At 42.1% G+C, this 57,671-nt stretch carries 53 protein-coding genes and 4 pseudogenes (2 of these 57 only partly in view); 24 read left to right on the top strand and 33 right to left on the bottom strand.

Translation table 11 applies throughout. The annotated features are described in order from the left end of the window. Together argF and F967_RS06535 are read left to right on the top strand one after the other, a co-directional pair. Positions 1-208 carry the end of an ornithine carbamoyltransferase gene (gene argF, locus F967_RS06540; RefSeq protein WP_004798944.1) on the top strand. It extends 713 nt beyond the left edge of the window, so 208 of the gene's 921 nt are visible here — the last part of the coding sequence; the start codon falls outside the window, past its left edge; the stop codon is at positions 206-208. A 145-nt stretch (positions 209-353) separates the two neighbouring features. Further along, complete coding sequence (locus F967_RS06535; protein ID WP_004758141.1) at positions 354-878, top strand: protein tyrosine phosphatase family protein; 525 nt, start codon at positions 354-356, stop codon at positions 876-878. Here the strand turns inward: F967_RS06535 and ispF are convergent. Continuing rightward, a complete protein-coding gene (gene ispF, locus F967_RS06530; protein ID WP_004798941.1) occupies positions 866-1,357 on the bottom strand; it encodes a 2-C-methyl-D-erythritol 2,4-cyclodiphosphate synthase in 492 nt (163 codons plus the stop codon). The two genes, F967_RS06535 and ispF, sit on opposite strands and share 13 nt — an antisense overlap. Before the next feature lie 98 nt (positions 1,358-1,455). On the opposite strand from ispF, the gene F967_RS06525 reads away from it, so the two are divergent. Beyond that, positions 1,456-2,103 carry an A1S_1983 family putative colistin resistance protein gene (locus tag F967_RS06525; protein WP_004677634.1) on the top strand — a complete coding sequence of 216 codons (648 nt, stop codon included), beginning with the start codon at positions 1,456-1,458 and terminating at the stop codon, positions 2,101-2,103. 422 nt (positions 2,104-2,525) lie between these two features. Then, positions 2,526-2,905, top strand: a pseudogene (locus tag F967_RS06520) (IS66 family transposase); the annotation flags it as partial. Positions 2,906-3,014: 109 nt separating this feature from the next. On the opposite strand, the gene F967_RS06515 reads toward F967_RS06520, so the two are convergent. Then, positions 3,015-3,593, bottom strand: coding sequence for a YceI family protein (locus tag F967_RS06515; RefSeq protein WP_004680843.1), 579 nt, complete (start codon positions 3,591-3,593; stop codon positions 3,015-3,017). Between the two features lie 227 nt (positions 3,594-3,820). Between F967_RS06515 and F967_RS06510 the strand changes: the two genes are divergently transcribed. Beyond that, a complete protein-coding gene (locus F967_RS06510) occupies positions 3,821-4,228 on the top strand; it encodes an OsmC family protein (RefSeq protein ID WP_004798939.1) in 408 nt (135 codons plus the stop codon). A gap of 53 nt (positions 4,229-4,281) precedes the next feature. Here the strand turns inward: F967_RS06510 and tkt are convergent, their stop codons facing one another. Beyond that, on the bottom strand, positions 4,282-6,270 hold the full coding sequence (gene tkt, locus F967_RS06505; RefSeq protein WP_004798937.1) for a transketolase: 1,989 nt from the start codon (positions 6,268-6,270) through the stop codon (positions 4,282-4,284). A 385-nt stretch (positions 6,271-6,655) separates the two neighbouring features. On the opposite strand from tkt, the gene metK reads away from it, so the two are divergent. Then, on the top strand, positions 6,656-7,822 hold the full coding sequence (metK, locus tag F967_RS06500) for a methionine adenosyltransferase (protein WP_004677643.1): 1,167 nt from the start codon (positions 6,656-6,658) through the stop codon (positions 7,820-7,822). Between the two features lie 148 nt (positions 7,823-7,970). Then, positions 7,971-8,153: a hypothetical protein gene (locus F967_RS06495; RefSeq protein ID WP_004677645.1), complete on the top strand. Its 183-nt coding sequence runs from the start codon at positions 7,971-7,973 to the stop codon at positions 8,151-8,153. A 46-nt stretch (positions 8,154-8,199) separates the two neighbouring features. Here the strand turns inward: F967_RS06495 and F967_RS06490 are convergent, their stop codons facing one another. The 3 genes from F967_RS06490 to F967_RS14330 form a co-directional block, all read right to left on the bottom strand. Next, complete coding sequence (locus F967_RS06490) at positions 8,200-8,763, bottom strand: FxsA family protein (RefSeq protein ID WP_004677647.1); 564 nt, start codon at positions 8,761-8,763, stop codon at positions 8,200-8,202. A gap of 187 nt (positions 8,764-8,950) precedes the next feature. Beyond that, complete coding sequence (locus tag F967_RS06485) at positions 8,951-9,385, bottom strand: I78 family peptidase inhibitor (RefSeq protein WP_004758146.1); 435 nt, start codon at positions 9,383-9,385, stop codon at positions 8,951-8,953. Between the two features lie 79 nt (positions 9,386-9,464). Further along, a complete protein-coding gene (locus F967_RS14330; protein WP_004758147.1) occupies positions 9,465-9,626 on the bottom strand; it encodes a hypothetical protein in 162 nt (53 codons plus the stop codon). 11 nt (positions 9,627-9,637) lie between these two features. Here F967_RS14330 and F967_RS06480 point away from each other — a divergent pair. Continuing rightward, a pseudogene (locus F967_RS06480) lies at positions 9,638-10,501 on the top strand (MFS transporter); the annotation flags it as partial. A gap of 25 nt (positions 10,502-10,526) precedes the next feature. Here the strand turns inward: F967_RS06480 and F967_RS06475 are convergent. Both F967_RS06475 and F967_RS06470 read right to left on the bottom strand, forming a co-directional pair. Next, positions 10,527-11,138 (bottom strand): DUF2238 domain-containing protein, encoded by a 612-nt coding sequence (locus F967_RS06475; protein ID WP_004677657.1) that lies wholly within the window; start codon positions 11,136-11,138, stop codon positions 10,527-10,529. 89 nt (positions 11,139-11,227) lie between these two features. Continuing rightward, on the bottom strand, positions 11,228-12,211 hold the full coding sequence (locus F967_RS06470) for an ion transporter (protein WP_004798930.1): 984 nt from the start codon (positions 12,209-12,211) through the stop codon (positions 11,228-11,230). Between the two features lie 80 nt (positions 12,212-12,291). Here F967_RS06470 and F967_RS14155 point away from each other — a divergent pair. After that, a pseudogene (locus tag F967_RS14155) lies at positions 12,292-12,399 on the top strand (2-oxoglutarate/malate translocator); the annotation flags it as partial. A 63-nt stretch (positions 12,400-12,462) separates the two neighbouring features. On the opposite strand, the gene F967_RS06465 reads toward F967_RS14155, so the two are convergent. From F967_RS06465 to F967_RS06440, 6 genes are all read right to left on the bottom strand, one after another. Continuing rightward, positions 12,463-13,188, bottom strand: coding sequence for a hypothetical protein (locus tag F967_RS06465; protein ID WP_004798928.1), 726 nt, complete (start codon positions 13,186-13,188; stop codon positions 12,463-12,465). 151 nt (positions 13,189-13,339) lie between these two features. Beyond that, the gene (locus F967_RS06460) at positions 13,340-15,979 is read right to left on the bottom strand and encodes a bifunctional aconitate hydratase 2/2-methylisocitrate dehydratase (RefSeq protein WP_004769277.1); all 2,640 of its coding nucleotides are present in this window, start codon (positions 15,977-15,979) and stop codon (positions 13,340-13,342) included. Between the two features lie 258 nt (positions 15,980-16,237). Then, positions 16,238-16,600, bottom strand: coding sequence for a hypothetical protein (locus F967_RS06455; protein ID WP_004798925.1), 363 nt, complete (start codon positions 16,598-16,600; stop codon positions 16,238-16,240). A gap of 99 nt (positions 16,601-16,699) precedes the next feature. Then, the gene (locus tag F967_RS06450; RefSeq protein ID WP_004759982.1) at positions 16,700-17,221 is read right to left on the bottom strand and encodes a DUF4124 domain-containing protein; all 522 of its coding nucleotides are present in this window, start codon (positions 17,219-17,221) and stop codon (positions 16,700-16,702) included. Between the two features lie 136 nt (positions 17,222-17,357). Beyond that, complete coding sequence (locus F967_RS06445; protein ID WP_004798924.1) at positions 17,358-21,860, bottom strand: translocation/assembly module TamB domain-containing protein; 4,503 nt, start codon at positions 21,858-21,860, stop codon at positions 17,358-17,360. 46 nt (positions 21,861-21,906) lie between these two features. After that, positions 21,907-24,630: an autotransporter assembly complex protein TamA gene (locus tag F967_RS06440; protein ID WP_004680853.1), complete on the bottom strand. Its 2,724-nt coding sequence runs from the start codon at positions 24,628-24,630 to the stop codon at positions 21,907-21,909. A gap of 163 nt (positions 24,631-24,793) precedes the next feature. Here F967_RS06440 and F967_RS06435 point away from each other — a divergent pair, with 163 nt between their 5' ends. Then, a complete protein-coding gene (locus F967_RS06435; protein ID WP_004758157.1) occupies positions 24,794-26,116 on the top strand; it encodes an MFS transporter in 1,323 nt (440 codons plus the stop codon). A 3-nt stretch (positions 26,117-26,119) separates the two neighbouring features. After that, the gene (coq7, locus tag F967_RS06430; RefSeq protein WP_004677677.1) at positions 26,120-26,755 is read left to right on the top strand and encodes a 2-polyprenyl-3-methyl-6-methoxy-1,4-benzoquinone monooxygenase; all 636 of its coding nucleotides are present in this window, start codon (positions 26,120-26,122) and stop codon (positions 26,753-26,755) included. A 45-nt stretch (positions 26,756-26,800) separates the two neighbouring features. On the opposite strand, the gene F967_RS06425 is transcribed toward coq7, so the two are convergent. Genes F967_RS06425 through F967_RS06405 form a run of 5 tightly spaced genes read right to left on the bottom strand, consistent with a single transcriptional unit; the run spans position 26,801 to position 30,278 of the window. Continuing rightward, entirely contained in the window at positions 26,801-27,352 is a 552-nt protein-coding gene (locus tag F967_RS06425) for a DUF2799 domain-containing protein (RefSeq protein ID WP_004680855.1), read from the bottom strand. Between the two features lie 41 nt (positions 27,353-27,393). Beyond that, positions 27,394-27,828 (bottom strand): 2-amino-4-hydroxy-6-hydroxymethyldihydropteridine diphosphokinase, encoded by a 435-nt coding sequence (locus tag F967_RS06420; protein WP_004680856.1) that lies wholly within the window; start codon positions 27,826-27,828, stop codon positions 27,394-27,396. Then, complete coding sequence (gene folB, locus F967_RS06415; protein ID WP_004677684.1) at positions 27,785-28,165, bottom strand: dihydroneopterin aldolase; 381 nt, start codon at positions 28,163-28,165, stop codon at positions 27,785-27,787. The genes F967_RS06420 and folB overlap by 44 nt, the downstream gene beginning before the upstream one ends. Before the next feature lie 28 nt (positions 28,166-28,193). Then, on the bottom strand, positions 28,194-29,492 hold the full coding sequence (locus F967_RS06410) for an ABC1 kinase family protein (RefSeq protein WP_004680857.1): 1,299 nt from the start codon (positions 29,490-29,492) through the stop codon (positions 28,194-28,196). Positions 29,493-29,549: 57 nt separating this feature from the next. After that, positions 29,550-30,278 (bottom strand): HesA/MoeB/ThiF family protein, encoded by a 729-nt coding sequence (locus F967_RS06405; protein WP_416201998.1) that lies wholly within the window; start codon positions 30,276-30,278, stop codon positions 29,550-29,552. 149 nt (positions 30,279-30,427) lie between these two features. Between F967_RS06405 and F967_RS13690 the strand changes: the two are divergent. Further along, positions 30,428-30,700 (top strand): annotated as a pseudogene (locus tag F967_RS13690) (flavin reductase family protein); the annotation flags it as partial. 37 nt (positions 30,701-30,737) lie between these two features. On the opposite strand, the gene F967_RS06395 reads toward F967_RS13690, so the two are convergent. The 3 genes from F967_RS06395 to prfA form a co-directional block, all read right to left on the bottom strand. Then, entirely contained in the window at positions 30,738-31,508 is a 771-nt protein-coding gene (locus F967_RS06395; RefSeq protein ID WP_004798917.1) for a 3-hydroxyacyl-CoA dehydrogenase, read from the bottom strand. Positions 31,509-31,624: 116 nt separating this feature from the next. Beyond that, positions 31,625-32,443 (bottom strand): peptide chain release factor N(5)-glutamine methyltransferase, encoded by an 819-nt coding sequence (prmC, locus tag F967_RS06390; protein ID WP_004798915.1) that lies wholly within the window; start codon positions 32,441-32,443, stop codon positions 31,625-31,627. Then, entirely contained in the window at positions 32,443-33,531 is a 1,089-nt protein-coding gene (gene prfA, locus F967_RS06385; RefSeq protein ID WP_004677700.1) for a peptide chain release factor 1, read from the bottom strand. Before prfA ends, prmC begins: the two co-directional genes overlap by 1 nt. 246 nt (positions 33,532-33,777) lie before the next feature. On the opposite strand from prfA, the gene yiaA reads away from it, so the two are divergent. Beyond that, the gene (yiaA, locus tag F967_RS06380) at positions 33,778-34,245 is read left to right on the top strand and encodes an inner membrane protein YiaA (RefSeq protein WP_004680862.1); all 468 of its coding nucleotides are present in this window, start codon (positions 33,778-33,780) and stop codon (positions 34,243-34,245) included. Positions 34,246-34,479: 234 nt separating this feature from the next. Then, the gene (locus tag F967_RS06375; RefSeq protein ID WP_004677704.1) at positions 34,480-34,908 is read left to right on the top strand and encodes a hypothetical protein; all 429 of its coding nucleotides are present in this window, start codon (positions 34,480-34,482) and stop codon (positions 34,906-34,908) included. Between the two features lie 336 nt (positions 34,909-35,244). Here the strand turns inward: F967_RS06375 and glyA are convergent, their stop codons facing one another. Both glyA and F967_RS06360 read right to left on the bottom strand, forming a co-directional pair. Next, on the bottom strand, positions 35,245-36,501 hold the full coding sequence (glyA, locus tag F967_RS06370) for a serine hydroxymethyltransferase (protein WP_004798913.1): 1,257 nt from the start codon (positions 36,499-36,501) through the stop codon (positions 35,245-35,247). A 672-nt stretch (positions 36,502-37,173) separates the two neighbouring features. After that, the gene (locus F967_RS06360; RefSeq protein WP_034431208.1) at positions 37,174-37,638 is read right to left on the bottom strand and encodes a hypothetical protein; all 465 of its coding nucleotides are present in this window, start codon (positions 37,636-37,638) and stop codon (positions 37,174-37,176) included. 95 nt (positions 37,639-37,733) lie between these two features. On the opposite strand from F967_RS06360, the gene F967_RS06355 reads away from it, so the two are divergent. From F967_RS06355 to F967_RS06330, 6 genes are all read left to right on the top strand, one after another. Further along, a complete protein-coding gene (locus F967_RS06355; protein WP_004798910.1) occupies positions 37,734-38,123 on the top strand; it encodes a tautomerase family protein in 390 nt (129 codons plus the stop codon). A gap of 118 nt (positions 38,124-38,241) precedes the next feature. After that, positions 38,242-39,459: a formate-dependent phosphoribosylglycinamide formyltransferase gene (purT, locus tag F967_RS06350; protein ID WP_171063090.1), complete on the top strand. Its 1,218-nt coding sequence runs from the start codon at positions 38,242-38,244 to the stop codon at positions 39,457-39,459. A 24-nt stretch (positions 39,460-39,483) separates the two neighbouring features. Then, positions 39,484-42,147: a [protein-PII] uridylyltransferase gene (glnD, locus tag F967_RS06345; protein WP_004758185.1), complete on the top strand. Its 2,664-nt coding sequence runs from the start codon at positions 39,484-39,486 to the stop codon at positions 42,145-42,147. A gap of 63 nt (positions 42,148-42,210) precedes the next feature. After that, positions 42,211-43,380: a succinyldiaminopimelate transaminase gene (gene dapC, locus F967_RS06340; protein WP_004798905.1), complete on the top strand. Its 1,170-nt coding sequence runs from the start codon at positions 42,211-42,213 to the stop codon at positions 43,378-43,380. A gap of 266 nt (positions 43,381-43,646) precedes the next feature. Continuing rightward, positions 43,647-44,837, top strand: a complete 1,191-nt coding sequence (locus tag F967_RS06335) for an efflux RND transporter periplasmic adaptor subunit (protein WP_004759945.1) — start codon at positions 43,647-43,649, stop codon at positions 44,835-44,837. A 1-nt stretch (position 44,838) separates the two neighbouring features. Beyond that, positions 44,839-47,970: an efflux RND transporter permease subunit gene (locus F967_RS06330; protein WP_004798904.1), complete on the top strand. Its 3,132-nt coding sequence runs from the start codon at positions 44,839-44,841 to the stop codon at positions 47,968-47,970. Between the two features lie 53 nt (positions 47,971-48,023). Here the strand turns inward: F967_RS06330 and F967_RS06325 are convergent, their stop codons facing one another. Together F967_RS06325 and msrB are read right to left on the bottom strand one after the other, a co-directional pair. Next, positions 48,024-48,512, bottom strand: coding sequence for a glutathione peroxidase (locus F967_RS06325; RefSeq protein WP_004798902.1), 489 nt, complete (start codon positions 48,510-48,512; stop codon positions 48,024-48,026). Further along, complete coding sequence (msrB, locus tag F967_RS06320) at positions 48,509-48,928, bottom strand: peptide-methionine (R)-S-oxide reductase MsrB (protein ID WP_004677726.1); 420 nt, start codon at positions 48,926-48,928, stop codon at positions 48,509-48,511. Before msrB ends, F967_RS06325 begins: the two co-directional genes overlap by 4 nt. A 247-nt stretch (positions 48,929-49,175) precedes the next feature. Here msrB and F967_RS06315 point away from each other — a divergent pair, with 247 nt between their 5' ends. Continuing rightward, entirely contained in the window at positions 49,176-50,606 is a 1,431-nt protein-coding gene (locus F967_RS06315) for a pyridoxal phosphate-dependent aminotransferase (protein ID WP_004759939.1), read from the top strand. A 162-nt stretch (positions 50,607-50,768) separates the two neighbouring features. On the opposite strand, the gene gspM is transcribed toward F967_RS06315, so the two are convergent. Genes gspM through F967_RS06290 form a run of 5 tightly spaced genes read right to left on the bottom strand, consistent with a single transcriptional unit; the run spans position 50,769 to position 54,635 of the window. Further along, positions 50,769-51,248 (bottom strand): type II secretion system protein GspM, encoded by a 480-nt coding sequence (gspM, locus tag F967_RS06310; protein ID WP_004677730.1) that lies wholly within the window; start codon positions 51,246-51,248, stop codon positions 50,769-50,771. Beyond that, positions 51,248-52,387, bottom strand: coding sequence for a type II secretion system protein GspL (gene gspL / locus F967_RS06305; protein ID WP_004798898.1), 1,140 nt, complete (start codon positions 52,385-52,387; stop codon positions 51,248-51,250). The genes gspM and gspL overlap by 1 nt, the downstream gene beginning before the upstream one ends. Before the next feature lie 40 nt (positions 52,388-52,427). Beyond that, positions 52,428-52,883, bottom strand: a complete 456-nt coding sequence (sixA, locus tag F967_RS06300) for a phosphohistidine phosphatase SixA (RefSeq protein ID WP_004798896.1) — start codon at positions 52,881-52,883, stop codon at positions 52,428-52,430. Positions 52,884-52,940: 57 nt separating this feature from the next. Then, complete coding sequence (locus F967_RS06295; protein ID WP_004677736.1) at positions 52,941-54,014, bottom strand: NAD(P)H-dependent glycerol-3-phosphate dehydrogenase; 1,074 nt, start codon at positions 54,012-54,014, stop codon at positions 52,941-52,943. Positions 54,015-54,056: 42 nt separating this feature from the next. Further along, the gene (locus tag F967_RS06290) at positions 54,057-54,635 is read right to left on the bottom strand and encodes a nitroreductase family protein (RefSeq protein WP_004680894.1); all 579 of its coding nucleotides are present in this window, start codon (positions 54,633-54,635) and stop codon (positions 54,057-54,059) included. A gap of 195 nt (positions 54,636-54,830) precedes the next feature. On the opposite strand from F967_RS06290, the gene F967_RS06285 reads away from it, so the two are divergent. Then, on the top strand, positions 54,831-55,214 hold the full coding sequence (locus tag F967_RS06285; RefSeq protein WP_004680895.1) for a hypothetical protein: 384 nt from the start codon (positions 54,831-54,833) through the stop codon (positions 55,212-55,214). A gap of 49 nt (positions 55,215-55,263) precedes the next feature. Here F967_RS06285 and F967_RS06280 read toward each other — a convergent pair whose 3' ends face one another. Both F967_RS06280 and F967_RS06275 read right to left on the bottom strand, forming a co-directional pair. Continuing rightward, on the bottom strand, positions 55,264-55,503 hold the full coding sequence (locus F967_RS06280) for a hypothetical protein (RefSeq protein WP_004798894.1): 240 nt from the start codon (positions 55,501-55,503) through the stop codon (positions 55,264-55,266). 153 nt (positions 55,504-55,656) lie between these two features. Then, positions 55,657-56,844: a phosphoglycerate kinase gene (locus F967_RS06275; protein WP_004798893.1), complete on the bottom strand. Its 1,188-nt coding sequence runs from the start codon at positions 56,842-56,844 to the stop codon at positions 55,657-55,659. Between the two features lie 139 nt (positions 56,845-56,983). On the opposite strand from F967_RS06275, the gene F967_RS06270 reads away from it, so the two are divergent. After that, positions 56,984-57,367 carry a DUF2237 family protein gene (locus F967_RS06270; protein ID WP_004680899.1) on the top strand — a complete coding sequence of 128 codons (384 nt, stop codon included), beginning with the start codon at positions 56,984-56,986 and terminating at the stop codon, positions 57,365-57,367. Further along, positions 57,367-57,671: the 5' portion of a Maf family protein gene (locus tag F967_RS06265; protein WP_004798891.1), read on the top strand. Its footprint extends 289 nt past the window's final position; the window shows 305 of its 594 coding nt (coding positions 1-305); it begins with the start codon at positions 57,367-57,369; its stop codon lies off the right edge, out of view. Before F967_RS06270 ends, F967_RS06265 begins: the two co-directional genes overlap by 1 nt.

The following is a 57,671-nucleotide window of genomic DNA, read 5'->3' as shown; positions in this document are numbered from 1 at the left end:
TGATTTCCAAGTGAATGAAAAATTAATGGATCTGGCTCATCCAGATTGTTTATTTATGCATTGCTTACCCGCACACCGCGGCGAAGAAATTTCTGAACACATGCTGGACCATAAAAATGCAGTGGTCTGGGATGAAGCGGAAAATCGTTTGCATGCTCAAAAGGCATTGATGGAATTCCTGCTCAATGAGAATTTAAACAAAGACTAAATACAAAAAACAGCATCCTCATGATGCTGTTTTTATTTATCCAATCTAAATTGAACACTGAAATAAAAACACTTATAGTAAAGCCAGCATTTTAAAAATAAGTTTCTCATATCATGAGAACTTCAATCATTGTATAGCGAACCTTATGACTTCACTCGAACAAGCTTTATCTCAGATACCGGGTTTTTCTTTGGTGCATGAGCACCTGTTTAGCTCTGCCCAACCCTCAGTTGAGCAGTTGCAGCAGATTAAAGAATATGGTTGTAGTACAGTCATTAACCTTGCGACGAGTAAGTCTGAAAATCACTTATCCCAACAGGATCAAATTTGTCTGGGTTTGGGGCTAAACTATATTCATATCCCCATTGACTGGGATATTCCCTGCTCAGAACAGTGTCTTTTTATTTTGGATTTAATTGACCATCTGGTTCAAAATAAAATTGTCTGGTTACATTGTGCCCAGAATATGCGTGTCAGTTGCTTGATGTATTTATATCGGCAGTTTTATATGAATATTGAATTACCTATTGCCCAAGAGTTGCTTCATCAAATCTGGGAACCGAATGAGACCTGGACAGGCCTGATTCACAGCATTAGCTTACAACTGCAAGGTCGTAAAGCAACACAGGAATTACAGCAGTCATTGATCAATGCAGATCATTTTGCCTGATGGGAAACAAGCACTGTCGCCGTTGCCAGAATGCCTTCCTGACGGCCAGTAAAACCTAGTTTTTCAGTTGTGGTCGCCTTAATACTAATTTGTGTAACATCCACATTCATGACATCTGCGATGCTTTGACGCATCTCCAGATTATGTTTGGCAAGTTTTGGCCGTTCGCAGGCCACAGTAATGTCAGCATTATTGAGATGATAACCACGATCTAAAATCAACTGATATACATGCTTAAGCAATACCCGACTATCTGCACCCTTATATTCTGGGTCAGTGTCAGGGAAATACTGCCCTATATCCCCTAAAGCCAATGCGCCCAATAATGCATCACACAATGCATGCAGCACCACATCTCCATCAGAATGGGCTTTTAAACCATGTGCGTGGGGAATCTGAATACCCGCCAAGGTAACAAAGCTGCCTTCTTCAAAAGCATGTACATCCATTCCCTGTCCAATACGAATGTGAGCAACCATATGATTTTCCTTTTACAATATACTGAACAAATCTTGTATTCTGGCTTTCTATTTCGCTATAGTACATTGAGCAAATTAGACTGAAAGTATGCGTCATTATGCTGTTTAATACGGTAAGAAATCAATTAAAGAACGTCGGTTATATCATCACATTGAGTTGTTTTTGCTCAACATTTACATTTGCGAAATCAATCGATTGCTCAGATCGTACACTTGACCTTAAAAAGATATGTTCCAAGCAATATGATGAACAGCGAATTAAACTCAACAATAAGTTTTTAACTGCTTATTTGGTGACCGATGCCCCCTTACAGCTATTACATGATACCCAGAGATTATGGTTAAAACAGTTACAGCAATGCAAATCTAAAACCTGCTATCAACAACAGTTTGAATTGCGTTTGGATGACCTGAATTTTTATACCTCAATGAACCAGACGCTAACCCAGCATTATCTAAAATATGAACAGGGAAAATTAGCCGCTCAACCCATTCATTTACAGATTCATCAACTGGATAAAGACAAGCTTAAAATTGAGGGTATTGCTTATCGCAACCCAAACAATCGACTGGAAACCCAAATAATGTCATTGCTTGCCTACAGTACACCTGAACAAAAAAATCAGATCACTGATAATGAAAAGAAATGCCAATATCAGTTTGATTTTCAAAAGGCCTTACTGATTGTCAAAACAGATCAAAAAGGCTGCGAACGTTTTACAGGCATCTACCGTTTATATGACTAAACTTGAATGATTGAATTTCAAAAGCCGATGTTTTTATACATCGGCTTTTATTCTTTAATAGGCAGAGGTAACGCCTGTAATTCCTGCACCGATGACAACAATATGAGGCATAGTAAACTCCTTGAAATGCAAGGAATTTCATAATAAGCAATATATAGCAATTAGCAAAATATAAGCTACACTTGGATTTATTTGAGACTTCACTCATGCCTAAAATATATTCTGTAGATTTACGTGAAAAAGTCATGAAACATTATCATGATACTCACCATAAATGTAAGCGTCCGCTGAACACACCTTATGAATTTGTCCTATAAGCCTTAATTTAGTCCCCAGTTAAAAATAAGTGGGGACTTAAATTTATGACTACAAATAACCAGACATCCATCGCATCTCTTGCGAAGCAATGCTTCTCAGATTGGATGCAACAACTATATGAATGGCTCAACCAACATTATCTGACGGTGCCGTCGAGTTCTCCAATTGCCAAGGCGATCAATTACACTTTGAAGCGTTAGCCAGCTTTAAGCCGCTATCTGGATGATGGCAATCTACCGATTTGTAACAATTGGGTCGAGAATCAGATGCGTCCCTGGGCGTTGGGTGCAAGAACTGGCTATTTGCAGGTTCGCTGCGTAGTGGTCAGCGAGCGGCAAATATCATGACTTTAATCCAGTCAGCAAAGCTGAATGGGCTGGATCCGTATGCCTATCTCAGTGATGTGCTGAAAAGGCTGCCGACGCATAAAGTGACCCAGATTGAAGAATTACTACCACACCGCTGGAAATCCGACCAAAATTAAAAAACAGCCATGGGGTTCAGCGGGCGCTTACAATTTACAAGCAAAATTAAAAAAAGCTCAGGGACTAGTTCCATGAGCTTTTTTTATCAATCTAATAATTTGTTTGATTTTACTTTGCAGCAGTTGCTTCAGTGGTAATATTTACAGTGATCTTATCTCCTACATTCGGCACGTAATTTCCGATGCCAAATGCAGAACGGTTAAATGATGTTGTGGCATTAAAGCCAATCGCTGGCACTTTCGCCATTGGGTGCTCGCCTTGTTTATTCAGCACAGCATCTAAAACCACAGGCTTTGTTACACCTTTAACAGTTAAATCACCCGTAATTTTAAAGTGCTTTTTATCCTTGGTTTCGACTTTGGTACTTTTAAAAGTAATGTTTGGATATTTCGCAGCGTTAAACCATGCTTCTTCCTGGAATTCTTTATCCAAGGCAGGCACATTGGTATTTACACTACTGATCGGAATAGTGACCTCAACAGAAGAATTTGCTGGTTTTGCATTATCAACTTTAATTACACCCTGAATATCAGTAAAGTTCGCGCTTGGTGTAGAGAAACCAAAATGGTTCCAGCTAAATACAGTCGCTGTATGAGTTGGGTCAATCTTATAGTCTACTGGTGCCGCCAAAGCGACTGAACTTGCGATGGCAACTGCTAAACCGAGGCTTAATGTTTTAAACTGCATTTTTCGTATCCTTGTTTGATATGTTGTTTAGTTTATAGATCACATAATTTTATTCACCATTCTTTATAAAACGATATGTTTCACCAGTGCAACAATAAAAGCGTTACAGTTGTTACGTAAAACGAATATCATAAGACTATTCGGTACTATACATATTGTCGCTAGAACGACATCATCAATTGACATATTTTTATTCAAATTTTTAAAGATAAACAAAAAGGTAAAACATGGCACATACAGCACAAGCACTCAGTACATCTACACCTTATCGCGTTTCGTTGACGGATTCTTCGGGTCATACTTGGTATGCAGATGAACCAACAGATAAAGGTGGTCAAGACTCAGCTCCTAACCCAATTCAACTGCTACTTTCAGCTTTAGGTGCGTGCACAACCATTACACTGGAAATGTATGCAAACCATAAAGGAATTAAACTTGATCATGTTCAGGTTGATTTGGCTTTAAACCCAAATGGTGAACCTGAAGCAGGTCAAAACAATATTGAGCGTAAAATTACACTAAAAGGTGAATTTACCGAAGAACAGCATAAACGCTTATTAAAAGTTGCGGAAAGTTGTCCTGTTCATAAATTATTAACGTCTAATATTTCGATTCACAATGAACTAAATATTTAGTTTAAAAGCATAAAAAAGCGTTCCATTTGGAACGCTTTATTACTTTCAACTGACTAAGACGTAACTTCTTTAACCGCAGCAACAACCGCTTCAGTGGTAATACAGAAGAATTGGAACAAGTCTTTTGCTGGAGCAGATTCGCCATAAGTTGTCATACCGATCACTTTGCCGTCTAAACCAACAAACTTCCACCAGTAATCCACATGAGCCGCTTCAACCGCTACACGCGCACGGATATGTGCAGGTAATACAGCTTCACGATATGCAGCATCTTGTTTCACAAACTCTTCAGCACATGGCATGGAAACAACACGCACACCTTCAAGTTGTGCATACGCTTCCATTGCCAATGAAACTTCTGAACCTGTTGCGATGATGATTGCTTTTAATTCGCCTTTTTCTTCAGCAAGTACATAACCACCTTTTGCAACGTTTTGAATTTGAGCTTCATTACGTGCTTGGAATGGCAAGTTTTGGCGAGAGAAAATTAATGCGGTTGGACCTTCTTTACGCTGAAGAGCAGATTTCCAAGAAACAGCCGCTTCAACCGTATCACATGGACGCCAAGTATTTAAGTTTGGTGTACCACGTAACGATGCAATTTGTTCGATTGGTTGATGCGTAGGGCCATCTTCACCTAAACCAATTGAGTCATGTGTATAAACATGAATCACACGTTGCTTCATCAATGCTGACATACGTACTGCATTACGTGCATATTCCATAAACATCAAGAATGTTGCAACGTAAGGAACAAAACCACCGTGTAAAGCTACACCATTTGCGATTGCGGTCATACCGAATTCACGAACGCCGTAATACACATAGTTGCCCGCAGGATTTTCTTGCACGCCTTGGCAACCTTTCCAAAGTGTTAAGTTAGAGCCAGCCAAGTCAGCAGAACCACCTAATAATTCAGGGAGTAATGGACCGAATGCCTGTAAAGTATTTTGGCTTGCTTTACGAGTTGCAATGGTTTCAGCTTTTGCATTGGTTTCAGCAATGAATGCATCGGCTTGTGCTGCAAATTCAGCAGGTAAATCACCGTTGATACGACGTAATAATTCAGCCGCTTCAGTTGGATATTTTTCTTGGTATTGAGCAAATAATTCATTCCAAGCTGTTTCAGATGCTTGACCTTTTGCTTTTGCATCCCAAGCAGCATAAACATCTTCAGGAATAACAAATGCGTCTTCTTTCCAGCCTAATGCTTCACGTGTTAAAGCAATTTCGTCTTTGCCCAGTGGCGCACCGTGGCAATCTTCTTTACCTTGTTTGTTTGGTGAGCCTAAACCAATAATCGTTTTACAGATAATAATTGTTGGCTTATTGCTTTCAGCTTTCGCTTCAACAGTTGCTTGACGAATCGCATCAGCATCATGACCGTCTACACGAAGCACTTGCCAGCCATAAGCTTTGAAACGTTGCTCAGTATCATCACTAAACCAACCTTCTACTTCACCATCAATTGAAATCCCGTTGTCATCGTAGTAAGCAATCAACTTACCAAGACCTAAAGTACCTGCAAGTGAACATACTTCGTGCGAAATACCTTCCATCAAGCAGCCATCACCAAGGAAACAGTACGTGAAGTGATCAACAACATCTAAACCGTCTTTGTTGAACTGAGCAGCTAACGTTTTTTCAGCTAAAGCAAAACCTACTGCATTGGCAATCCCCTGACCCAATGGACCTGTTGTGGTTTCGATACCAGGTGCATAACCCAATTCTGGATGACCTGGAGTTTTAGAGTGTAATTGACGGAACTGTTTTAAATCTTCAATAGATAATTCATAACCCGTCAAATGCAATAACGCATATTGCAACATTGAGCCGTGACCATTAGACAATACAAAGCGGTCACGGTTCACCCATTGAGGGTTACTTGGGTTATGATTTAAAAATTCGCGCCAAACTACGTCAGCGATATCTGCCATCCCCATTGGAGCACCAGGATGCCCTGAGTTTGCTTGTTGCACAGCATCCATAGCCAAGACACGAATTGCATTTGCAATACGGCGTTCATTTAAAGGGGTTGTCATAAGTCAGAATCCGATTAAATCAATAAGATGTAGAGAAGATGAGAAATCATCTTTCAAAAACTGCGACTATTGTCTTAAAAAAACAAGATGGGGTAAAGTGCAATACACGATATTTCTTATATTTTGATCATTCAAATACAATTCTTTATATAAATGCTCACCATCTAAACAACCACTAAAATACATTCATTCCAATATGAAAATTTACAATTCAGGAAAACTTTATTAATTAAAGCATTAATATTAGTTTTACTGATACGCATATCAATAAAAACACAATGAAAATGAAATAAATTCATGCATTTTAGTCAGCTTATGCTAGTCCTATCCGCCAAGTCGATGTAACATACTCTGTCTTTTTGAAAATAACCATGATAGGACGTTCATGCGCGAGTATGCTGTTTTTACTTCAGAATCTGTAAGCGAAGGTCATCCAGACAAAATGGCTGACCAAATTAGTGATGCTATTTTAGATGCAATCCTAAAAGAAGACCCGTATGCGCGTGTCGCTTGTGAAACATTAGTAAAAACAGGTGCGGTTGTTCTTGCTGGTGAAATTACAACGACAGCAAATGTCGACTTTGAAGCAATTGTGCGTCAAACCGTAAATGGTATTGGCTATCATCACTCTGATTTAGGTTTCGACGGATCAACTTGTGCCGTGATCAATATGATTGGTAAACAATCTCCAGAGATTGCTCAAGGTGTTGACCGTCAAAAACCTGAAGATCAAGGTGCTGGCGACCAAGGCTTAATGTTCGGTTATGCAAGTCGTGAAACTGATGTACTCATGCCTGCCCCAATTTCTTATGCGCACCGTTTAATGGAGCGTCAAGCAGAATTACGCCGTTCAGGTGCTTTACCTTGGTTACGTCCAGATGCAAAAAGCCAAGTTACCTTTGCTTATGAAAATGGTATGCCAGTTCGTTTAGATGCAGTTGTATTATCAACTCAGCACGATCCTGAAATTAGTCAAGCTAACTTAAAAGAAGCTGTGATTGAAGAAATCGTAAAACCGATTATTCCTGCTGAAATGTTCCATGCAGGTACAAAATTCCATATCAATCCAACAGGTATGTTTGTGATTGGTGGTCCTGTAGGTGACTGTGGTCTAACTGGTCGTAAGATTATTGTCGATACTTATGGCGGTATGGCACGTCATGGTGGCGGTGCTTTCTCTGGTAAAGATCCATCAAAAGTTGACCGTTCTGCAGCCTATGCAGGTCGTTATGTTGCGAAAAATATTGTTGCTGCAGGTCTTGCTGACAAATGTGAAATTCAGGTGAGTTATGCAATCGGTGTTGCAGAGCCAACCTCCATTTCAATCAATACATTCAATACAGGCAAAGTGTCAGATGAGTTGATTATCCAGCTTGTTCGTGAACACTTCGACCTACGTCCATACGGTATTACCCGTATGTTAAACCTGATTCAGCCAATGTATAAGCAAACTGCTGCTTATGGTCACTTTGGTCGTGAGGGTTCAGACACCGCATTTACATGGGAAAAAACCGATAAGGTTGATGTGTTAAAAGATGCAAGTGGACTGTAACGTCTTACCTCATTTTAAAAGCTCGCTCATCGCGAGCTTTTTTATGCTCTCCTCACCTATGTCCTAAAATTTACATTGGGAACTATATTATTTTGATCTTGCACAGCATTTGCTAAAATATAATTTCAATCATTTCGGATACATGGTTATGACTCAATTGATCAACAAGGGTGGATTTCGCGAACGTGCAAACCGCACTCGTAAATACAAACAATCTGAAAATGAATTAACGACACTGGTTCCAAACCAATATCGTGCTGGTTTAAAAGAAACAGACCAACATACCCAGCCAGAGCAAAAAAAGGACAGCCCATCTAAAAATGAGGCATAAAAAAGCACACTGTTTGAAAGTGTGCCTTTATTAAAATCAACGCTAATTAATTCACATCTTTAAATTCAATTTTCTTTTGCTCAGGTTTCACTTCACGCGCTTCCCCGTCAATCACAGTTGAATCACGATATTGCCCGCCACCTTGCTGATTTTGCATCTCCTGCATTTGACGCATAAGATCAGCAAATGGATTCTGTCCACCAGCCGCACCGCTACCCATTCCACCCATCATTTGGTCCATCAGGGCTTGTTGACGCTTGGCCATCGTTTTCATGAGCGCGTTGCGGAAAGCAGTTTGAACGGCTGGGATAAGTACCAATACAGCCAGTACATCGGAAATCAAACCTGGTAACATTAGCAGAAAACCAGACATCGCAATTGCCAGCTTCTTGGTTACTGCTGGATCACTCCCAAGCTGTCCAGTCATCTGCATTTGCTGTAATTGCGGCATAATGTTGGAGGTGCTTGAGCGAACAAGGTTCAGACCAATGAAAAATGCAATGATGAACCAGAAAAAGACATACCACATACTTCCAACGAGGTCGCCCACGCCAATCCATACTAAAACTTCAGCAATTGTGCCAAATACCACGATAAGAAGTAGAGTCATGTCAAATCTCAAAATTAAAAACTTGTGCAAAAAACTGGTCAATTAGGCTGACACAATACATAAAATGAATTCAATAAATAAGTTGATGGGTACTTTTTTCAATTTATCAAGTGCTGTTAGTGTGAGCTGCATAAAAAAGCTCCCAATTAAATCATCACTAATTGAGAGCTTAGGCTTTCTCTAAAGATCAACCACAGTTTGCATTGCTGATTTTTTTATTTTGTGGATCAATGGTCACCGTCACACGATTTTCCCGATAATCCATTGTGACTGGTTGGTTTGGCCCAACACTACGAACAATCTCAGATTTGGTTTTTTGCTTGATTTGTTCTTCACTTAAACCTGACTGGCCAATCAATTTTCGTGCTTCATCCGCCAAGCATTTCGGTTGATTAGCACGGAAGAATTCCCATTCTTCAACAATCTGACCATTGGCCAACTTACAATAGCCAACCTGACCATTGACTTCATTTCTGATCTCTAACTGGCCACCCTGCTCTACACAAAACTTGCTTGCTGGATTTACCATACCAATTTTTGGTGGAGTGAGTTCTTTATTTGGAGTAGATGAACACGCTGTAAGTGAAGTCAGGATTAAACCTAAAAATAAAAATTTTTTCATAAGTTTATATTCTTGCAAAAATGTAAAGATAACAAATAAATCAAAATTATTATGTCTATTATTTGAAGCAAAACAGCGTCTATTGAATGATAATGTACTCGACACGAATTGCCTCATCCACTAAATAATGATCTTTAATCAGATAAAAATAAGGTTTATCTCTGATCCATTCATCCATCTCTAAAATGGCGTGGGTGTATCCTGTGATCGCTAAAAAATCTTTTGTGCCGATTGCATCCATAAGCTTATCCTTTTCCTCACGGTGCTTATTTTGGTGTAGCAGCATTAGTTGCAGCCGAATTGGCAGGAAAACAACGTAGAGCAACTGCGATTGCACAAGTAATGATGGGACTCACCCTTGCCAATGTGATTGGTGTTCCTATTGCAACTTGGCTTGGTCAGCAATTTGGTTGGAAATCTGGTTTTGAGTTTTCTGCCGTCCTTGCCTTTATTACTTTAATCGGTGTCAGCCTTTTCGCGCCCAATATTCCACTTCAAAAGACAGCCAGTATTAAAGCAGCATTGGCAGGCCTAAAAAACATCAATATATGGTTAACGCTGGCTGTTGGTGCAATCGGTTTTGGCGGCATGTTCTCTGTTTACAGTTATGTATCTCCAATTTTAACTGAGTATACCCATGCAGATATTCGTATAGTCCCGATTGCGCTAGCCATTTGGGGCGTTGGTATGGTGATTGGAGGTCTCGTTTCTGGTTGGCTGGCAGATAAAAGCCTATTTAAAACGATGATTGGAATTTTGGTGAGTTCTGCACTCGCCTTTGTACTTGCAAGTTTTATGATGTCTAATCTCTATACTGCGATTACAGCCTTATTTATGATTGGTTTCACTGTGATTGGGTTAGGTGGTGCATTACAAACACATTTAATGGACATCGCAGACGATGCACAAACATTAGCGGCATCATTAAATCATTCTGCATTTAATTTAGCCAATGCCTTAGGTACATTTCTTGGAGGATGGGTACTTAGCCATAATATGGGTTGGTTAGCACCGATCTGGGTTGGGTTTGTACTAAGTTTAGGGGGACTAGCAATTTTATTAATTGCACTGGCTTATGCTAAATACACTCAAAAAAATCAATCTGCCGTGTCTTAACGGCAGATTTATTCATTGATTAAGATCAATTCATCAGCTTTGCAATTTGTCGGTCATGCCATTTGGACAGCAATAGCAAGGCAGTTATTACTCCAATTAAGGCAAAGAACATATCAGACTGGGTATCCCATTCATATCCCTGAGTTCCTAAAAACTCCTCCGCCCCTTGCCCCATTACTAAAGCAGCAGCCCATTCAATCAGCTCATAGCTCGCACTAATCGCCAATACAATACAGATCACAATAAAAGTGAGCATTTTTCCTTTGATCAAAATCTGTTTTCTAAGCAGGATTTCCCGTGCAGCAATCGCAGGGACAAAGCCCTGCATAAAATGTCCAATCTTGTCATAAGGATTTCGATCTAAACCCAACCATTGAGCAATCTCAAAACCTAAAGGTACACGTGCATAGGTATATGCTCCACCAAGGATTAATACAATTGCATGCAAAAAAATTAGGCTATACAAGAGATTAGTTAATGGAAATCTTGAATAAGTTGCAAATAAGATGGGTAAAACGATGACAACAGGAACAACTTCCATCACCCATGTACCACGGTCAAATGGATGAATACCTGAAATGATTAAAATCAACATAAGAATAAATGCTGCACAACACAACATCAGTTTTTGACTCATATCAACTCCTCTAGATTTTATCATTTTTTCTTAACACGACTCGATTCTTAAAATTGATCTCTAACGCTGTTTTTCATTAAACTTGCGGTTTATTCGGATAATTTTTCACCACAATGCGGACAGTAATGATATTTCTTTTTCTCCTGTTCCTGACTCTCAAGTAACTTCTCCCTGACCAGTTGGATGATAATTTCATGGGTCTGCTCTTTTGGTAAACCCACTTTTTTCCGAATTCGTTCAATTTCAACTTGGTCATGCAACAAGTCCAGCCCTTTGGCTTGCAAGGCTTCACGAAACTCCTGTTCCAGGCTTTGATTACGCTGGTTTAATTCATTGGCAAGGCCTGAAGCTAAAATACCTGCGGGCAAAGCTGCAATACCGACACCCAGAATTGTAATGAATGCACCCAGGATACGCCCTAAATTGGTTACAGGCGTTACATCACCATAGCCCACTGTTGTCAATGTAACAACCGCCCACCACATTGCTTTTGGAATTGAGCTAAATGCTTCAGGCTGGGCTTTATTTTCCACCACGTAAATTGCGGATGCCGTCATCACAATCATAATGACCAAAATGAAAATAACCGCCTGAAATGAACCTTTTTCTCGCTGGATGACACGTAAAAGTATCTGTAATGACAAAAAATAACGGGTAAGTTTGAGTAATCGGAATAGTCGTAAAACCCGCAGGAAACGCAAATCAAGATGGACAAAGAAATTTAAGTACGCAGGTAAAATCGCCATGAGGTCAATAATCGCCCCGCCACTTTTCATCCAGCGAAACCGCTGCTTCCATGCTGATTCCTGTGGATTTTTTTCAACGATGCTCCATAGCCTTAATAAATATTCACCGCTAAAAATAAGGATTGAGAGATTTTCAAAAATATTGAAATAAGGCTGATATAGCTTATACAAGTCATCCACTGACTCCAGTAACACGGCTGCAACATTGGCAATGATTAGGGAAATCAGTAAGTAGTTGACACAGGTACTCACCTTACTTTTATAGTCATCATCATGCAGATTGTTATAAACAAACCGTCTTAGGCGTTGCCATGAAAATTGAGCCATACCATATTTATCGTTATATAAATCAGGTTAAAATGTATCATGTTGCTCAGGCATTTGATAAGTGATTTGTATCATACTAAACCATTCTTAGTGCATGGTGGAAAGAGAACTTTGTCATGAGTGTCGTCAATATCGTTATCTTTGTTGTGATTGGCGGACTTTGGTGGAAATTATTGGGTTATTGGTGATTTTGAATAATATTAACTTCTATAACTAGAAGTTAATATTGAAATTTTTTAAACAATAAAAATTCAGCGATCCCAACTCTTAGTATCTAACTCAGCCGAACCAAAAACCTCTGATGAACATACATCCTGAAAATTCATTTTCTGAATAATATCTGTTAGAAAATATTCCAAATATTTCACAATTGAATTGGTATATGAATATACACTTACTAAATCTACTACATTTTCTTCCGCTTTAAATTCAATAAGCCCTATTTTATGCTCATTAAAATGTATGTTTCCCACAGGTAAGGCAAATTGAAAATTTAATTTTTTAAGAAACACCCCAGATCGTATAAAATAAGTTTTTACAGTTAATGGACTCTCATTATGAATTACAACCCAACTTAACTCGCCACTTACCGACGAATTAAGAGATGCTAGTCTGTCAACTTTCTGAGCCACATGTGCCAGTACGTTTCTAATTTCACGTACTAATTGTAATTTCTCTTTTACTTTAGATTCAGAAAACTCTTCATTTATATTCATTGTTCTAGTTAATATTATCCACAAACATCTAAATCTATCTATAGCATCAATAAATACCCAAGCGTCTAAGAGTAATGGTGTAAATGTGTCATTTTTTATAGATTCGTTTTTATAGAATGTTAGTTCGTACAATCCCTTACATAAACGCTTATAACTAAAGTCAATAATTTGTATGGCAGCTCGCATACCATCTAAAGTAAATAGTAACTTTTTATCCAAATTAGCAGGAAGAGAAAACAAGGCAGAATTACTTGTTAGCATAGTTTTTCCTTATGATCTAAAATTATAAATTTAATTTTCTATATTAATAAGGGCTGATTACTCAGCCCTTATTTTTAGCTTTTGGCTTAAACAAATCATAGATTTGCTTGCGCTAGGGAAAAGCCTTTCGGCTTTTCTTAACCCTAGCTCATTAAGTCAATTGAGCAGCTTGAATTTTCTTGGTATCAACTTGATCAGCTTCTTTTGTATATTCGCTCATCTTGTCGAAGTTCAAGTATTTGTAGATGTCAGCAGCAGCGCTGTCAATTTGTGACGCGTACTGTTGATATTCTTCAGGGCTTGGTAATTTACCAAGTACCGCAGCTACAGACGCAAGCTCAGCAGAAGCCAAGTAAACGTTTGCACCTTGACCTAAACGGTTCGGGAAGTTACGCGTAGAAGTCGATACACAAGTCGTGTTCGGTGCTACGCGTGCTTGGTTACCCATACAGAGTGAACAGCCTGGCATTTCAGTACGTGCGCCTGATTTACCATAGATGTTATAGAAGCCTTCTTCCATCAACTGATGCTCATCCATACGCGTTGGTGGCGCAATCCAAAGACGAGTTGATAAAGAACCACCTGGTACTTGCTCAAGCAATTTACCTGCAGCACGGAAGTGACCGATGTTTGTCATACAAGAACCGATGAATACTTCATCAATTTTGTCGCCTTGAACGTCAGAAAGAAGTTTAGCGTCATCTGGATCGTTCGGGCAGCAAAGAATTGGTTCTTTGATGTCAGCAAGATCGATTTCGTAAACTTTTAAGTATTCTGCATCAGCATCAGCTTTTAACAGGCTTGGGTTATCTAACCACTTCTGCATGTTTTCAGCACGGCGCGCTATTGTACGAGCATCGCCATAACCTTCTGCGATCATCCACTTCAACATAGTGATGTTAGAACGTAGGTATTCAGCAACTTTCTCTTCAGAAAGCGTGATTGAACAGCCAGCAGCAGAACGTTCAGCAGATGCGTCAGAAAGTTCAAATGCTTGCTCAACAGTCAAGTCATTTTCCATTTCTGATAAGTCGATTTCCAAGATACGACCAGAGAAGATGTTTTTCTTACCTTTCTTCTCTACAGTTAAGTCACCAGCTTTGATCGCATAGTAAGGAATCGCATGTACAAGGTCACGTAAAGTAATACCAGGCTGCATTTTACCTTTGAACTTAACAAGTACAGACTCAGGCATGTCAAGTGGCATAACACCAGTTGCAGCTGCGAACGCAACCAGACCAGAACCCGCTGGGAATGAAATACCGATTGGGAAACGAGTATGTGAGTCACCACCAGTACCAACTGTATCTGGAAGTAACATACGGTTTAACCAAGAGTGGATAATACCATCACCTGGACGTAAAGATACACCGCCACGGTTCATGATGAAGTCTGGTAATGTATGGTGAGTTGTTACGTCAACTGGTTTTGGATACGCAGCAGTGTGACAGAAAGACTGCATTACCAAGTCAGCTGAGAAGCCCAAGCACGCCAAGTCTTTTAACTCGTCACGCGTCATAGGACCAGTTGTATCTTGAGAACCAACAGTCGTCATCTTAGGTTCGCAGTAAGTACCTGGACGAACACCTTGACCTTCAGGAAGACCACATGCGCGACCTACCATCTTCTGAGCTTGTGTAAAGCCTTTACCAGTGTCAGCAGGTTGTACTGGAGTACGGAATAAAGTAGAAGGCTCAAGACCTAATTCTTCACGCGCTTTAGCTGTTAAACCACGGCCAATGATCAAGTTAATACGACCACCAGCACGTACTTCGTCTAATAGTACAGGCGTTTTAAGCTCAGCTTCTGCAATTTGTGCACCGTCTTTGAATGCAGTAACTTTTGCAGCAGCATGATCAATTTTCAATACAACTTCGTCGCCCATGTTCATGTTAGCAACGTCGATTTCAACAGGTAATGCACCTGCATCTTCCATTGTATTGAAGAAAATTGGAGCGATCTTAGAACCTAAGCACACACCACCATCTTTTTTATTTGGAATGTGTGGAAGTTCGTTACCGAAGAACCAAAGTACAGAGTTAGTTGCAGATTTACGGCTTGAACCCGTACCAACAACGTCACCCACGTAAGCAACTTGATTGCCTTTCGCGATCAATTCTTTGATTTGGCTTAATGGACCAACTTCACCTGGTTTTTCAGGGTTGATACCGTCACGCTCGTTTTTCAACATTGCATTTGCGTGTAATGGGATATCTGGACGGCTCCAAGCGTCTTGAGCTGGAGACAAGTCATCAGTATTGGTCTCACCTGTTACTTTAAACACAGTGATTTTGATTTCTTCTGGAACATCCTTACGGCTAGTGAACCATTCAGCTTCAGCCCATGATTGTAAAACAGCTTTAGCGGCAGCATTACCTGCTTTTGCTTTATCTGCTACGTCATGGAATGCATCAAATACAAGAAGTGTCTTTTTCAATGCTTCTGCAGCTAATTCAGCAAGCTCAGCATTGTCTAGAAGTTCAACTAAAGGAGCAACGTTATAACCACCAAGCATCGTACCTAATAAGTAAACAGCACGCTCTTTAGAAACGAGTGGAGAGGTTGTTTCACCTTTTGCTACAGCAGCTAAGAAAGCAGCTTTAACGTATGCCGCTTGGTCAACACCTGCAGGTACACGGTTTTCAAGCAAATCAACCAAGTAAGCTTCTTCGCCTGCTGGTGGATTTTTTAATAATTCAACTAATGCAGCAGTTTGAGCATCATCAAGTGGCTTCGGTGGGACTCCGAGTGCGGCACGTTCTTCAACGTGTTGGCGGTAAGCTTCTAGCACGGTGTTATTCCTCTTTTTTAAAAAATTACCTGTAAGTTCCAGCTTTCTGTAAGCTTTACAAGCAATATGGACAGCAAAATTTTACTAGACTTCGAGTTAAAAGTTAATGCAACAACTGTATTTCTACGTGATGACCATTATTTTATAGCGAAATGCCCATCAGTTTGAAATACCGCTTTGGTATAAAGCCAAAGTCCAGTAAAACACTCATTTAGTTTCACAAAAAAAGACAAGGGTGTTGTCTTTTCGGTTAATACATTAAAATAGTTTATAGTTCGGCAGCTTTTCATGTGGAGTTGCCAAACATTGTTCAGTAAATTGTTGCTTCAGTTTTTCACGTAATGCATCTGGTTCAGCCTTGAGTTCTTCGGCTGGGATTGCGTAGACTTTTTCAATGATACCGAAAATAAACTTACGCGTGGTTTTATCCTCAATTTTACCCGCATGCTCTGTTGCCTGTTTTTGCTCAATCCCATTTTGACGATCCAGCGTAATCGAACGCGCAGCATTCCCGACACTTACACAATAGCCATGCCATTGTTGTTCAGGTGTAAGTGGCTCTTTTTTGCTACAACCGACCAAAACCAAACCTATTGCAATCAACAAAACTTTATTCATCATCATACTGCGACTAATTTGATCCACACATCATACTGAAACTGATTTATTTTGCAAAAGGAAGTATTTAAAACCATCCTGTCCGCAATAGAAACATACAAATCATTTGCTGCACTGCATATTATTGCCATTCTTTTGACATTTACTGCCTGTTGCAGAAAGATAGGTATTACCTGCAACCAGATTATAATACCTACCTTTTGAATCCCAGCATCTGACACCATTACAGTTTTTTACAGCGATCAGGGCTGCTACAGCAGCCGCTGTAGATGGACTGGCAGTGGTCGCACCAGCAGCTGGCTTAGCTGAATTTGTTGCAGAAGCGGTGGTGGTCTTAACCGCATTTGCACTGGTCGCCGCTACAGTTGTTTTTGCTTCTTTGTTTGCTACTGGCGGAGGTGTTGTTGGATGAGTTACGGTCTGGGTTGTAGCGGTGTTGGGATTTCTCTTTGCAGGGTCGAGTTGAGGTTCCTGTTTCTGAGTTGGAGGTGGTGTTGCTGAATATGTTGTTACACCACGTGCGTCCACCCACTTATAGTATTCTTTAGCATTTGTTTGAAATGTACAGCCAATCACCCCAAGGCTGATGATTGCCAAAATCTGACTAAAAGTGACAGATTTCATCCCTTTCCTCCCAAAAATATCATAAATATTTTATTTTCAATAACTTATTTTAATTTTAGCATATTTCCTTATTTAAAATAAATGTCATTAAAAAAACCTGTTTTATCATTGTAAAACAGGTTTTTATTTTTACATACTAAAAACGCCAGTTATAGAAAATATCTATCGCGCGTTCCAAAGACTGACTCGCTTCCAGATATAAACGGCGGTTCATTTGATAACGTAAGGTGAGTTTATTCACAGGAGTAAACACACCTATGCCATAGCGGATAAATAAATCTGGTGTGATATACCCTGTCAGGCTGACTTGAGTATCATCTCCTGTACCCTGTGCGTCCAATGCCAGACCACTCAGACCAAAGGTTCGACCAATCTGGTTGGTTAAAGCCCGTGTACCCCCCAGACCCATACTGATACCAGCGGCTGCAATGGTATTGTTCACGTCTGACTTAAAGCCTTCAGTATTGCTTAAACCACTGCCACCCTCATTGATACGTCCCGTAAGCAAGGCATTGAGGGCCTCTTGTTCTGACAAGCCAGCATCATTATAGACCTGAACATTCGGTACAGTTGCCGTACCTGTTACCCGTACCCCAACCATACTGCCTTGCACAGGTTTATTGGCATCAATATCCAGTGTTGGGTTGGCCAATGGTCCATTAAAACGGGCAATGGCTCGGTTCAAGTCCAGACTTTGACCATAGGCTTCAATTTTCACTTTCTGGCTCACCCCAATCGCACCATTGGCACGCATTGCGGTTTCGAGACCACGCTGGGATAGATGCAAACGTCCAACGAGTGGAATATTACTTCCAAAGCCCTGGAAAACAACCTGATTGCCTAACGTCAGGGTCATATCAGCACGAATGTCCCACGGTTTTGCTGACTTTAATGTTGCTAACAAGTCCTGTCCTTGCTGAACAACACGGACATCAGGCGAAACGTTAATCACAGTTGCGGTGGTTTCTGGCATTGAAATACGAGCACGTGGTACATCAATCGTTCCTCTTAAACTCAATTGTTGTTTAAATGGGTAAACATCCAAATTTAAATCAGGTTGCACGATTGCGGTAATCATCGGCGCTTGGCGAATTAAAAGATTATCACCTTTCAAACTAAGCGCGAGATGAGGATCTTCTTTCCAATTGAAGCTACCTTTTAATCGCCCAACCCCTTGCCCACTGTTGAACGCACCATTAATACTGGCTGAATCCTGACGGATTGAGGAATACAACTGGATATTGGTGAGATTGACAGGCAATGAAATCATGCTGATGGCACCATTTTTCAGACGCATTTCACCTGTGAATTGAGGTTGAGTTAAAGTCCCATTCACTTTACCAGCAAGTGCAAGCGTGCCCGCCATTGAACGGACATCCTTGATAAATGGTTTAAAAACTTTTAACTGAACATCATCAAAAGCTACTTCGCCACGCATTGGCATATTATCCTGAAAAGGATTGACAATCACATGCGCATAACCCGTTCCAATATCTGGGGTTTTCATGTCTACACGGAACAACAATCCATCGCTGACACTTTTGGCAATCAAGCTTAATTCATCATAATTCATGGTGGTGGCTGGGTATTGTGGATCATCCGCAGCCAAGCCAATCTCACCCTTGCGTGTCACTAGGCTGGCATCAATTTTTGGACGGTTACCCTGAACCCATGAGGCCTTGGCATAACCATTCAACTGACCCGTAACCACCAATCCTTCTGGCATAAAAGCAGTAAAGTCATTTAAGTCGATATTTTTGGTAATGACAGAGACATTACCCTTGGCCTGACTAATACGTGCAGGCTGATCCAGACATAACTGGCTGTGTGCACTCTGCCAGCAATGCTGCCCAACGTACAGTTCGGATAATCGGGTTGAATACACAATCGCCGCATTTTGATTTTGCACAAGATTAATACGTGGCGAAGCAAAGTTTCCTTTTTGCAGTTGCCCCAGCCATTCATTGTTTGAGTTAAAGCCGCCTACAAGCTGTAGATAGAAATTTGATTGTCGATTTTTGCTTTCAACTTTTAATACATGCGCCTTACGTGTTCCAGCCAGATTGACCATAGCATTCTCGATTTCACGATTGCCACTGCGTAAATGGTCAATTTTTGCAGCCAATAACGTTGGGGTGGTTTCTGATGTTGGCAATTCACCCTGAATACGCAACGATCTAACACTTGCCACATCCTTGAATGCAAAATTATCCACGGCAATATTTGCGATTGCCTTTAAGCGTGGCTGGGACTGCACATTCAGGCTGCCATAGGCACGGCCTTTCAGACCTGGATATAGTTCATAGAGTGCAGGTGCATTGAGCTTGATTTTCAGGCTTTGGGCATTACCCGTTGCCTGTAACTGATTTTGTGCATAGGAAAAATATAAATCATTGGCTTCAAACTGTTGTGGCAAAAAGCCTTTCTGGTTGGAATCCAGCAAGAGCGTCAGGTTGCCGCGTCCCCTGATTGGCTTATTATTAATAAAACCAGCGGCATTCAGTTGACGGATATCAATACGTTTTAGCTGTTCAGACCAGACACCCTGTGTTTTTACGTGACCAGACACTTCACCCTTAACACTGGAAACGAAATATTGGGGTTTAAAACGTACCAGTGAGGCATCCAGATCCCAACCCAATTTATCTTTAAGATTGACTGCGCCAGTGGCATAGACTTTACCCGCTACACCATCATGTTTTAGCTGATTGATCTTAATGTATTCAGGTGTACCCGCAATATTGATTTTTAATAAGCCATTGCCCTGATTTAAGGCATTGAGTGAGCCATCATAATTCACGGCAAAACTTTTAAAGCCGCCACCCGCTTTTTGATCATGGAAGATAAGAGCCGCTGTACTTTTTCCTTTTAAGGCAACCGTTTCAGTTTTACCTGCCTGGGCCAGTTGTCCCTTGAGATCAATCTGGTCAAATTGAATGATCTGCTGGTTGGGTTTGGCAAAACCAGTCGCTTTAATCTGACCGTTAAGTAGATTAACAGGTGCTGTTGCAACCACTGTCTGCGGATTAAAATTTTGTGCCTGTAGCTGTGCCTGCCATGCAAGCTGCTGCTTTTCATTTGGCAGTTTCACCTTGGCCTGACCTGTTAGGCTGCCTTTTTCAGCCTGATAATGGAAACGTTCCACATCTAAAAGATCACCTTTTACATCAAAGCGTGCATTATACTGTCCTGTTGGTAACAGTGTTTTCTCATGCGGACGCACCTTGGTTGACACATAGATATCCTGTTGTCCCTCTTTCAGCGTAACATCAGTATACCCTTCGGCACTACTCAACCAGCCAATATAAGGCACAGCCCGATCAATTCCTTGCCATGCAATATTTAACATCATTGGTTGAGCTTTGTGATCTTTTGCCTCAGCCTGATTGAGCTTGATGGCCCAGCTTTCGTATTTATCGAAATCAAGATTGGCTTTTAAGGACAGCCCTTTTTCCATTGAACCTGATGAACTTAGGTTTGCGTCCAGATTGGGCGGCAAGAAATCCTGAGCCACTTGCGGCAAAGTTTTATCTTTCGGGTTTAATTTTTCCAAACGCCCCTTAACATCCCATGACACATGATTATGCCAATTCACCACACCCTTAAGACCAACCCTACCACCCATCAACTGACCATTAAAATCATTGATATTGAGCTGGTTTTTCAAGTCAGTATCCATCAGGGCATTATATTTCCCCTCAGGAATCTGTTCACCTTTCAGGTCGGTATCCAGTGTCAGAAGTAACTTTTGAATGTCACCGTTAAACCGCGCCACGCCATCTTTTGCAAATAATTTCTGTTCTTTTAGCAAGGGTAAATGATAATTTTTAAAGAACAATTCGCCGTTCATTGGTACACGGTCACGTACAGGATGAACCACAACCCAACCTGTGAGTAGATCAGGGGTACGGGTTGCAACTCCTGCCTTTAAGGTATCAAGTGTTCCTCTGGCGACAACCTTGATAATCTGGATATCCAGACTTTTTAATGAGGGAATTATCAGGTCAGTTTTGAGATTCAATGGGTATTTACCGATAAAATCCATTTCACCTGTTGCATGCTGGAGCGCCAGATAACCCATATCCATGCGGGAGTCTTCGAACTTAAGCTTTGTTCCCGACCATAAGGCATTCTTTAAATAAATATCACTAAAGTCGATCTTCGAGGTGCTGGTCTTGATTTGAAGATGGTCTATAGTTGCCTCATCTACCCTTAATACAAAAGGCAATTTAATCGCATCAAAGGAAAATGGTTTACCTGATGGCGGTTTTTTATTCACAATCCTTAAGTTACGTACATCGGCATGGCTTAAGTGCAGTTCCTTGTCTAACAGGGCACGCCAGCCTAAAGACACATCGACCCGATCCAGCGACACATCCACAGCCTTGACTTGCAGCAATACATTTTTCAGGATGATCCCTGAAAGCAGGTTGCCACCCTCATATTCATATTTAATGACTTTCTGGCTTTGCAGCACACGATCCAGTAGGAAAAGGCTTCCCTTGTCCGTAGACATCATCACCATTAACGAGCTGACCAGCAATAAAAGAATGATCAGCACAATCAGCGCAATGCTTCGAAGAATGCGCCGTTGCCGTCTTGGTCTTGTTGGAGGTAACTGCTGTTGTGCTTCCGTCATAATCAACCTGAATTGTTTGACCTTTTAAAGGTTTTTTAAAAAGTTATTAAAGCTGTGGACCAATAAAGAAATGCAGTCGGATTGGGTTGTTGTCATTCGAGATACCTGAAGCAACATCTAGGCGAATCGGCCCAATCGGTGATCTCCAGCGTATGCCCAAACCAATACTGTACTCGGTTGGATTGCTAAACTGCTTATCATAGGCATTACCAAAATCAGAAAATATCGCTGCACGCCAGCCATCTTTAAATTGATAGTTATACTCAAGTGATCCCACGGCCAAGGCCTGTCCACCAATTTTATAGCCACCTTCTTCTGGTGATAGGCTCTTGTAGTCAAAACCGCGTAACGACTGATCCCCACCTGTGAAGAAACGTAAATTATAAGGAACCTTGTTGAAGTTGTCGGTAAAGATATAGCTGGTGTCGCCACGCCCCACAAACTGGTGGTTGTCATTTTCACCCATTGAATAGATAAAACGCCAGCCTCCCGTCAGGATGGCCATGTTGGCATCTGTCAATAATGATTCTGTACCCAACTCAACCTTGTAAATCTGTTTAAAGCCTTTGGTTGGGTTTAAAGGTGAATTGGCATTGGTTTTTGACGCTTCATAACTGAGCAGCAAGGATTCCTGTTCGGAGTCGATTCCTGAAACCTTAAACGCGTCAGGAAGTTCATTGACATCAATATCGCCTTTTTTGGTTAGGCGATCTAAACGGTAACGTAAACCAATGATGTGTTGCCAATCACCCAAAGGATTTTTAATAACACGTTCACCACCTAAAACAGCAGACTCAACCAATAAATTAATATCTGGGCCAATGTCATTGCGCTCTTCACGTTCATAACCACCGACAAGGTTGAAATAGTCATTAAGAGGATGCTTGTAGGGAATACTATAGCGTCCATCAATGGACTGACGAATCTGCGACAATTCAATGTTGGCATCAAAAGAATGTCCATATTTATTGACAATGGCACGACGATACTGGCTACGAATACGCGCACCTGTATCAGTTCCATAACCGACACCCGTTTCCAGACTATTTAATTTATCGGCATTCAATGTCACCACGATTGGAATTTTTTTCTCGATTCGGGTTTGCTCTTCAAGCTTGTGGCGTTCCTCATCTTCATCATCATGGTCATGTGAACGTGGTGCTGTGCGGGCAACTGAATAGGCCTGTGCAGACTCGCCACCAGAGAATACGGTCTCATCGACCACATTTTGTGTGACTTCCTGTGCAGAGGTAACTTTCTGACGTGCCAGATCAGCCTTTTGCTGACTATTCATCAACTGTGACTGCTGAAGTTTCTGCTGGTCTACCAATGCCTGTAAGTCAGGCGCCAATTCCAAAGGAGGTTGAATCGGGTCTGGCTTGATGGTGTCAACAAGGGTGTAATTGAAATAACGGGTATTGGTCAGGTTATTTGCTAAGACATTGACACGCCAAAATGCGTAGTCATTACCCTCTTTCCACGGTGCCAAACTATCAAGCACTTTTTGGGTAAGCGGCAGTGGCTTGCTTGGGTCACTCATACGGTATTCGACTTTTTTCAGCTTATAACGCTCACCCGTCTCATATTTCAGGTTGATCTCTGCTGTTTTATCAGGCTGCGTAATCTTGACATCATGCAAACGCCAGTAGGCATCAAAGAAACCGTTATCATTGGCTGCACTGACAATTTTTGTTTTGGTTTCTTCGTATTTGCCATGATTAAAGATATCACCCTCATCCTGTTCTGGAATTAAACGAATCACTTGTAGTTGAGGTAATCTTTCACCAGCCCCCGAAAATTCAATATTTTGCTCTTTAATCAGGATAGGCTCATTGGGTGTGACAATCACTCTGACCCTGCTGTCACTCAACCGTTCAAATTTATATACCGCATTATAATAACCAACCGCCTGTGCAGCTTGATTGGTTAAGGCCCTTAACTGGGGTAAAGCCAGATTGAAGTCTTCAAAAGCCTCTTGAGTAAAGCTGGATAGTTTGGCCTTGATATTGGTGGCAAGTACGGGAGGTGCACCCGTCACATCAGCAGTGATACGTGGAGTTTTTTCGGCATTAAGCAGGTTTTCAGGATGGAACCGATTCCATATCTTTCTAAAAAATCCGACTTTTTCCTGTGATGATTCAGGCTGGGGCTGGAACTCAGGCAGGGTTCGTCCTGCTTCATTGGCCTCAACCACAATTTTACTGTCGGTCTGGATGTCCTGCATCAGTTTGTCAATGTTGACAGGGGCCTTGGTGACTTCCGTGAGCTCAGTTTGTGAAACATCATTGACCAGCACAGCAGGCGTTTTTGCCGCATTGTCACGGGAATTCTGGGCTTCTTTTTTCGCCTCTTCAGCTACACGGAAAATTTCATCTGCCATGCCCTGATCAATCGTCATGCTGGGCAAATCTTCCAGATTGTCTTCCATTTGGATCGGTTTTAATTCTTCAATCTGGTTTGCGGCCTGTTCCTGCTGTTTTAACGCAGCCAAACTGTCTTGTTGTGGTACCGAAACGGTTTGGGGTTCACTGTCCAGTTGCGGTTGAGGTGATATGGTTTCAGCAACTGTTTTTGCCTCAAGCTGTGTAGTTGAGGATTCCAGCGCTTCATTTTTAGCCAGCTCCGTGATTTTTTCCTGTGCACAAGCAACTGATATACAAGAACTAATCAGAAACCCACCACAAATAAGTTTAGGAAAGCCCTGCATTTTAAAAATTAAATGCATAGAATGACTCAGTGCAGACGGTTTAAACTTTGCTTGAGATGGCATGTAGAACTCTAAACTTATTTTTTAATGTGTCGTTTTTTGTGGATAAAAATTTATTCAAATCTTTGATTTTCATCCAATCAAACATTAAAAAATATCATACATGCATTTTAGTGCATTTTTACAGTTCGTCACATTTTTTTATAAAACACAATGAAGTGAACAAATGATGAAACAAGATGACCGCTTAATGACATCTCGTCGGTTTGCACCGATGTTTTTCACTCAATTTTTTGGTGCGCTCAACGACAATGTTTATAAGCAGGCGCTCCTTCTGGTGATTACCTATGGCTGGATTCAACAACAGTCTGCACCCATCAGCACACTCAACAATTTAGCCGCTTTACTGTTTATATTGCCCTACTTTCTCTTCTCCGCCACCGCAGGACAGATTGCCGATAAATACGAGCGTTCTCAACTAATCCGCTTTATCAAGATTCTTGAGATCGTGATTATGCTGATTGGGAGCGCAGGTTTCTTACTGGGTAATTTATGGCTACTGTTATTTGCCTTATTCCTGATGGGAACACATTCCACCTGTTTTGGGCCAATCAAGTACGCCATTCTGCCTGAAATCCTTAAACCACAGGAATTGATGTCGGGAAATGCATTGTTCCAGTCGGGTACATCTATCGCCATTTTGGTGGGTATGATTCTGGGCGGTGCGGTGATTGCCTCATCTGAGGGTAATTTGCTGTGGATTAGCATCACAGTGGTAACTATTGCCTGCTTAGGCTATTTATCCAGCCGTTTTATTCTGCCGCAAAAAGTGGCCGAGCCTGACCTTAAAATTGACTGGAACTTTTTTCGTACCAGCTTCCAAACCTTGAAATATGTCAAAGGCATCCCTTTGATTTTTACGATTCTGCTTGGCAATTCATGGTACTGGTTTTATGGGGCAACTTATCTCACCCAGATTCCCCAGCTTAGCCAACAAAATCTCCACGCTTCAGAAAATGTGGTTAGCTTATTACTTACCTTTTTCTCCATCGGCATTGGTGTAGGTTCACTACTATGCCGAAAGATTGGTGGGCGTGAAATTAATATTAAGATGGTGCCTTATGGCGCGATTGGCTTAACCTTATTTGCGGTTTATCTGGCTGCAAGCCTTGCTTTTGTGCCTGAACGCACAGGCGAACTGCTTTCATTAAAAGATATGTTTACAGGTGGCATGGTGTATTACCATGTCATGCTTGCCGTAACCTTACTGGGAATTAGCGGCGGGTTTTATATCGTCCCACTCTATGCCATGATGCAAGCCTATTCACCACGTTCCCATCGTGCCCGTGTGGTGGCGGCGAATAATATTTTAAATGCGGTGTTCATGGTGTCCTCTGCAATTTTCTCAATTTTAATCTTAAGCATTTTAAAAATTGATATTAAAATCTTGTTTATCATCACCGCCATTTTAAGTGCGATTTTTTCATTCTGGTTATTAAAACGACTTAAACCCTTGCTGGCAGATACGTCGAATACTTTAGAGGATTAATCTATGCGTCATTACACAGGTCTCGATAAACTGATCAACTCATTTGACCAGGCACTGCGTAGTTTGGTTCCAGGTGCGACAAGCTCCCAACGTACAAACCCTGCTACCGATGAACCATCACAGTTATGTGTCAGTGATGCCCGTCATGTCGCAGGTTTAATGCGTGTCAATCATAGTGGTGAAGTTTGTGCTCAGGCGCTTTATCATGGTCAGGCACTGACAGCAAAACTCCCCCATGTACGTCAGGAAATGCAGCAAGCGGCGATTGAGGAACAGGATCATTTGGCATGGTGTGAAGATCGTTTGAAAGAACTAGACAGCCACACCAGTGTACTCAATCCAATCTGGTACGGTCTCTCCTATGGTATGGGTGCCATTGCAGGCATTGCTGGGGACAAATACAGTCTCGGCTTTGTCGCTGAAACGGAACGTCAAGTCAGCCAGCATTTACAGCAACATTTGCAACAACTGCCCGAACATGATGAACGTTCACGCAAAATATTAGAGCAAATGAATGAAGATGAGCTGCATCATCGTGATACCGCCTTACAGGCTGGCGGCGTGGACTTACCCGTGCCAGTCAAAATCACCATGACTGCAATTTCAAAATTGATGACAAAAACCAGTTATTATCTTTAAGAAATTAAGGGAGTCATATCGAATGACTCCCGCTTATATCAACGCTTAACGTAATCCATGCTCTGCCTTAAATCGTTCCAGATTCCTAACCGCATTCTGATAACGAGATTGCACAGCACTACTGTTTAAGCGTAAATCATAAAGCCGTTTTTTGTAATCATCCCGATCTTTTACCGATAAATCTTTACGTTCCAATTCTTTGAGATAGTAGTTTAAATCACTTTGTGAACGGTTAAATTCTGAATTCGCCTGATAATAATTATTGGCAACCTGATAATACCTTCGTAGAGACTCACGCTTTTCCAAAGGACAAACCCGAAAATCACCACGCCCCTCTAATGCCTCATTGAAAATGGTTTCAGGTCGGCAATAATAGCTCAAACCTTTCTGATAACCTTTTTCATATAGGCTTTGATTTGGAATAATATTGGCTTTTTGACAAGAGGAATAATACTGGTCCAAACGTGATTCGCGCCCAGCCGCACCATCTTTTTCGCCGACATTTAACCAGTTTGCAGTTTTACATTGTTCAACGCTCATGGCGGCACAACCAGAAAGCAAAAACGTCAAAATAGAAAATGGTAAAATAATTTTCATACAACTATTCCTATTATTATCAATTTATTTACAGCAAAACATTACATTGTAATGACAGGGTAATGAATCTGTTGATCATAAATTAAATCAGCTTGCTGCCATAAATCATAGAGTGGAATTTTGACATCCAGGGCCAATGGTAACTTTTTTGGATTGAATTGCATATTTGTTAAGTTTGCGCCCCATGCAATCACATCAATATCCAGACTAATATGATGCGATGGGCGAACACGTCCCGACTGTGTCTCTAATCGTTTTAAAGTCTCGATAATGTCATCAACCGATAAAGTGCTTCGTAATAGGCAGGCTGAATTCCAGTAATCTGCCCCAATTCCATCCCGACATGGAATCTGGTAAATCGGTGAAAATTCCACATGCCCCAGTTCTGCAAGTTGAGCATAGGCAAAAGTGAAATTTTGCTGCTGCTGAACATTACTGGCCAGTGCGAGCGCAAAAATCGTTTCTGTTGCGTTCAAGGCGAATTCCTACTGCATTGGCTTGGGCAATAATGGCGGGTTTACGAATGGTAATGCTGATCGATTCAATTGATGGAAATGTAGAAAATAGACAGTTCAATACAAGTTGAGCAGCGTGCTCAATGAGTTTGGGTTTGGCTTGCTGAATCACTTGTGCCGCAAGCTCACAGATTTGGGCGTAGTTGAGTGTATCGTCCAACTCATCTGAACATGCAGCCTGAGTCAGGTCATTATGAATGGTTAAATCCAGCATTAAAGGTTGGATGATCTGACGCTCCCAGTTGAAACAACCGATTACGGTATCGACCTTTAGTCCCTCAATAATAATGGCATCCATAATGACCTTAATAAACCGATAAATAAGATTAATGCTTTAACAATGAAGCAGATTCAATATTGTGAACCATTTTCAAACGCTGGTCAGCATAAATATCGGTATATGGTGCGAGAACACGCATGAAACGATCAAAATATAACATTTGCTTGAATAACAAGGCGAAGTCACGCGGAAACTTGATACCGTGACGCTCACCTACGCCAATCATATCCATCATGATGTCATTAAGGTCTGCTGGATTAGAGCTTAGAATTTCCTGAGGATCGGCCAAGAGCACACCACTAAACAGACGCTCCAAGTCATCTGCAAGTACCTGAGTGTCAATTTTTTGATGAGTCATGCCCATTTTCAGCATGTTTTCAGCCATTGCCGTATAGTTGGTATGTTGTAGCGCGTCCATAAATGCCATACATGCACTCCAGACCTCTGGGTTTAACTGACCTACAATACCGAAGTCAATAAAGCCAATGCGGCCATCTTCAAGCAACATCAGGTTTCCAGCATGTAAATCGGCATGAAAGCTCTTGCACAGCATTAAACTTCCAAACCATGTATTCATCGCGGTAATCAGCACTTGGGTTGGGTCTTTTGCGTATTTTTTTACCACATCAAAGTCAGTTAATGACACACCATAAAGACGTTGCATGGTTAACACACGGCGAGTCGAAAACTGATGGTAAACCTTTGGTGCTGTGGCAGCCTGATTACCCGAAACATTCAGATATTGAATGAAATCATCCAGATTTTGCGCCTCTTCAATAAAGTCCACTTCCCGTACCATACGGACCTTGATTTCATCAACAATCTCGGAAAGTGATGCGAACTTGATTTTAGGTACAGCACGTTCCAGCAGCTTGGTTGCCCAATGCACCACATTTAAATCGGTATATAGAATGGTTTCCACACCAGGCTTTTGGACTTTAATTACCACATCTTCGCCTGTAACCAATTTTGCGGCATGCACCTGCGCGATTGATGCAGAAGCCAATGGTTTTTCATCAATAAAACTAAAAATTTCATTGAGGTTCCTGCCCTCAAACTCCTCATTCAATACGCCCTGAATATAGCTGAAAGGTAAGGTTGGCGTCTGGTCTAGGCAGCCTTGAAATTCCTCAACATATTCACGAGGAAATAAAGATGGGGTACTGGCAATAAATTGTCCTAGCTTAATGTAAGTTGAACCCAATGATTCAAAAGTTTCACGCATCAATTTAGCATTGCTTGGTTTTTCTGTTGCATATTTGACACCTGCCTGTGCCGCAACAATCACAGTTTCACCTATACGCCCAATGGAACGCAGTCCATCAAATAAAATATTTCTTTTCATAATCTTTCAGTGCCTCATAGATGGCGTTAGTTTAGCAAATTTTGCTTAATTTACTGATCAAGTTGCCTGACAAATCGGACAATTTTCATCTTTTTCAAACTGTAAAATGCGTTGGGAAAGGTTTAAACCATTCCAAAGTAATAATTTTTGCCTGAGTGGCGTTAAACCAAGCCCTAAAAACAGTAATGCGTGATGAGCCTGTAATGCTGCAATTGTGACAGGTGTTGTTGCCAAAACACCAGAGTCTGCACAGCGTAGATTTTCATTGGCATGTTGCTCTTTTGGGAACAGGCACTCATAACATGCTGAATCTGATTCAACCATAAATAATTGTCCCTCAAAGCCAATGGCCGAAGCACTAATCAAGGGAACTTGATGTTTTTTGCACAGCGCATTAACTAAATATCGGGTGCTAAAGTTATCACAACCATCTAGAACGACATCTTGGTGCCGTACCAATTCATCAGCATTGCTTTGATCAAAACGACTATTTTGATAGTTCACCTGTATATGAGGATTAATTTTTTGAAGATGTTTGGCTAAGACTTCTGCCTTATAATGACCTAAATCATTTGAAGTAAATGCGATCTGTCTTTGCAAATTGCTGATTTCGATGGTATCCGCATCAATAATGGTAATTTTACCCACACCTGCCCGCGCCAGCAGTTCCGCACTGGTACAGCCGATTCCACCAGCGCCAATCATCAGCACATTGGCAAGCTTGAGTTTTTCTTGCGCCTCGATATCCCAACCCTCCAATAAAATTTGTCGACTGTAGAGATGCATTTCATCATTACTGAGTTCAAATTCATTTTCTGGATGTTGTGACACGTGGCTTGCTTCTGTATAGCTCAATCATGTTGCTGATTTTAAGTGGATGTATGTTTTGAGGAAAGTAATAAATTTTATTTTGACAAATAGAATAGCTTAACCATTTGAGTGTCCCAGAAATCATACCCGTTGAACTTCCGAAAGCCTATCGATTGCTAAATCATGGCCCCACTGTACTCGTTTCTGCCCAGCACGGCGAAGATCAGGATGTAATGGCAGCGGCATGGGCCTGTGCACTGGAAATAACACCTGCCAAAGTTACGGTTGTACTGGATAAAAGTACCAAGACAAGGCAACTGGTTGAGCAAAGTGGTTATTTTGCCTTACAAGTTGCCTGTTTCGATCAAATTGATATGGTGCATCAACTAGCGATGGTTTATTCCATCGCTTTTCTACTTTTCACAATCTTAAATCTTATTTAGCAGCCATACGAATTGCACCATCCAGACGAATCACTTCACCATTCAGATATGAATTTTCAGCAATGTGTGCAACTAAACGCGCAAATTCTTCAGGACGACCCAAACGTGATGGATAAGGCACCATTTGCCCCAAAGCATCCTGTACATTTTGTGGCAAGCCTTTCAGCATTGGCGTTTCCATAATGCCAGGTGCAATGACCATGACACGAATCGCATGGCGCGCCAATTCACGGGAAATCGGCAAGGTCATGGCAACCACCGCACCTTTTGAAGCTGAATAGGCAGCCTGACCAATCTGACCATCAAAAGCTGCAACTGAAGCCGTATTGACAATCACGCCACGATCTTCATCGTCTGCTTCAACTGTATTCTTACTCATGGCCTCAGCAGCAAAGCGTAGCATATTAAATGTACCAGTCACGTTGATCTGCAAGGTTTTGGAGAACATTACCAAATCATGTACACCTTCTTTGCCCAGCACTTTTGCAGATGGGCCAATGCCTGCACAGTTGACCAAGCCATGTAAACTGCCATGCTTGGCAATGACATCTTGAAAGAATTGTTCCGCCGCCTGTTCATCAGTCACATCCAGCTTTACAAACTCAGCCTTTTCACCCAATGCCTGTGCCTGTTGTTCGCCTGCCTCAACATTCATATCAACCAGCGTAACTGATGCGCCTTTTTCCACCAGATATTCTGCGGTTGCAGCTCCCAAACCAGAACCACCACCTGTAATAACAAAGTGTTTTCCCTGAATTTTCATTGGAATATTCCTGTTTACATAAAAATTATAAATGTTCGGCACTTAGCATAATTATTATGATCACAAATGCAATATCTTAATATCGCACAATACATGTCGTTTTTGGCGATTCTTATTTAATCTAGCTTCTGTCCCAAGCTCACCCGATCATTGCCACCATAATCCTTGATGGTCTGGATTTGGTTAAAACCGTACTGCTCAAAGATGTCACACACCGCCTGACCTTGATCATAACCATGTTCAAGCACAATCCAGCCGTGTGGTTTTAACCAGTCTTTGCCTTGACGCATAATCGTTTCAATATCCGCCAAACCATGATTGGCTGCAATCAACGCCCGTTCAGGCTCAGATTTCAGCTTTTGCATGTGGAGATCATCAGGATCAATATACGGTGGATTAGAGACAATCAGATCAAAGCTTTGTTGATCTAAAGCCTCAAACCAAGCACCGCAGGCAAACTTAACCTGAGTTAAGCCATGCTTTAAGGCATTTTCTTTGGCAACATCCAGCGTTGGCTGATAAATATCAGTTGCAATCACTTGCCACTTTGGACGCTCACTGGCAAGCGCCAATGCAATCGCGCCTGTGCCCGTGCCTAGATCAACAATATTGGCATCTTGAGCAAGCGGAAGATTTAAAACCGTTTCCACCAAAATTTCGGTATCAGGACGTGGCACCAAAGTGTCATGGGTCACCTTTAAATCCAGCGTCCAGAATGGTTGCGAGCCTGTGACATAGGCCAAAGGCTCACCCTGTTCAATTCGGACCAGCCCATCCAAATAAGTTTGCTGCTGAATTTCTGTCAATTCCTGCTCAAGCCTAAATTTAAGCTCTAAAATACTGACACCTATAATATGCTCAAGTAGCCAGGCAGCTTCCTGACGTTCATAGCTATCAATTTCGCCTTTCATCTCTAAAGCCTGAGCAATATTCATTAGCCACCATTTTCCTGTGCCAGCATTGCCAACTGATCTGCCTGATATTCACGATGCAGGCTATCCAGCAATTCAGTTAAATCGCCTTCCATAATTGCATCCAGCTTATATAAAGTCAGGTTAATACGGTGATCGGTCATCCGTCCTTGTGGATAGTTGTAGGTACGGATACGCTCAGAACGGTCACCTGAACCCACCAGATCACGACGCATTTCAGAAGTTGCCGCATCAGCCGCTGCACGTTTTGCATTTTCCAGACGTGATACTAACAACGCCATCGCTTTGGCTTTGTTCTTATGCTGGGAACGTTCTTCTTGACATTCCACCACCACACCTGATGGAATGTGAGTAATACGCACCGCAGAATCGGTTTTGTTAATGTGCTGACCACCCGCACCTGATGCACGGTAGGTATCAATACGTAAATCGGCTGGATTGATTTCCACTGTGGTATCGACATCAACTTCTGGCAGAATGGCAACCGTGCATGCGGAGGTATGCACACGACCTTGTGATTCGGTTGCAGGTACACGCTGTACACGGTGTGCGCCACTTTCAAATTTCAGGCGACCATAGACACCCTCGCCATCGACACGGCAGATCACTTCCTTATAACCGCCATGCTCACCTTCATTTTCAGAAAGCACTTCGATACGCCAGCCTTGATTCTCGGCATATTTGCTATACATACGGAACAGGTCACCTGAAAAAATTGCAGCCTCATCACCGCCTGTTCCCGCACGAATTTCCAGATAGGCCGCATTGGCATCATTCGGATCTTTTGGAATCATCAACACATTCAGTTGATCTTCCAGTTCCACCAAAAGCTCTTTATTGGCCTTGATTTCTTCTTCTGCCATGTCCTTGAAATCTGGATCAGATTTCATCATCTCAGCTGTTTCAATATCTTCCTCAGCTTGACGATATTTACCCCAAACCTCGGTGATTTCAGTTAAGTCATTATGTTCACGGGACAGTTTACGAAAACGTTTATTGTCCGAAATCACTTCTACATCAGCGAGTAATGCAGTCAGCTCTTCATGACGATCACAAAGTTGATCCAGTCTTAAACGGAGTGATGCTTTCATGGGCGAAATATCTCAAAATTCAAATTTGTGCAGACAGAACATATACCGCACAATTAACATTAAAAAATTGTGCATAGTGTACAGATTCTGGGGCTTAAAAGACATAGAGAAACGGGTCAACTTACCCATTCGCCCTCATTTCATCATAAATTGTTCAGTTTTGGTTGTGGACACTTGTTCTTGGATTTGTGCTCCGATATAAATAATCAGGGACAAATAGAAAGATAAAACAACAGGATAATATGTATGAATAATTTTATTAATCGTCCAACCTCCGCATTTATTGCGGCAAGCTGGGTTGCTTTACTTGCTGGGGCGGTCGGATTCATGATTGGGCTATGGAATGCCAATATGCCCTTGCATGAAAAAGGCTACTATCTGGTCATTTTACTCTACGGTTTATTTTCTGCCGCCTCATTGCAGAAAACCATTCGTGATCAATTGGAGGAAATTGCTGTTACCACAATTTACTATGGTCTGTGCTGGGTATCCATGGCAGTCTGTATCGTGCTGTTATTGATCAGCCTATGGAATGCTGACATCACCATGAGTGAAAAAGGTTTTTATATTATGTCATTCCTGCTAAGCCTGTTTGGGGTTGTTGCAACACAAAAGAATATTCGTGACCTAAATTACCTACGCCTGCAAAATGAGTTGAATCCCCGCCAGTTGAAACTGGAGGATTCCCCACAGCAAGATCATCAACAAGATTAAATTTAGCTTAAGGAAGTTCAGCCCGAGAGCTTCCCTATTTCGCGATGATGCTTACTATCCATATGCTTTATCATCATTATTTCTCTTTTAAATTTATTCACCAAAACAAAACGCTACAATCCAGACACCAAAACGTAATAATTCAGGCAGCCATCTCCACAATTTTCCCCTCAAACTTTGTTACATTTCCCTCCATTACAAAAGATGTCCTATTAATAGGAACATGGAGTCAAAATGAAAGCGAATATTTGGTTATTGGGTGCGATTTTAGCCAGCTCAACTTTGGTGACTACAGCACACGCTGATAATGCAACTCGTGTTGCTGCCACATCTGCCCTGGGAAGTGTGGTGGGCACTGCAATTGGTAAGGAGATCGGTGGCAACAATGGTGCCATGATTGGTTCCGCACTTGGCGGTGCTGGTGGTGCAGCGGCTGCAAGTGGTAAAAATACCCGTACTGAAGCTGCAATTGGTGGTGGTTTAGGTGGCGTGGGCGGTTATACCGTTGGTAAGAATGTAGGTGGTACAACAGGCGGTTATATTGGTGCCGCTGCGGGTGCCGCAGGTGGTGCAGCTTTGGGTCGTAAAGTCGGTCAGGACCGCGACTATGACAATTACCAGTCTAAAAAATACAAGAAAAAAAGAAAGCATCGTCATCACTGATATTTTAGAAAAGCGCCTTTGGGCGCTTTTTTACGATTAAAATTTCTAAAAGCATTTGGTCTTGATGTATTCAACCAACTTCAATAACGCTCCTTTACAGCCCTTTATACTGGTTTTAAGTTCTAAAAAATCTTTACTCGGCTCACATATAACTATTCACAAACTTGAACTCATCAACAAGGAGTAAGTAGCCAGTTGTTTTACTTATAAAATTTTCGTCTAATGGAAAGTGGTTTGTATACCCTACCAAATTATAATCTTTATCAAAGATTGCAGATTTTTAGTTTATTTCAAATTTTAAAAAAGCGCCTGACGGCGCTTTTTTATCAAAATGAATTAGTTTGCATAAACTGGGAATTTAGCACAAACCGCTTCAACTTTAGCTTTTACATCAGCAATGACTTGTTCATTACCTTTACTGTCGATAATGTCAGCGATCCAAGCCGCAAGATCACGCACTTCTGCTTCACCAAAACCACGAGTCGTCACCGCTGGCGTACCAATACGGATACCAGAAGTCACAAATGGAGAACGTGGATCGTTTGGCACGGCATTTTTATTAACTGTAATATGTGCAGCACCTAACCATGCATCGGCATCTTTACCTGTCACATCTTCTTGCTTGATCAAAGACAATAAGAATAGATGGTTGTCTGTACCGCCTGAAACCACATCATAACCACGAGAGATAAACACGTCTGCCATTGCCTGAGCATTCTTCACAACTTGTTGCTGGTAAGACTTGAAATCATCAGACATGGCTTCTTTAAAGCAAATTGCTTTCGCTGCAATCGCATGCATCAAAGGACCACCCTGATTACCAGGAAAAACAGCAGATTGAAGTTTTTTCTCGATTTCTTCGTTTGCTTTGGCAAGGATTAAACCAGAACGTGGGCCACGCAGTGTTTTGTGTGTCGTAGTGGTCGTAACGTCTGCAATTTGAACTGGGTTAGGATAAACACCCGCAGCAACCAAACCAGCAACATGGGCCATATCAACAAACAGGTAAGCACCTACTTGGTCTGCGATATCACGGAAACGTTGCCAATCCACCACACGGCTATAAGCAGAGAAACCTGCAACGATCATGCGTGGTTTATGTTCTAAAGCTAAACGCTCAACTTCTTCATAATCAATTTCGCCAGTTTCTGGGTTTAAACCATACTGGATTGCATTATAGGTTTTACCAGAGAAGCTGACTTTCGCACCGTGAGTCAAGTGACCACCGTGCGCCAGGCTCATACCCAAAACGGTATCGCCTGGGTTAAGTAGCGCCAGGTAAACAGCAGAGTTGGCTTGAGAACCCGCATGTGGCTGAACGTTTGCATAATCTGCACCAAACAATGCTTTGGCACGGTCAATGGCAAGCTGTTCTACGACATCAACATATTCACAACCGCCATAGTAGCGTTTGCCAGGATAGCCTTCTGCATATTTGTTGGTCAGTTTTGATCCTTGTGCTTCCATCACTGCTGGAGAGCAATAGTTTTCAGATGCAATTAACTCAATGTGCGCTTCTTGGCGTTCGCCTTCAGAAGCAATTGCCTGAGCGATTTCCGGATCAAATTCAGCAATAGAGATATTGGCAAACATTAGCGGGGGTCCTATAAATTAGGGCTTTTAAGCCGTGCTAAAGATTGGTGCGTATTGTAGCACGAAGTTTGCGATTGCACAGATTGATATTTATCTAATTCTTCGTGAATTTTATTCACGTTGAGTATGCGACAAACAAGCCAACCCTCTATAAATGTTCAAAATCTGGATAAAATGGAAAAAGTGATTTTAGATCATTCAGGAGTAAGCAATTTCAACAATTGTTTAGTCACATATGCCCTTGCATTTTTCTGTTTAAAAATAGTGGGAATATGTAGCAGAAAAAAGGAGTAACGATATTTTTTATGATCACGTAGGTTTTCATTTAAATAATGATAGAGATCAGACGCAGCTTCCCGATGAAATGCAGCTTTGTTGCACAAATACCCAAAACTATGATTTTATTATATTTATTTTTATTAAAATTTTCACAAACCTCTTAAAAATCAGTATCTTGCAAAATATTTATGCAACAAAGCCTGTAAAAGTTAAAAAAGAAACCGCCCAGACTAAGCAAACACTAAAACATGCAGGCCTCATTAAATACAAATAAAGCGGTCAATGCCGTGACACATTCAATCAAGTCGGAAGCCAATAAAGCAACAAAACCCTCCTAGATCTAATTGATTGATGACTTTAACCATCAAAGCGGGATTTTTCTTCCCGCTTATTTTATTTTGGAGAGGTATTTCCCAGTGCAGGATTATCAATTGCATCCTTACATTGGGCTTTGTCACGCTCATAGTTTGCCTGCTTCTGAGCAGAATTAGATGAACTATCCTTTACGTCTCGCGCCCATGTGTCCAGACTGGTCAACGCCTTGCGGCACAGCGCATATTTACCCTCTGTCACAGAGTCGGTCATTTTGACATTGATCCGCCAATCCGTGCTGAGCTGGCGTAAAGGCTTTCTGACTTTTTCCTCAATTTCAGAGACTTGTTTATTATAGACAATTGGGTCAATTTCATTAATCAATGTCCACGCCGCATTTGCATAAGTGGTTGCATCATTGTTTAATTTTGGCGCAGGTTTGATTTCAACTTTTTTTTCAGGTTGATTGTCTCCCTGCCCACATGCAGTCAATAAAAAGGTGCTACACAGTACAATTACTGCCACACGAGTTTTTGGATTAGACATATCAAGTCGCCAATCAAACATTTCGGCATTATGCTAGTCAATCTGGGAATAATTCTCAATCGTTGTTACTTATTTATCATGGATAAAAACCACTCATGTCACAAATAAAAGTCTATGCGCATCGCAAAACAATAGATGAATTTAGAGATCAGCTTTCTCAGGCCATCCATCAGGCTTTGGTTGAAAGCCTGAGCTATCCTGCGGAAAAGAAGTTTCAGCGTTTTATTGCCCTGGAGCAAGATGATTTTATCTATCCAGATAACCATAGTGACAGCTACATTATTATCGAAATTTCCATGTTTGAGGGACGAAGCATAGAAACTAAAAATCGTTTTGTGCAGGCAATCTTTGCCAATATTCAACAACAATGTGGCATTTCAGCTCAGGATATTGAAATCACGATTTTTGAAACACCGAAATGCAACTGGGGAATACGAGGTAAAAATGCGGATGAATTGGGACTGAACTATCAGGTCAATATCTGAATAAGCGAAAACGATACAAGGCAGGATTTTTGTCTAACAAAAACCATTTTTTGTGTCAATTTAAGCTTAATTCAGCAGCAAGTTCTGCTATGCTTAAACACAAATTTATCAGGATAGGATTATTCGCATGAGCGTTACTCTTGGAACTCCACTTCAATCTTCTGCATTTAAGGTTTTACTGTTAGGTTCTGGAGAGTTAGGTAAAGAAGTGGTGATTTCTTTACAACGCCTGGGTGTGGAAGTTCATGCGGCTGACCGTTATGACCATGCACCTGCCATGCAGGTTGCCCATTATTCCTATACTCTAAATATGGCAGATCCAACTGAATTAAAACAACTGATTGAAAAAATTAAACCGAATTTAATTGTTCCTGAAATTGAGGCAATTGCGACCGAGGTTTTGCTTGAAATCGAGCAACGCAAAACTGCAACGGTGATTCCATCGGCAAAAGCCGTCAACCTCACCATGAACCGTGAGGGCATTCGCCGTTTAGCTGCGCAAGAACTGGGCTTGCCCACTTCCGCCTATCGCTTTGCCAGCACATTGGAAAGCTTCCGTGCAGCATGTGACGATATTGGTTATCCAAACTTTGTTAAACCTGTCATGTCCTCTTCTGGCAAGGGTCAGTCCCGTGTTAAGAACTTTGATGAGGTTGATGCAGCTTGGGAATATGCCATGCAAGGTGGTCGTGTCAATCAGGGTACAGTGATCATTGAATCACAAATTGATTTTGATTTTGAAATTACCCTATTAACCGTACGTGCTAAAAATCCAGCAACAGGTGAAATCGAAACCCATTACTGCGATCCAATTGGACACCGTCAGGATGCGGGTGACTATGTTGAAAGCTGGCAGCCACAACCAATGACAGTAGCAGCCTTGCAGGAAGCAAAACGTATTGCAAATAAAGTCACAACCGCTTTGGGTGGCTGTGGTGTTTTTGGTGTAGAGTTATTTATTAAAGGCGATAAGGTCTGGTTCAGTGAGGTCTCACCTCGCCCGCATGACACCGGTCTTGTGACCCTGGCATCACAGTTCCAGAGTGAATTTGAGCTGCATGCCCGTGCGATTTTAGGTTTGCCTGTGAATACCGCTCGTCATAGTACTGCGGCAAGTGCCGTGATCTATGCAGGTGTGGATGCGAACAACCTGAGCTTCTCTGGCTTAAATCTTGCTTTGGCAAACCCGAACACTGACTTGCGCTTGTTTGGTAAACCAGAGGGCTTTAAACGCCGCCGTATGGGTGTTGCAACCGCACGTGCTGAAACCACAGACCTTGCGCGTGAGCTGGCACAACAGGCAGCAGACCAAGTGAGTGTACAAACCAACGCTTAACCTATATTGAGTAGACCCATTTTCATGATCAATACATCTCCATTGTTAAACTACGTCACCAGCCTTCATGATATTCAGGCCATTAACCAATGGCGTACAGATGTAGAAAAACAATTACAGGAGAGTTATGAAAATGGGCAACCGATTCGTGATGTGATTAGTGCCCGATCAGACTCCATTGATGAAGCACTCATTTTTCTTTGGAATCATGCGGGTTTAGACCAGACCGAGTTGGGTTTGTTTGCTGTAGGCGGTTATGGTCGCCATGAGATGCTTCCCTATTCTGATACTGACATCATGATTTTGTCAGAGGATGAAATCAGCGAAGAACAAGGGAAACTGATTTCTGCCTTTATCTCCTCACTTTGGGATGTGGGTAACTTCAAGCCTGGTACCAGTGTCCGTACCATTCAAAACTGCGTTGAACAAGCCAGCAATGACCTGACGGTTGCCACCACCCTGATTGAAGCGCGTCTAATCACAGGTAATGAACAGCTTGCCAAGTGGCCTCGCCGTATTGTGGCGCAAACCTGGACTGATAAAACGTTCTATGATGCGAAAATGGCTGAGCAAGCCAAGCGCTATGCCCAACATAACAACACTGAAAGCAATCTGGAACCCGACATTAAAAATGCGCCAGGCGGTATTCGTGACATCAACCAGATTGGCTGGATTGCAAAACGCCACTTCCGTGTCAACCGTATCTATGACCTTGTACATTTAGGTTTTATCACTGAATTTGAGCTTGCTGTACTTGAAGAAGCGGAAAGTTTTCTATGGGAAATCCGCACCCATTTACATCGCTTGGCAAAACGTGATGAAAACCGTTTATTGTTTGAATATCAACGTGATATTGCAGCAAAGTTTGGCTATGTCCGTGAAGAGGGTCAACACGTCAATTTTGCCGTTGAACAGTTCATGAAACGGTATTACCGCACTGCCCAACAGGTTTCTACCCTGAGTGAAATGCTGCTTGCCTATTTCAATGAGTCGGTGATTACCCCACGTTTGCCTGACTATGAACGCCAGATTGTAGAAATTAATGACCGCTTTAAAATTGTGGATGGCAAACTTGCCGTACAACACCATAAGGTTTTCTCTGAAGAACCGAGCGCGATTTTAGAATTATTCTATCTATTGGCAAACCGTCCTGAGATTACAGGTATTCGCGCCCGCACCTTGCGTCTGCTGGTCCTTGCAGCCAAGCGGATTGACCAGCGTTTCCGCGACAACCCAGAACATCAGGCGTTGTTTATGTCAATCATTCGCTCACCGCATCTCTACAATACGATGGTGGCGATGAAACGTTACGGCGTTTTGGGCAACTATATTCCTGCTTTCGGGCAGATTATGGGATTGATGCAATACGACCTGTTCCATATTTATACGGTTGATGCACATACCCTGTTATTGCTGCGTAATCTCAGCCGTTTTAAAGCGCCTGAATTTGCCAAGGATTTCCCTGTGGTCAGCTCAGTGTTCCAGCGTATTGCACGACATGACATTGTGTATATGGCGGCAATTTTCCATGACATCGCCAAAGGTCGTGGCGGTGACCATAGCGAACTTGGGGCAATTGATGCAATTAAGTTCTGCCGCACACATGGTTTTACCGAGCGCGAATGCAAACTGGTGGCCTGGCTGATTAACAACCATCTCCTGATGTCACTCACAGCCCAGAAAAAAGATATTTCCGATCCTGACGAAGTAAAGGAATTTGCTGAAAAAGTTGGTGACATGGAGCATCTGGATTATCTGTATACACTGACCGTTGCAGATATTAACGCAACCAATCCAAAACTCTGGAACACATGGCGCGCTTCTCTGATGCGCCAGCTCTATACCTATGCCCGTGACGTGATTCGCTCAGGTTTAGGTCGCCCTGTGGATTACCAGATGCTGATTGAGGACACCAAGTTTGCAGCCAGTGAATTACTGGTCAATGACTTCTCGCTCGCCGAAGTAGAAAAAGTCTGGCAAGAGCTGGGGGATGAATATTTTGTCAAGGAGTCTGCCAACGAGATTGCATGGCACACTCAGGCGATTCTACAGCACGGCGATAATCCAGAGCCCTTGGTTTTATTACGCGCACATCGTAATGCCGCAGATGATGCGGTTCAAATCTTTATTTATACCCGTGACCAGCCTAACCTGTTCGCAACCACTGTGGCGGTGCTGGACCGTATGAACCTTGATGTTCAGGATGCCAGAATTATCACCGCAAGCACTGCATTTAGTCTGGATACTTACTTGGTGCTGGACCGTTTTGGCACATTGCTCACCGATCCTGATCGGGAACGTAAGGTTAAAGCGGCTCTGGTTGATGCTCTCAGTCATTCAGACCAATATCCAGGTATTATGCAACGCCGTATTCCGCGCCACCTCCGTCACTTTGATGTGCAGAATACGGTTGATATTGTGCTAAATCCAGCCTTACAGCAACACATGGTTGAAATCTCGACACTGGATCAACCTGGCTTACTGGCACGAATTGGTGCCCTGTTTATGCTGCAAGGTCTGGACATTCACTCTGCTAAAATTGCAACATTGGGTGAACGTGCCGAGGATATTTTCTTTGTCACCAAGAAAAATGGCGTATTGCTTACAGATGAAGAAGTCAAGGCCTTTGCGGAAACACTAAAATCCGCTTTGGATGAAGTGTCAAATCAGGTTCTTAACCCATCGTAATTCCAATTTTCATCAATACATTGGGCGTATGCAATACGCCCCTACAGTTTGGTAATTGTTTCAATGAACTCAAGTTTATCTTTATTGCATCCTTATCCTTTTGAAAAGTTAAACCAGCTTTTTAAAGGACTACAACCTGCCGATTTACCGTTGATTCCACTGTCAATTGGTGAACCCAAACACCCCGCACCTGAGTTCGTTAAACAAGCGATTATTGATAATTTTGGGCATTTATCAACCTACCCCAACAGTAAAGGCTTGCCTGAGCTGCGCCAAAGTATTGCACAATGGCTGAGCAATCGTTTCAAACTAAACCAAATCAGTGCAGAAGATCATATTTTGCCTGTTTCTGGAACACGGGAAGGAATCTTCTCCTTTGTTCAGGCATTGATTAAACGTGAAGATGCGCCTTATATCGTGATGCCGAACCCGTTTTACCAGATTTATGAAGGTGCTGCGCTGTTGGCAGGTGCAAAACCTTATTTTATCAACTGCACTGAAGAAAATGGCTATCTCGGCGATTTTGATGCCGTGCCTGCCGAAGTTTGGGAAAAAACGGCGTTATTATTCGTGTGTACCCCAGGTAATCCAACAGGTACAGTACTGTCAAAAGAACAGTTTAAAAAGCTGATTGCGCTTTCTGACCAATATGGTTTTGTGATTGCATCTGATGAATGTTATTCAGAACTGTGGTTTGATCAGGCACCGATTGGGCTATTGGAAGTTTGTGCTGAATTGGGACGTGATGACTATAAAAACTGTATCGTGTTCCACTCATTGTCTAAACGTTCAAACTTGCCAGGAATGCGCTCAGGTTTTGTTGCTGGTGATGCGGCATTGTTAAAGCCTTACTTGCAATATCGCACCTACCACGGCGCGGCAATGCCTGTACAGCATCAACTGGCTTCGATTGCAGCGTGGAATGATGAAACGCATGTCGAAGAAAATCGCCAGCAATACCGTACCAAATTTGATTTATTCCAGTCTGAATTGGGTCATTTACTGCCATTACAAAAACCAGATGCAGGTTTTTATTACTGGCTTAAAGTCGATAATGATGAAGCTTTTGCCAAAATGTTGATGGAAAAAGCCCATATCAAGGTATTGCCAGGTCGTTATCTATCCCGTGATACTGAACAGGGTAATCCAGGTGAAAACCATGTGCGGATGGCGCTTGTCGCTGATTTAGCACAGTGCGAAGAAGTCGTGAAGCGGTTGAAAGCGATTTTATAAATAAAATCCCCAAAGTTCATTTGATATTTTGGGGAATTTTATCATCCGACCCAGTTTTTCTAAGAATAGTCTTGATATTACCATACTGAATCGCAGTATATACTCCATAGTTTATAAATCAAACGCCTTGAGCCAGCATTAGAATTTTGCATTTCCCATATCAAAGATAAGATACGGATTCAAAACCAATATTCATCTTTGTGTTATAACTATCGCTTGAAATCTTCGTCTATACTTAGCCATCAATTTAAATTGACTATGGAAAGATGACTTCTCAAACTCCCCAGAAAACAAAGAAAAAAGTTTGGTTCATTTTGGCAATCGTGATTGTATTGTTGCTTGTCGCATTCCTGCTGTGGAAGTCAGGCAGCTCAAACAAAGCCGCTGCGACAGAAAAACCAAACAATGCAGAAACAACTGAACAAAAAGCTGCCTTAACGGTGACGGTCGTTCAACCTGAACAGCAAAACTGGAAACAGACATTCACCGCAAATGGCAACATCGCAGCATGGCAAGAAGTGGTGATTGGCAGTGAATTGTCTGGTCAGCGTCTTACTCGCGTCAATGTCAATGTCGGTGATGAGGTTAAACGCGGACAGGTTTTGGCAGAGATTAACAGCGATACCATCCGTGCCGATTTGGCAGCGGCCAAAGCCAGCTATGCCGAAGCACAGGCTGTATTGGCTGATGCCGTGACCAACAATAAACGGATTCAGCAGCTCAGAAATACAGGTGCAATCTCGGCCCAGGAATTAACCCAATACCAAACTTCCCAAGCCACTGCCCAAGCAAGACTGGATGCCTCCAGAGCACAGATTGAAAGCAATCAACTACGTCTGGCACAAACTCAGGTGATTTCACCTGACAATGGGGTGATTTCAGCCCGTACCGCAACTGTCGGTTCCTTGGCTCAGACTGGACAGGAACTGTTCCGCCTGATTCGGGATCACCGTCTGGAATGGCGTGCGGAAGTTACCACTTCGGATTTGTATAAACTCAAGCAAGGGATGAATGCGCGTATTTTTTCGCCTGACCCTGCCCAGCCTGCCATTACAGGCAAGGTTCGGATAATTGCCCCTGTGATTGATCCACAAACCCGTTATGGCTTGGTTTATGTTGACTTGCCAGCCACTCAGGCGTTTCGGATGGGCATGTTTGTAAAAGGTGAATTTGATTTAGGTGAAAAACCAGCACTCACTATTCCACAAACTGCCTTGTTGCTACGCGATGGCTTTGCCTATGTATTTATTGTGGGGAAAAACAATCGTGTGGCACAGCAAAAAGTGACTGTTGGGCGACGTTTGGCTGATCGTGTTGAGATTCTGGACTTGCCTGCAAATGTAAAACTGGTTGCGTCTGGTACAGGTTTCCTCACCGATGGTGATTTAGTGACTGTCGCAAAAGACATCCCTGATACGCCATTGACTAAACAACTTGTGACCACACAGGGGAATTAAAATGAATTTCTCTGCCTGGTCAATCCGTAATCCTATTCCAGCCATTTTATTATTTATTATGCTGGGATTGACGGGTTTAATGTGTTTTAAATGGATGAAAATCCAGCAATTTCCAGATATTGAATTGCCAATGGTGACTGTGACCGCAGCCCTGCCAGGTGCTGCGCCACCACAACTGGAAACTGAAGTTGCCCGTAAAATTGAAAATTCGATTGCCACCCTGCAAGGTTTAAGAAATCAATATACCAATATTCAGGATGGCGTTGTCACGGTTACAGCCGAGTTCCAACTGGAAAAACCACTGCAAGAGGCGGTAGATGACGTTCGTAACGCGGTTTCCCAGGTGCGTTCAGACTTGCCTGCCGATTTACGTGACCCAATTGTCAGTAAAATCAACCTTTCAGGCTCACCCATTCTAACTTATACCATCCAGTCGCCGAAAATGGATGAGGAGGCTCTGTCATGGTTTGTGGACTATGATATTGCCCGCGCCATGCTACAAGTTAAGGGTGTGGGTGCAGTCGCCCGTGTGGGCGGTGTTACCCGTCAGGTTGAGGTTGAACTTGACCCTGAAAAATTACTGGCACTGAATGCAACAGCAACGGATATTACCCGACAATTGCGTTTGATCCAGCAAGATGCATCTGGCGGTCAAACCAAGATTGGCGGCAGTGAACAGTCCATTCGCACCATTGCAACGGTAAAAACAGCCGAAGAAATTGGGGCAATAGATATTGCACTCAGTGATGGCCGCCATATACGTCTTGATCAGGTTGCGACCATTCATGATGGTATTGCCGAACGCCGTTCTGCTGCATTGCTGAATGGACAGCCTGTGATTGGCTTTGAAATTACCCGTAGTAAGGGTGCCAGTGAGGTTGATGTTGAAAAGGGCGTGATTGAGGCATTGGATAAACTCAAGGCTGCACATCCAGACATTAAAATCACCGAAGCATTTAACTTTGTTAAGCCCGTTGCTGACAACTATAAAGGTTCGATGTCACTGCTTTACGAGGGTGCCATTTTAGCTATTTTAGTGGTGTGGCTATTCCTACGTGACTGGCGTGCAACCATCATTGCCGCAACTGCCCTGCCCCTGTCAATTTTACCAGCCCTGATTGGGATGTACTTTTTTGGTTTCACCCTCAATACTGTTACTCTTTTAGCAATGTCGCTGGTGGTCGGGATTCTGGTCGATGATGCGATTGTTGAAATTGAGAATATCATTCGGCATCTCAGGATGGGTAAAACACCGTATGAAGCGGCAATGGAAGCTGCCGATGAAATTGGGCTTGCCGTGATTGCCACCACATTTACCCTGATTGCAGTATTTTTACCGACCGCCTTTATGAGTGGTATTGCAGGTAAATTCTTTGTGCAGTTTGGCTGGACAGCAGCATTGGCCATTTTTGCCTCCTTGCTCGTAGCACGTTTGCTTACCCCAATGATGTCTGCCTATATCCTTAAACCCTGGGTCGGCAAAGTTGAACCTCATGAAGATACTGACCAACCTGCCAATGATCAAGGTACAGCGGCTTTAGCGAAAGACCGTGCCAAAGATGGCAAAGTCATGCGTAGCTATATGCGTCTGGTGACGTGGTGTTTAAACCATCGCTGGATCACGCTGTTTGGGGCAATCGCCTTTTTTATTGGTTCAGTTATGCTGATTCCACTATTACCAACAGGATTTGTGCCACCACCCGACACTGGACAAACGCAGGTACGTCTGGAATTGACCCCAGGTTCACAATTTGCTGATACCTTAAAAACAGCAGAATATGCACGAAGCCTAATTAAGGATCATCCTGAAATTAAAAGCATCTATACCACCATTGGTGGAGGCGCTGCAGGAAGTGACCCCTTTGCTGGTGGTGCATCCAGTGAACCTCGTAAAGCGACTCTGACTATTCAAACCACTGAACGTACTGAACGCAGTGCCAGCCTGCAAGACATTGAAGACCAGATTCGTCAACGTTTAGCACCCTTGCCAGGTGCCAGAATTCAGGTCGGTCTGGCGGGCAATAACAGCCAATATCAACTGGCACTTTCAGGCGATGACCCTGAAGCCTTGATGTCAACAGCCCGCGCACTGGAACGTGAATTACGCACCATTCCGAATATTGGCAGTATTACTTCAAGTGCGGCACTGATTCGTCCTGAACTAGTGATTCGCCCTGATTTTGCCAAAGCCGCAGATTTGGGTGTGACCACTTACGATATTGCGGAGACCTTACGTATCGCAACTGCAGGTGACTTTGACCAAAACCTGGCAAAACTCAACCTTTCACAGCGTCAGGTGCCTGTGGTGATTAAATTGCCTCTTACCGCCCGTCAGGATCAGGAACTGATTAAACGCCTCATGATCAAGGGTAGTCATGGTCCTGTCATGCTGGGGACGATTGCCGATGTGAATATTGAAAGTGGACCATCACAGATTGACCGCTTCAACCGTCTGCGTAATATCAACTTTAATATTGAACTCAACAACCAGCCTTTGGGTGATATTGCAGCGAAAGTTGATCAATTACCAACCATGAAGAATCTACCACCGACAGTAAAACGTACCAATATCGGTGATGCTGAAGTGATGCAGGAATTATTCTCAAGCTTTGGCTTGGCCATGCTGACGGGTGTACTGTGTATTTATGTAGTGCTGGTGCTTTTATTTAAGGACTTTTTACAACCGATCACCATCTTGGTTGCATTACCGCTGTCTTTGGGTGGCGCTTTCGTGCTATTGCTCCTTGCAAAGAGTAGCTTTTCAATGCCAAGCTTAATCGGTTTAATCATGCTCATGGGAATCGCAAGTAAAAACTCAATTCTCTTGGTGGATTACGCCATTATTGCGCGTAAAGAGCGAGACTATTCGCGTTTCAATGCCTTGCTTGATGCCTGCCATAAACGTGCCCGCCCTATTATCATGACCACATTGGCAATGGGTGCTGGGATGTTACCGATTGCATTAGGTATTGGAACTGATCCAAGCTTCCGCGCACCAATGGCACTTTCAGTGATTGGTGGATTGATCACCAGCACTTTCTTGTCATTATTGGTGATTCCTGTGGTTTACACCTTTATTGATGATATTAATCGTAAGCTTCATGGGTTGAGAAAATCTAAAACCGTTGAATAAAAACATCAATAAAAAATGGGCGGTTAATAGACCGCCCATTTTTTTATTGTCTCTTATTTGCTTGCTAATGCTTTCTCAATATCTGCTTCCAAAGCCTCGGGCTTGGTAGTCGGTGCGTAACATCCTAAAACCTCACCATTACGTCCCACGAGAAATTTGGTGAAATTCCATTTAATGTTCTGGCTTCCCAAAATGCCTTTCGCCTCTCGGGTTAAAAAACGAAAAATAGCATGTGCTTCAGGTCCTTTTACATCAACCTTGGCGAACATTGGAAAATTAATCCCATAGTTACGTTGGCAGAACACCCCTATTTCTTTATTTGTTCCTGGATCCTGCCCACCAAACTGGTTACATGGAAACCCCAAAATTTCCAGACCCTGTGGTTTATATTTTTCATAGAGTTTTTCAAGTCCTGCAAACTGTGGGGTAAAACCACACTTGCTTGCAGTGTTTACAATCAGCATGACCTTACCTTTATAGTCGGCGAGTGCCTTTATATCTCCCTCTAACAATTCAGCTTCAAACTGATAAATGTTACTCATGGATATGTTTCCTCGTCGTTCTTTTCTTGTGTTTTAAGTTGTAGTGATGCCGAATTAACGCAATAGCGCAATCCTGTCGGCTGCGGACCATCCTCAAATACATGCCCCAAATGTGCGTCACAGTCATGGCAGACAATTTCCGTTCTGACCATACCATGCGACAAATCTTCGTGTTCTTCTATTGCAGTGCTGTCAAGTGGTCTAAAAAAGCTCGGCCAGCCACACCCACTGTCATATTTGGTGTCCGAAGAAAATAGTTCCGCACCACAGCAACGGCACACGTAGATTCCATGTTGCTTAGTGTTCCAGTATTGTCCAGTGAAAGCAGGCTCTGTGCCTTTTTGGCGGGTAATCCGATATTCTTCTGGTGACAGTTCTCTTTGCCATTCTCGGTCAGTTTTATTGACTTTTCCCATGACCTGCTCCTTTTGTTCTATATTTTAAAAGTATTTGGTGATCAGTTTTTATATTTACGCCATTCACAACAAAAACTCTAGTCTATTGCTGCAAAATTTATAAAAAATTAAACATTTACCGCACAAATAGCAAATAGAAAGCAAATTATATTTTATGGTGAGCATTTTATTTATAACTTCATCTTCCAAGTAAGCAAATATGATGCTATGCTGATGCCACACCGCTGTCTGTTGTACAGGACAAAAAATGTCGCAAAAGAAAAGTGTGGTTTTTCAAAACCTATTGCCAACCATCAGACAATATCAACAATCGGGTTTTACCCATGAAAAAATTGTTGAATTACTGAGAGATCAGCATGATCTTGATCTGGTTACCGTTGAAACCTTTAAAAGTTATTTATACCGATATGCAAAAGTGAATCCAGCTATGTCTAAAAATACTGCTATTCCCAACTCAACTCAAACCACTAGAGAAATCAGGAAATCCTCTAAGCTTGAGCATGTTTGTTACGACATTCGTGGACCAGTATTACGCGCCGCCAATGAAATGGAAGAGCAAGGACATAAAATCATCAAGCTGAATATCGGCAACCCCGCACCTTTTGGTTTTGAAGCCCCACAAGAAATTATTAACGACGTTGCCTTAAACCTGCCAAATGCGATTGGCTACACTGATTCTAAAGGAATTTTCCCTGCCCGTAAGGCAATTTGCCAGTATTACCAGCAGAAAGGCATTTTTGATATGCATGTCAATGATGTCTATGTCGGCAATGGTGTGTCTGAACTGATCGTGATGGCAATGCAGGGGTTGCTGGATGACGGCGATGAAATGCTGGTGCCAATGCCTGACTACCCATTGTGGACAGCCGCAGTCAACCTTTCAGGGGGTACGGCAGTTCACTATAAATGTGATGAAGAGAACTACTGGTATCCTGACATTGCCGATATGGAAAGCAAGATCACGCCAAATACGCGTGGAATTGTGGTGATTAATCCAAACAACCCGACAGGTTCGGTCTACCCTCGCCATGTGTTAGAACAAATTGTCGCATTGGCGAAAAAACATGACTTGATTTTATTTGCTGATGAAATCTACGATAAAATCGTTTATGACGGTATTGAACATGTGGCTGTTGCTGCTCTTTCTGGTGATCAGCTCTGTATATCTTTTAACGGTTTATCAAAGGCATATCGTATTGCAGGTTATCGTGCTGGATGGATGGCGATTACAGGGGACAAGGCGCGTGCGGCAGACTATATCGAGGGTCTGGACATGCTGGCTTCCATGCGCCTGTGTGCCAACCATCAGGCGCAATATGCCATTCAAACTGCGTTAGGTGGTTATCAATCCATTAATGATTTGATTCGCCCTGGTGGGCGTTTATATGAACAACGCAATATTGCATGGGAAATGTTGAATGAAATTCCTGGTGTCAGTTGTGTTAAACCTGATGGTGCCATGTACTGTTTCCCTAAACTTGACCCAGAAATTTATCCAGTTGAAGATGACGAAAAATTCATGCTGGATTTATTAAAGGCTGAAAAAGTTTTACTGGTTCAGGGCACGGGCTTTAACTGGCCAACGCCTGACCATTTCCGTGTGGTATTTTTACCTGCGGAAAATGAGTTACGTGAGGCAATTAACCGTTTAGGCCGTTTCCTCGCTAAAATACGTTAAGACCATATTCAATCCCCCTTTAGTACGTAAGGGGGATTTTTATATTTAATAGGGACGGCAGAGTAAAACTTCAATTTTTATTCTGCCGCTATATTTTTAATGCTTTATGAGATTTAATTTATGGTTAAAATATAGTCAGCATAGTTTTTAAAACACCACCTTTTATTTAACTGTTGCCGTTAATTTAATCTGGCCTGCATTGGAAACCATGTCCATTTTTTCAATGCTCACCCCCATCTGGGATAGCTGCATTAAAAAGTTGGCAAGTACAGAATAATTCTGATGTTCCGCAACAATTTGGATCTGTTCTCCATTTTGCTGCGAAGAAACTGCCAACCCTTGCTGCTGTGCTGTACGCTGGATTTTATCCGCCGAGGAAAGGGCAAGGTCATTGGCAGGTTTCATGGTTGCAGCATTACTCTGCATCCAGACCATTAAATCCTTAAGCTCATTTAAACGCTTTTGTTGCTGGTTTGCCAAAGCATGCATTTTCCACAAAGCGGAACCAACAATCACAACGATTAAAAAAACGGTTGTAAAAACCACCATCACGCGCTCACGCACTGACAGGCTCTGTAAATATTGATTCAGCGCCTCAGCTTTCTGATCAAGACTATTTTGTAATTGTGTGAACGCTTTCATTATTTTACTTTGACCATCCCAATCGCACCGACACTATCCGCCTGTATATTTCCAAGTTCCGCCTGAAAACCCTGCTGATTCAACTGCTGTGCCAACGCCTGCAAGTCATTTGCTGATTTTGCCTTTAACGACATTGCCAATGTTGAAGCATCATAACTGACTTGTTGGGCAACAATCTGTTTTTGCATCAATATTGGCCCTACCCGACTCAACAATGACAATGCCTGCGTATCTCCAAGCTGGCTCATGCGCAACTGGCTTTCAAACTGGCTTTTAATGTTCTGCTCAGTCACACGGGTATTTTCGCCAAACCAATGCTTATACTGATCGATCGCCTGTAAAGCAGTTTGATCCGCCACCTTTCTCAACTTTGACCAGCGCAAGGCATCATAACCCAACTGCACCAGAATCACCGCCAGTAAAACGGCTGCCGAGGCTTTCCAGTAGCCTGACCATTGTACATCGGCATTTTTTGCCTTTGGCAACACATTAAATGGATGTTGCTTCGGTCTTGGAAACTGCTCAAACTGGTAGCTAAACTCAGTACGTTGATCTTTATCAGATGCTGTTGCCAAAACATCCAGTTGGCTTGCACTGAGATTGGCAAATTTATATTGCGTTTCTGATGACTGAAATTCCAGAAATAACCCTAAATCATCAATCGAGTTACCTGACCAGACATTTTCCCTCACCAGTAAATGGTCATACAGATTCACCAGCACCACTTCATTTTGTGCTGGCTCAGGCAGAATCAGAAAATCAGGCAAGAAAGCGACAATCTGGATCGGTAAAAGGCTGAGTGCATGCTGCCAAGTTTCAATGGCAAATTGCGCAACACCTAAAATATTGAGTTGATCATGCTGAAAATGATGCACCACTTTCATCTGGTCAATGGGCAAGGTCACAAACTCTTCTAACAGATATTTAATGCCCTCTTGCCCCAATTGCTTGTAATGCGCCTTTGTCATAGGCTGCTGCAACATTTGGGCATTACGGCTTGGAAAATAGACCACCGCCTCTTTTCCACTATGCGCTTGCAAATCCTGAATGAGTTGTTCAAGACTGTTTGCCTGCAACCAGTTTTCCCCAGCCGACCAATACCATGTTCCATTGGTTTCGGGCATCCATATATACAGCATCGGTGTTCAGTACCTTTATCCTGTTGAGGATAGATAAAATTTATATTGTTGGTGTAAAACGGTTGTTTTGTGTTGATAAACCATTCGCAATCACTGCCTGATCATAAATACGTGCTTCGGCCAATGCAAATGGATTAAAACTTTCATGAGTCAATTGTTCCGCAATATGTGCCACCACATTCATGTGACAGACCACTGCAATCGACTCATATGGAAGTTTGGATAGCCATTCTATGGCATCTTTGGCGTTATCATCGGGTTTAATTTTATCGCAGATTAAAACAGGAATTCCCTGAAAATGCGCCTTGATATGTTCCAGCGTTTCCTGCGCGCGCAGTAATGGACTGACAATAAAAACCTCAGGCTGAATCACATCTTTGAGAAAATCCCCTGTTTGCTCAGCCTGTTGATGCCCACGCGCTGTGAGTGGACGCTGCATATCATTTCCATTCACTGCTGGAGACGCTTCACCGTGACGAACTAAAGTGAGTTGCATAATCATTCTCTAATTTTTTTCATTCAAGCATAACAACATTGGATGACAGTTTTCTGATTAAACTTCATGATGAGGTAAAACAAATTCCACATCACTACGATGGCCATTTTTCATTAACGATAAGGCAATGGTCATTGGCGGTGCATTTTCAAAAATCACTTCATATAAGGCATTGGTGATTGGCATATACACATCCAGTTCCTGTGCCTTGGTACGCACCTGCACAATGGTGTTGATACCCTCGGCGGTTTGTCCCAGTTCTTTAGTCGCCTGATCCAGTGTTTTACCTGAACCCAGGGCAAAACCGATCTGATAGTTACGGCTTAATGGACTATTACAGGTCGCAAATAAATCACCCACACCTGACAAACCTAGGAAAGTTAAAGGATTTGCACCCTGCTTGACTGCAAAACGACTCATTTCCGCCAAAGCACGGGTTAAGATCATACTTTTGGTATTTTCACCAATGTTATAGGCAGCGCCCATCCCCATTGCCACCGCATAGATATTTTTTAACGCACCACCCAGTTCCACACCATGTACATCATCACTGCCAAATACACGGAACAATGCACTATGCAAGGCGTGTTGCACTGCATAGCGAACCAGTTCAGATTCACTGGCAATCACTGTACCCGATGGCATACCTGCCATAATTTCTTTTGCAAGATTTGGCCCCGATAGAACCCCATAAGGCACTTCAGGTAATTCTGTACGGATAATATCACTCATAAAGCTAAAGGTTTTGGCTTCAATGCCTTTGGTCAGTGAAACCACTGCCTGCGCACTAATAAACGGCGCGATTTTCTTCAACACATCGCGGAAAGAATGACTTGGAATTGCCACCAAAATAATGTCACGGTCACGTATCGCCAACTCCAGATCAGAAACCGCACGCAGACCTGTTTCCAGTGTGTAATCAGGCAAATAGCGCTTGTTGATATGCGTTTGATTGATTTCCTCAGCAACAATCGCATCACGAATCCAGATCATGGTGTCGCAGCCATTACGCACAGCCAGATTCGCCATTGCTGTACCAAAACTCCCCCCACCCAGCACGGTAATTCTTAATGCTGTTTTCTGGTCTACAGCTACGGGTTCAACCAAATCGCTAAACTTCAACTCTGTCATTTTTTATCCTGAAACAAATTTCTAATCATTCACAAATAAGATTTAAGTAGCCTGCCATACTTTTAAAAAGTCCTGACTCTCTATTTCTGCACGAGGTGCAATCGTTTTGGCGGCTGTTCCAATATAAATAATACCAGAAATCAAATCTTGCTCTTTTAAGCCGAATTGTTGCTTAAGCCAATTAGATTCTACAACTGCACCAGAACGCCACATACTCGCAAAACCTTGTGCTTGTAATGAGAGTAAGAAGTTTTGAACAGCAGCACCCGTACTTAAAATTTGCTCGAAGTGCGGAACCTTTGGGTGATCTTGGATCGTGGTTAAGGCTAAAACAAGTAAAGGCGCGCGAAATGGATGATGCTTCACTCTTTCCAATTGTGCTGGCTCAGTCTCACCCAAATCGGCCAAAGCCTGTGCCAGATGCTCACCAAAAGCGGCACGCTGTTCAGGCGTCACAACCACAAAACGTGTTGGTTTTAAACGATGATGATCGGGCGCCGTGAGTGCGGCCTGCACCGCCTTTTCAAGTTGTTGTGTATTCGGCGCTGGTTCAATGAGTTGTCCAATCGATTGACGTTGATGAATATTATGATGAATGATTTCTATTTTTGAGTCCGTCATTGAAATAAATCTAACTAACACAAGGATTGCGCTAGATTAGCATAATCTGAATGATTTCCACCACGTCCAATCCCTGCTTAATCATTAATTTGAGAAATTTAACAGAGCATCAGCACAAACTGTACATAACCTGCAAAAGCATTCAAAAATTCTATGTTCAAATAATACAATTCTGTCGTAACTTGAGAACAAGCAATGAAAAAAAACTTTATTATGACTTTACTTGGCGGTTTGGCACTTGGATTAACCGCATGTGCATCCACCCCAACCAATACCCTCGCGATTCAAAAAGAAAACAACCAATATGAAGTTACAGGAATTGGCAAAACCAGCCTGATTGCCAAAAACAATGCAGTCAGTGCAGCACAGAAAACCTGTACTCGCAATACCTCGCCTATCGTGGTAGATGAAAAAACCGCATATCAGGGGGTTTTAAAAGGTGTGGTGGATGAGCAAACAGGAAAAATGGTTGAGGCTGCCGCAGGGGTCATTGGTACACTGACTGGTAAGAATGCTTCGCTGGCAAAAGATGATGACTATCAAACCACCTTGACATTCTACTGCAAAACCAATGGATAAATATAAAAAAGCCGATGTTTAAACATCGGCTTTTTTATATTTTCGTCACTTATTGAACTTCGCTCGCAACCACGTCTGAAACTGCACCCTGTTCCGTAACATCAGTATTGTTTTCATCTAAATTCGGTTTATCAATGGCATCAATCGCAGCCTGTTGTTCTGGACTGGTCTGTGTGACTGAAGTTGTCTGCTCTTGCGGTTCAGCGTTTTTCGCTTCTTCTTTCTTTGCACATGCAGTCAACATGATCGGGGCAATGATTAAAGCGGCAAGGGTTAATTTAAATTTCATCACGGCTTTCCACAGTTAATGGTTGAAGTTGTGACAAGCATATTTCAGATATGTGACATTTTTATGACCACAATACCTACCAAAAACAAAAGAGCCGATTTTCATCGACTCTTCTTTTTAAAACATATTTATAAATCAAGGGTTAAATCCTGATTATGCACGCTCAAGCAAAACTGCAACTGCTGGAAGCGTTTTACCCTCAACAAACTCAAGGAAAGCACCGCCACCTGTTGAGATATAACCAATTTGATCAGCCACGGCATATTTATCAATTGCTGCAAGCGTATCACCGCCACCCGCAATTGAGAAACCAGCTGACTCAGCAATTGCCAATGAAAGTGTCTTAGTCCCTTCACCAAATTGATCAACTTCAAATACGCCTACTGGACCATTCCAAAGAATCGTTTTTGATGTTTTTAAGATTTCTGCAAAAGCTTGTGCAGTTTCAGGACCAACATCTAAAATCATGTCAGTATCTGCAACATTTTCTACTTTCTTAACAACTGCTTGAGCATTTGCCAAAGAACCTAAGAAATCACTGAAGTCGATTTGAGTTGCATCAGCAACCACGACATCAGTTGGTAATGGAACACTTACTTTTGCAGCAATTTGTTTTGCAGTCTCAATCAAATCAGCTTCGTAAAGAGATTTACCGACATTGAAACCAGCAGCAGCAAGGAAGGTATTAGCAATACCACCACCCACAATCAATTGATCACAAATGGTAGAAAGTGAATTTAATACATCAAGTTTTGTTGATACTTTAGAACCTGCAACAATTGCTACCATTGGTTTTTCAGGTGTTTGCATTGCTCGACCTAGCGCATCTAATTCAGCGGCTAATAACGGACCAGCAGCAGCAACTTTTGCAAAACGTGCTACACCTTCTGTTGACGCTTCTGCACGATGAGCAGTACCAAATGCATCCATAACAAATACATCACAAAGTGCTGCATATTTTTGTGCAAGCTCTTCTTTATTTTTCTTTTCGCCATGATTGAAACGTACATTTTCAAGTAATACCACTTGACCCGCTTCAACCTCAACGCCATCTAAATAATCAGTAAATAATTTTACTTCTTGTCCTAAAGCTTTTGTTAAATACGCTGCTACAGGTGCAAGAGATTGTTCTGGTTTTGGCTCACCCTCTACAGGACGACCAAGATGAGAAAATACCATTACCGCAGCGCCTTTATCTAATGCAGCTTTGATTGTTGGTAATGCAGCACGTAAACGTGCATCGCTGGTAATTTCCCCATTTTTTACAGGAACGTTTAAGTCTTCACGAATAAGAACACGTTTACCTGCTAAATCAAGGTCAGTCATGCGCTGAAAATTCATGGATGGCTCTCTAAGTGATTTTAAAAACGGCGTAATTTTAAATGATTCTTAAAAATAAAGGTGAGTTTTTTTGCAGAAAAGCTGTCTAAAATTTCACTTTTGATTATCATAATCATCGTTATTAAATCTTTGTATTCTTATGTCTATTCATCCTGATCCAAAAATTAATCGTCTAAATGTTCTTGGTGAACCTTTATCTAGTTGTTGCTTTGACCCGATCACGGGCTATTTTCGTAATGGTTTTTGCCATACGGCGGTCACGGACTTAGGTCAGCACACCATGTGCGCGCAAATGACTTCAGATTTCTTAAATTTCTCACAAAAAGTTGGCAATGATTTAATTACGCCTTTACCTGAAGTAGGTTTCCCTGGATTAAAACCAGGTGATTTTTGGTGTATTTGCGTCACACGTTGGGTTGAAGCCTACGAAGCAGGTCATGCCCCACCAATTAAATTGAATGCTTGCCATAATGCTGTTTTGCATTATGTGCCACTGAATATTCTCGTTGAATATGCAGTCTAATGAATCAGTTTGAATTGATTTTGGCATCGAGCAGCCAAACCCGTAAAGACTTGATGGATCGTTTACGATTGAACTATCGCTGTATTTCACCTGATATTGATGAATCTGCAATGGGCGAATTACATGCCGATGATTTAGCCAAGCGTCTTGCTTTTCAGAAAGCACGAGTTATTGCTGAACTGAATCCAAATGCGATTATCATTGGTTCTGATCAAGTCGCTTGGCGTGAACACGCGCCGTATGACTTTATTGGTAAACCTTTGAGTGTTGAAAATGCGATTCAGCAGTTACAAGAAAACTCAGG

This window comes from Acinetobacter sp. CIP 102637, assembly GCF_000368425.1.
Taxonomy (GTDB): Bacteria; Pseudomonadota; Gammaproteobacteria; order Pseudomonadales; family Moraxellaceae; genus Acinetobacter; species Acinetobacter parvus.
The sequence above is the reverse complement of the archived record's forward strand: the minus strand, read 5'-3'. Positions and strand labels throughout refer to the sequence as shown.

Coding starts and splice junctions, on each gene's coding strand:
- F967_RS06360 (WP_034431208.1), bottom strand. CDS start 37,638: ATGTCTAATCCAAAAACTCGTGTGGCAGTAATTGTACTGTGTAGCACC.
- F967_RS06330 (WP_004798904.1), top strand. CDS start 44,839: ATGAATTTCTCTGCCTGGTCAATCCGTAATCCTATTCCAGCCATTTTA.
- gspL (WP_004798898.1), bottom strand. CDS start 52,387: ATGCTGTATATATGGATGCCCGAAACCAATGGAACATGGTATTGGTCG.
- F967_RS06525 (WP_004677634.1), top strand. CDS start 1,456: ATGCTGTTTAATACGGTAAGAAATCAATTAAAGAACGTCGGTTATATC.
- F967_RS06285 (WP_004680895.1), top strand. CDS start 54,831: ATGAAAAAAAACTTTATTATGACTTTACTTGGCGGTTTGGCACTTGGA.
- F967_RS06335 (WP_004759945.1), top strand. CDS start 43,647: ATGACTTCTCAAACTCCCCAGAAAACAAAGAAAAAAGTTTGGTTCATT.
- coq7 (WP_004677677.1), top strand. CDS start 26,120: ATGCGTCATTACACAGGTCTCGATAAACTGATCAACTCATTTGACCAG.
- F967_RS06375 (WP_004677704.1), top strand. CDS start 34,480: ATGAAAGCGAATATTTGGTTATTGGGTGCGATTTTAGCCAGCTCAACT.
- yiaA (WP_004680862.1), top strand. CDS start 33,778: ATGAATAATTTTATTAATCGTCCAACCTCCGCATTTATTGCGGCAAGC.
- F967_RS06280 (WP_004798894.1), bottom strand. CDS start 55,503: ATGAAATTTAAATTAACCCTTGCCGCTTTAATCATTGCCCCGATCATG.
- metK (WP_004677643.1), top strand. CDS start 6,656: ATGCGCGAGTATGCTGTTTTTACTTCAGAATCTGTAAGCGAAGGTCAT.
- F967_RS06475 (WP_004677657.1), bottom strand. CDS start 11,138: ATGAGTCAAAAACTGATGTTGTGTTGTGCAGCATTTATTCTTATGTTG.
- F967_RS06440 (WP_004680853.1), bottom strand. CDS start 24,630: ATGCCATCTCAAGCAAAGTTTAAACCGTCTGCACTGAGTCATTCTATG.
- F967_RS06290 (WP_004680894.1), bottom strand. CDS start 54,635: ATGACGGACTCAAAAATAGAAATCATTCATCATAATATTCATCAACGT.
- F967_RS06325 (WP_004798902.1), bottom strand. CDS start 48,512: ATGAGTAACATTTATCAGTTTGAAGCTGAATTGTTAGAGGGAGATATA.
- F967_RS06535 (WP_004758141.1), top strand. CDS start 354: ATGACTTCACTCGAACAAGCTTTATCTCAGATACCGGGTTTTTCTTTG.
- F967_RS06465 (WP_004798928.1), bottom strand. CDS start 13,188: ATGCTAACAAGTAATTCTGCCTTGTTTTCTCTTCCTGCTAATTTGGAT.
- F967_RS06455 (WP_004798925.1), bottom strand. CDS start 16,600: ATGATGAATAAAGTTTTGTTGATTGCAATAGGTTTGGTTTTGGTCGGT.
- tkt (WP_004798937.1), bottom strand. CDS start 6,270: ATGACAACCCCTTTAAATGAACGCCGTATTGCAAATGCAATTCGTGTC.
- F967_RS06395 (WP_004798917.1), bottom strand. CDS start 31,508: ATGAAAATTCAGGGAAAACACTTTGTTATTACAGGTGGTGGTTCTGGT.
- F967_RS06470 (WP_004798930.1), bottom strand. CDS start 12,211: ATGGCTCAATTTTCATGGCAACGCCTAAGACGGTTTGTTTATAACAAT.
- F967_RS06270 (WP_004680899.1), top strand. CDS start 56,984: ATGTCTATTCATCCTGATCCAAAAATTAATCGTCTAAATGTTCTTGGT.
- F967_RS06450 (WP_004759982.1), bottom strand. CDS start 17,221: ATGAAATCTGTCACTTTTAGTCAGATTTTGGCAATCATCAGCCTTGGG.
- ispF (WP_004798941.1), bottom strand. CDS start 1,357: ATGGTTGCTCACATTCGTATTGGACAGGGAATGGATGTACATGCTTTT.
- F967_RS06315 (WP_004759939.1), top strand. CDS start 49,176: ATGTCGCAAAAGAAAAGTGTGGTTTTTCAAAACCTATTGCCAACCATC.
- F967_RS06405 (WP_416201998.1), bottom strand. CDS start 30,278: ATGCATCTCTACAGTCGACAAATTTTATTGGAGGGTTGGGATATCGAG.
- F967_RS06425 (WP_004680855.1), bottom strand. CDS start 27,352: ATGAAAATTATTTTACCATTTTCTATTTTGACGTTTTTGCTTTCTGGT.
- F967_RS06410 (WP_004680857.1), bottom strand. CDS start 29,492: ATGAAAAGAAATATTTTATTTGATGGACTGCGTTCCATTGGGCGTATA.
- dapC (WP_004798905.1), top strand. CDS start 42,211: ATGAACTCAAGTTTATCTTTATTGCATCCTTATCCTTTTGAAAAGTTA.
- F967_RS06445 (WP_004798924.1), bottom strand. CDS start 21,860: ATGACGGAAGCACAACAGCAGTTACCTCCAACAAGACCAAGACGGCAA.
- F967_RS06355 (WP_004798910.1), top strand. CDS start 37,734: ATGTCACAAATAAAAGTCTATGCGCATCGCAAAACAATAGATGAATTT.
- sixA (WP_004798896.1), bottom strand. CDS start 52,883: ATGCAACTCACTTTAGTTCGTCACGGTGAAGCGTCTCCAGCAGTGAAT.
- F967_RS06485 (WP_004758146.1), bottom strand. CDS start 9,385: ATGAAAAAATTTTTATTTTTAGGTTTAATCCTGACTTCACTTACAGCG.
- prfA (WP_004677700.1), bottom strand. CDS start 33,531: ATGAAAGCATCACTCCGTTTAAGACTGGATCAACTTTGTGATCGTCAT.
- F967_RS06490 (WP_004677647.1), bottom strand. CDS start 8,763: ATGACTCTACTTCTTATCGTGGTATTTGGCACAATTGCTGAAGTTTTA.
- F967_RS14330 (WP_004758147.1), bottom strand. CDS start 9,626: ATGGATGCAATCGGCACAAAAGATTTTTTAGCGATCACAGGATACACC.
- glyA (WP_004798913.1), bottom strand. CDS start 36,501: ATGTTTGCCAATATCTCTATTGCTGAATTTGATCCGGAAATCGCTCAG.
- folB (WP_004677684.1), bottom strand. CDS start 28,165: ATGGATGCCATTATTATTGAGGGACTAAAGGTCGATACCGTAATCGGT.
- msrB (WP_004677726.1), bottom strand. CDS start 48,928: ATGGGAAAAGTCAATAAAACTGACCGAGAATGGCAAAGAGAACTGTCA.
- F967_RS06435 (WP_004758157.1), top strand. CDS start 24,794: ATGATGAAACAAGATGACCGCTTAATGACATCTCGTCGGTTTGCACCG.
- prmC (WP_004798915.1), bottom strand. CDS start 32,443: ATGAATATTGCTCAGGCTTTAGAGATGAAAGGCGAAATTGATAGCTAT.
- glnD (WP_004758185.1), top strand. CDS start 39,484: ATGATCAATACATCTCCATTGTTAAACTACGTCACCAGCCTTCATGAT.
- F967_RS06510 (WP_004798939.1), top strand. CDS start 3,821: ATGGCACATACAGCACAAGCACTCAGTACATCTACACCTTATCGCGTT.
- F967_RS06515 (WP_004680843.1), bottom strand. CDS start 3,593: ATGCAGTTTAAAACATTAAGCCTCGGTTTAGCAGTTGCCATCGCAAGT.
- F967_RS06295 (WP_004677736.1), bottom strand. CDS start 54,014: ATGACAGAGTTGAAGTTTAGCGATTTGGTTGAACCCGTAGCTGTAGAC.
- F967_RS06275 (WP_004798893.1), bottom strand. CDS start 56,844: ATGAATTTTCAGCGCATGACTGACCTTGATTTAGCAGGTAAACGTGTT.
- gspM (WP_004677730.1), bottom strand. CDS start 51,248: ATGAAAGCGTTCACACAATTACAAAATAGTCTTGATCAGAAAGCTGAG.
- F967_RS06495 (WP_004677645.1), top strand. CDS start 7,971: ATGACTCAATTGATCAACAAGGGTGGATTTCGCGAACGTGCAAACCGC.